This window comes from Tenacibaculum sp. (genome assembly GCF_050290165.1).
Classification (GTDB): domain Bacteria; phylum Bacteroidota; class Bacteroidia; order Flavobacteriales; family Flavobacteriaceae; genus Polaribacter.
The window spans coordinates 57,672-109,341 of sequence record NZ_JBNKHD010000014.1; the positions used below are offsets into that span (position 1 = coordinate 57,672).

45 protein-coding genes (1 of these 45 running past the window's edge) are annotated in these 51,670 nt (G+C 31.3%); 21 read left to right on the plus strand and 24 right to left on the minus strand.

Features of this window, described 5'->3' with window-relative positions:
• A protein-coding gene (locus tag ACQY6M_RS10775; RefSeq protein ID WP_428743514.1) for a GEVED domain-containing protein crosses the window boundary here: on the minus strand, positions 1-2,487 show its 5' portion. 207 nt of this gene lie to the left of the window's left edge; only the first 2,487 of its 2,694 coding nucleotides appear in the window; it begins with the start codon at positions 2,485-2,487; the stop codon falls past the left edge of the window.
• A 328-nt stretch (positions 2,488-2,815) separates the two neighbouring features.
• On the opposite strand from ACQY6M_RS10775, the gene ACQY6M_RS10780 reads away from it, so the two are divergent.
• The 6 genes from ACQY6M_RS10780 to ACQY6M_RS10805 all read left to right on the plus strand — a co-directional run bounded on the left by ACQY6M_RS10780 (position 2,816) and on the right by ACQY6M_RS10805 (position 9,712).
• On the plus strand, positions 2,816-4,477 hold the full coding sequence (locus tag ACQY6M_RS10780; protein ID WP_428743513.1) for an ABC transporter ATP-binding protein: 1,662 nt from the start codon (positions 2,816-2,818) through the stop codon (positions 4,475-4,477).
• A 55-nt stretch (positions 4,478-4,532) separates the two neighbouring features.
• A complete protein-coding gene (locus ACQY6M_RS10785) occupies positions 4,533-5,549 on the plus strand; it encodes a sugar phosphate nucleotidyltransferase (RefSeq protein WP_428743512.1) in 1,017 nt (338 codons plus the stop codon).
• Positions 5,550-5,640: 91 nt separating this feature from the next.
• Positions 5,641-6,525 (plus strand): tetratricopeptide repeat protein, encoded by an 885-nt coding sequence (locus tag ACQY6M_RS10790; protein ID WP_428743511.1) that lies wholly within the window; start codon positions 5,641-5,643, stop codon positions 6,523-6,525.
• A gap of 24 nt (positions 6,526-6,549) precedes the next feature.
• A complete protein-coding gene (locus ACQY6M_RS10795; RefSeq protein ID WP_428743510.1) occupies positions 6,550-7,317 on the plus strand; it encodes a DUF4292 domain-containing protein in 768 nt (255 codons plus the stop codon).
• A complete protein-coding gene (locus ACQY6M_RS10800) occupies positions 7,317-8,534 on the plus strand; it encodes a murein hydrolase activator EnvC family protein (protein ID WP_428743509.1) in 1,218 nt (405 codons plus the stop codon). The genes ACQY6M_RS10795 and ACQY6M_RS10800 overlap by 1 nt, the downstream gene beginning before the upstream one ends.
• Before the next feature lie 143 nt (positions 8,535-8,677).
• Positions 8,678-9,712 (plus strand): AI-2E family transporter, encoded by a 1,035-nt coding sequence (locus tag ACQY6M_RS10805; RefSeq protein WP_428743508.1) that lies wholly within the window; start codon positions 8,678-8,680, stop codon positions 9,710-9,712.
• A gap of 6 nt (positions 9,713-9,718) precedes the next feature.
• On the opposite strand, the gene ACQY6M_RS10810 is transcribed toward ACQY6M_RS10805, so the two are convergent.
• Positions 9,719-10,231 (minus strand): acyl-CoA thioesterase, encoded by a 513-nt coding sequence (locus ACQY6M_RS10810; RefSeq protein WP_428743507.1) that lies wholly within the window; start codon positions 10,229-10,231, stop codon positions 9,719-9,721.
• A gap of 84 nt (positions 10,232-10,315) precedes the next feature.
• The gene (locus tag ACQY6M_RS10815) at positions 10,316-11,215 is read right to left on the minus strand and encodes an SPOR domain-containing protein (RefSeq protein WP_428743506.1); all 900 of its coding nucleotides are present in this window, start codon (positions 11,213-11,215) and stop codon (positions 10,316-10,318) included.
• A 94-nt stretch (positions 11,216-11,309) separates the two neighbouring features.
• On the opposite strand from ACQY6M_RS10815, the gene dprA reads away from it, so the two are divergent.
• Together dprA and ACQY6M_RS10825 are read left to right on the plus strand one after the other, a co-directional pair.
• On the plus strand, positions 11,310-12,407 hold the full coding sequence (dprA, locus tag ACQY6M_RS10820; protein WP_428743505.1) for a DNA-processing protein DprA: 1,098 nt from the start codon (positions 11,310-11,312) through the stop codon (positions 12,405-12,407).
• A 90-nt stretch (positions 12,408-12,497) separates the two neighbouring features.
• Positions 12,498-13,586, plus strand: coding sequence for a hypothetical protein (locus ACQY6M_RS10825; protein ID WP_428743504.1), 1,089 nt, complete (start codon positions 12,498-12,500; stop codon positions 13,584-13,586).
• On the opposite strand, the gene ACQY6M_RS10830 is transcribed toward ACQY6M_RS10825, so the two are convergent.
• From ACQY6M_RS10830 to ACQY6M_RS10885, 12 genes are all read right to left on the minus strand, one after another.
• Positions 13,583-14,443, minus strand: coding sequence for a DMT family transporter (locus ACQY6M_RS10830; protein WP_428743503.1), 861 nt, complete (start codon positions 14,441-14,443; stop codon positions 13,583-13,585). The two genes, ACQY6M_RS10825 and ACQY6M_RS10830, sit on opposite strands and share 4 nt — an antisense overlap.
• A gap of 280 nt (positions 14,444-14,723) precedes the next feature.
• Positions 14,724-15,017 (minus strand): GIY-YIG nuclease family protein, encoded by a 294-nt coding sequence (locus ACQY6M_RS10835; RefSeq protein WP_428743502.1) that lies wholly within the window; start codon positions 15,015-15,017, stop codon positions 14,724-14,726.
• Positions 15,018-15,277: 260 nt separating this feature from the next.
• Positions 15,278-18,634 carry a transcription-repair coupling factor gene (gene mfd / locus ACQY6M_RS10840; RefSeq protein WP_428743501.1) on the minus strand — a complete coding sequence of 1,119 codons (3,357 nt, stop codon included), beginning with the start codon at positions 18,632-18,634 and terminating at the stop codon, positions 15,278-15,280.
• Between the two features lie 51 nt (positions 18,635-18,685).
• Positions 18,686-19,057 carry a hypothetical protein gene (locus ACQY6M_RS10845; protein ID WP_428743500.1) on the minus strand — a complete coding sequence of 124 codons (372 nt, stop codon included), beginning with the start codon at positions 19,055-19,057 and terminating at the stop codon, positions 18,686-18,688.
• Positions 19,058-19,066: 9 nt separating this feature from the next.
• A complete protein-coding gene (locus tag ACQY6M_RS10850; RefSeq protein ID WP_428743499.1) occupies positions 19,067-20,578 on the minus strand; it encodes a PIN domain-containing protein in 1,512 nt (503 codons plus the stop codon).
• Positions 20,575-21,099, minus strand: coding sequence for an ATP-binding protein (locus ACQY6M_RS10855; protein ID WP_428743498.1), 525 nt, complete (start codon positions 21,097-21,099; stop codon positions 20,575-20,577). The genes ACQY6M_RS10850 and ACQY6M_RS10855 overlap by 4 nt, the downstream gene beginning before the upstream one ends.
• Positions 21,100-21,262: 163 nt before the next feature.
• Positions 21,263-21,571, minus strand: a complete 309-nt coding sequence (locus tag ACQY6M_RS10860) for a hypothetical protein (protein ID WP_428743497.1) — start codon at positions 21,569-21,571, stop codon at positions 21,263-21,265.
• Positions 21,572-22,152: 581 nt separating this feature from the next.
• Entirely contained in the window at positions 22,153-22,983 is an 831-nt protein-coding gene (locus ACQY6M_RS10865) for a DUF7477 domain-containing protein (RefSeq protein ID WP_428743496.1), read from the minus strand.
• A gap of 11 nt (positions 22,984-22,994) precedes the next feature.
• Complete coding sequence (locus ACQY6M_RS10870) at positions 22,995-23,375, minus strand: hypothetical protein (RefSeq protein ID WP_428743495.1); 381 nt, start codon at positions 23,373-23,375, stop codon at positions 22,995-22,997.
• Positions 23,376-23,597: 222 nt separating this feature from the next.
• Complete coding sequence (locus ACQY6M_RS10875; RefSeq protein WP_428743494.1) at positions 23,598-24,458, minus strand: hypothetical protein; 861 nt, start codon at positions 24,456-24,458, stop codon at positions 23,598-23,600.
• Positions 24,459-24,763: 305 nt separating this feature from the next.
• Positions 24,764-25,993, minus strand: coding sequence for an RNA methylase (locus ACQY6M_RS10880; RefSeq protein ID WP_428743493.1), 1,230 nt, complete (start codon positions 25,991-25,993; stop codon positions 24,764-24,766).
• 220 nt (positions 25,994-26,213) lie between these two features.
• Entirely contained in the window at positions 26,214-26,720 is a 507-nt protein-coding gene (locus tag ACQY6M_RS10885; RefSeq protein WP_428743492.1) for a nuclear transport factor 2 family protein, read from the minus strand.
• Positions 26,721-27,195: 475 nt separating this feature from the next.
• Here ACQY6M_RS10885 and ACQY6M_RS10890 point away from each other — a divergent pair, with 475 nt between their 5' ends.
• The gene (locus ACQY6M_RS10890) at positions 27,196-27,789 is read left to right on the plus strand and encodes a hypothetical protein (protein WP_428743491.1); all 594 of its coding nucleotides are present in this window, start codon (positions 27,196-27,198) and stop codon (positions 27,787-27,789) included.
• A gap of 50 nt (positions 27,790-27,839) precedes the next feature.
• Here the strand turns inward: ACQY6M_RS10890 and gltX are convergent, their stop codons facing one another.
• The 3 genes from gltX to ACQY6M_RS10905 form a co-directional block, all read right to left on the minus strand.
• Positions 27,840-29,357: a glutamate--tRNA ligase gene (gene gltX / locus ACQY6M_RS10895; protein ID WP_428743490.1), complete on the minus strand. Its 1,518-nt coding sequence runs from the start codon at positions 29,355-29,357 to the stop codon at positions 27,840-27,842.
• Between the two features lie 172 nt (positions 29,358-29,529).
• Positions 29,530-29,670: a hypothetical protein gene (locus tag ACQY6M_RS10900; protein ID WP_428743489.1), complete on the minus strand. Its 141-nt coding sequence runs from the start codon at positions 29,668-29,670 to the stop codon at positions 29,530-29,532.
• Between the two features lie 474 nt (positions 29,671-30,144).
• Positions 30,145-30,297 (minus strand): hypothetical protein, encoded by a 153-nt coding sequence (locus ACQY6M_RS10905; protein WP_428743487.1) that lies wholly within the window; start codon positions 30,295-30,297, stop codon positions 30,145-30,147.
• Positions 30,298-30,506: 209 nt separating this feature from the next.
• On the opposite strand from ACQY6M_RS10905, the gene ACQY6M_RS10910 reads away from it, so the two are divergent.
• The 4 genes from ACQY6M_RS10910 (at position 30,507) to ACQY6M_RS10925 (ending at position 37,181) form a co-directional block, all read left to right on the plus strand.
• Positions 30,507-33,788, plus strand: coding sequence for a DUF4175 family protein (locus tag ACQY6M_RS10910; protein WP_428743486.1), 3,282 nt, complete (start codon positions 30,507-30,509; stop codon positions 33,786-33,788).
• An 89-nt stretch (positions 33,789-33,877) separates the two neighbouring features.
• The gene (gene ybeY / locus ACQY6M_RS10915; RefSeq protein WP_428743485.1) at positions 33,878-34,294 is read left to right on the plus strand and encodes an rRNA maturation RNase YbeY; all 417 of its coding nucleotides are present in this window, start codon (positions 33,878-33,880) and stop codon (positions 34,292-34,294) included.
• A gap of 28 nt (positions 34,295-34,322) precedes the next feature.
• The gene (gene mnmG, locus ACQY6M_RS10920) at positions 34,323-36,200 is read left to right on the plus strand and encodes a tRNA uridine-5-carboxymethylaminomethyl(34) synthesis enzyme MnmG (RefSeq protein WP_428743484.1); all 1,878 of its coding nucleotides are present in this window, start codon (positions 34,323-34,325) and stop codon (positions 36,198-36,200) included.
• Between the two features lie 87 nt (positions 36,201-36,287).
• Positions 36,288-37,181: a class I SAM-dependent methyltransferase gene (locus ACQY6M_RS10925; RefSeq protein WP_428743483.1), complete on the plus strand. Its 894-nt coding sequence runs from the start codon at positions 36,288-36,290 to the stop codon at positions 37,179-37,181.
• A gap of 143 nt (positions 37,182-37,324) precedes the next feature.
• On the opposite strand, the gene ACQY6M_RS10930 is transcribed toward ACQY6M_RS10925, so the two are convergent.
• Entirely contained in the window at positions 37,325-37,723 is a 399-nt protein-coding gene (locus tag ACQY6M_RS10930) for a DoxX family protein (RefSeq protein WP_428743482.1), read from the minus strand.
• A 127-nt stretch (positions 37,724-37,850) separates the two neighbouring features.
• On the opposite strand from ACQY6M_RS10930, the gene ACQY6M_RS10935 reads away from it, so the two are divergent.
• Positions 37,851-38,777 (plus strand): SPFH domain-containing protein, encoded by a 927-nt coding sequence (locus ACQY6M_RS10935; protein WP_428743481.1) that lies wholly within the window; start codon positions 37,851-37,853, stop codon positions 38,775-38,777.
• A gap of 83 nt (positions 38,778-38,860) precedes the next feature.
• Here the strand turns inward: ACQY6M_RS10935 and ACQY6M_RS10940 are convergent, their stop codons facing one another.
• The 3 genes from ACQY6M_RS10940 to rnr all read right to left on the minus strand — a co-directional run bounded on the left by ACQY6M_RS10940 (position 38,861) and on the right by rnr (position 42,059).
• Positions 38,861-39,061, minus strand: a complete 201-nt coding sequence (locus ACQY6M_RS10940; RefSeq protein WP_428743480.1) for a Sec-independent protein translocase subunit TatA/TatB — start codon at positions 39,059-39,061, stop codon at positions 38,861-38,863.
• A gap of 34 nt (positions 39,062-39,095) precedes the next feature.
• Positions 39,096-39,773, minus strand: a complete 678-nt coding sequence (locus ACQY6M_RS10945; RefSeq protein WP_428743479.1) for a head GIN domain-containing protein — start codon at positions 39,771-39,773, stop codon at positions 39,096-39,098.
• A 90-nt stretch (positions 39,774-39,863) separates the two neighbouring features.
• Positions 39,864-42,059, minus strand: coding sequence for a ribonuclease R (gene rnr, locus ACQY6M_RS10950; protein WP_428743478.1), 2,196 nt, complete (start codon positions 42,057-42,059; stop codon positions 39,864-39,866).
• A 120-nt stretch (positions 42,060-42,179) separates the two neighbouring features.
• Here rnr and ACQY6M_RS10955 point away from each other — a divergent pair, with 120 nt between their 5' ends.
• The 4 genes from ACQY6M_RS10955 to ACQY6M_RS10970 all read left to right on the plus strand — a co-directional run bounded on the left by ACQY6M_RS10955 (position 42,180) and on the right by ACQY6M_RS10970 (position 44,879).
• Positions 42,180-43,091 (plus strand): diacylglycerol/lipid kinase family protein, encoded by a 912-nt coding sequence (locus tag ACQY6M_RS10955; protein WP_428743477.1) that lies wholly within the window; start codon positions 42,180-42,182, stop codon positions 43,089-43,091.
• Positions 43,092-43,129: 38 nt separating this feature from the next.
• Positions 43,130-43,333: a hypothetical protein gene (locus ACQY6M_RS10960; RefSeq protein ID WP_428743476.1), complete on the plus strand. Its 204-nt coding sequence runs from the start codon at positions 43,130-43,132 to the stop codon at positions 43,331-43,333.
• A gap of 674 nt (positions 43,334-44,007) precedes the next feature.
• A complete protein-coding gene (rpiB, locus tag ACQY6M_RS10965; protein ID WP_428743475.1) occupies positions 44,008-44,439 on the plus strand; it encodes a ribose 5-phosphate isomerase B in 432 nt (143 codons plus the stop codon).
• The gene (locus ACQY6M_RS10970) at positions 44,439-44,879 is read left to right on the plus strand and encodes a GNAT family N-acetyltransferase (protein ID WP_428743474.1); all 441 of its coding nucleotides are present in this window, start codon (positions 44,439-44,441) and stop codon (positions 44,877-44,879) included. The genes rpiB and ACQY6M_RS10970 overlap by 1 nt, the downstream gene beginning before the upstream one ends.
• On the opposite strand, the gene ACQY6M_RS10975 is transcribed toward ACQY6M_RS10970, so the two are convergent.
• Both ACQY6M_RS10975 and ACQY6M_RS10980 read right to left on the minus strand, forming a co-directional pair.
• Complete coding sequence (locus ACQY6M_RS10975) at positions 44,876-47,104, minus strand: T9SS type B sorting domain-containing protein (protein WP_428743473.1); 2,229 nt, start codon at positions 47,102-47,104, stop codon at positions 44,876-44,878. The two genes, ACQY6M_RS10970 and ACQY6M_RS10975, sit on opposite strands and share 4 nt — an antisense overlap.
• A gap of 34 nt (positions 47,105-47,138) precedes the next feature.
• Positions 47,139-47,714, minus strand: a complete 576-nt coding sequence (locus ACQY6M_RS10980; RefSeq protein ID WP_428743472.1) for a pseudouridine synthase — start codon at positions 47,712-47,714, stop codon at positions 47,139-47,141.
• A gap of 114 nt (positions 47,715-47,828) precedes the next feature.
• On the opposite strand from ACQY6M_RS10980, the gene recA reads away from it, so the two are divergent.
• The 3 genes from recA to ACQY6M_RS10995 all read left to right on the plus strand — a co-directional run bounded on the left by recA (position 47,829) and on the right by ACQY6M_RS10995 (position 51,538).
• Positions 47,829-48,836, plus strand: a complete 1,008-nt coding sequence (gene recA / locus ACQY6M_RS10985) for a recombinase RecA (RefSeq protein ID WP_428743471.1) — start codon at positions 47,829-47,831, stop codon at positions 48,834-48,836.
• A gap of 131 nt (positions 48,837-48,967) precedes the next feature.
• Positions 48,968-49,825, plus strand: a complete 858-nt coding sequence (locus ACQY6M_RS10990) for an AraC family transcriptional regulator (protein ID WP_428743470.1) — start codon at positions 48,968-48,970, stop codon at positions 49,823-49,825.
• An 18-nt stretch (positions 49,826-49,843) separates the two neighbouring features.
• Positions 49,844-51,538, plus strand: a complete 1,695-nt coding sequence (locus ACQY6M_RS10995; RefSeq protein WP_428744955.1) for an amidohydrolase — start codon at positions 49,844-49,846, stop codon at positions 51,536-51,538.
• Positions 51,539-51,670 lie beyond the last annotated feature (132 nt).

Sequence of the window (51,670 nt, forward strand, 5' to 3'; positions counted from 1 at the left end):
TGGGTATACAGATAAGTTAGAATTACTTTCATTTCCTAATCTTTCTCCACTTACACTAACAGGGTTTTCTAGTCTTGCACTAGAAACAATATTTACCGTGTAATCTTCAACCTCTCCATAAGTAAATGTTTCACATGAACTTTGTGAGGCATTATATTTCATAGATACACGCATTCTTGTTGTTCCTAATGTAGCTCCAGATGGCACAGCTACTGTTGACGTTAAGTTCCCTGCACTTGACGAAGAACCTGTAACTACTTTCTCACTACTTTCAAAAGTTCCATTTTGGTTAAAGTCAATCCAAACAGCCCAATATTCTGTATACGAAGAACTACTAAATCCTGCACTTACAACCATTTGGTTTGAACTTCCTTGCGCTAATGTTGCTGTTTTTGAAGTAAAATCAGCATATCCACCATTGTTTCCAGTTGCGTTTGTCATTCCTCCTAATTCAACATTATCAATCCATTCATATGAAGAATTGTTTCCTTTAGATGAACAGTAAGAAACTGTATTTGACAAAGTAGTCACGTTGATTGTATTACTTGAAGCTGAAACATTTCCAGCTGCATCTTTTGCTTTAACTGAGAAAGTATACGTAGTCGCTGCTGTTAATCCAGTCACATTTGATGTTGTTCCTGTTGCACTTCCTATTAATGTTGCTCCTTGATAAACGTCGTAACCAGTAACTCCTACATTATCAGTAGACGCTGACCAATTTAACGTTAATGATGTTTGTGTAACATTACTAGCTGCTAAATTTGTTGGAGCACTTGGTGCAGTTGTATCTGCTGAACCAGCACCTAAAACAACTGTATAATCTTCTACCTCACCATATGAGAAACTAGCCTCACATGCTGTTGGTGTAGCGTTGTATTTTAATACTACTCGCATTCTTGTAGCTCCGTCTGTAGCAGATGCTGGAACAGTAAATGTTCCGCTAACTGGCGTATCTTTTGAAGCTGATTTTGTCCAAACAGTTTCACCTGCATCAGAAAAATCTCCGTCTTTATTGTAGTCTATCCAAACTCCATAACCTTCACTGTACACAGTTCCTGTCCATGTTGGAGTAATAGTAATTGTATATGAAGTTCCTTTTGATAAGTTTGTTGAAATTGCTGTATGATCAGAGTATCCATTTCCTCCTCCTGAAGAATTATCAATACTGCCTAACTGTACTCTTCCAATATACTCATCAGAAACACTATTTCCTTTAGATGAACAGTATGAAATTGTTACTTCTGGTGTTGTAAAGTTTGAAGAAGCACTATATGCTGAATTTGTTCCTCCAGAACATTTACTGCGTACTTGTACTTCATATTGAGTAGACGCTGACAAACCACTTAATGAAGTTGATGTTCCTGAAACTGCATTCGTTGTCCAAGTAGAAGTTCCTACTTGACGATATCTTACATCATAAGTAGCACCTGATACTGTTGACCAAGATACTGTAGCTCCAGATGAAGTTACACCTGATACTGCTACTCCTGTTGGTACAGTTGCATTACATGTTTGAGTACCAAATTTATCAGATAATGCTAAGCTTCTACGAGATCCTCCTTCTTCTAGGATTGTACGCATTCTATTTTTTTGTCCTAACGTAAATAAGTTCATACAACCATCGTCAGAATAGTCCATATAATTTTGAACCATATCTTCTGTACCACAAGAAACATGACCTGTTGCACATCCGTAGTTTGCTGCATCAGACTCTGGAGTATCAGAAACGTAATCATCTACTCCACAAGCACCATCACCCCAAATATGACGTAAGTTTAAAAAGTGTCCTACTTCGTGAGTCGCTGTTCTTCCTTTGTCGAAAGGAGCTGATAAATAAAATCCTGTTCCTTTATCTGAACTACCAAAATATTGTGGACTCATTACCACTCCATCAGTAGCAGTACTTCCTCCTGGAAATTGAGCGTATCCTAAGATTCCTCCACCAATATTACACACCCACATGTTTAGGTATTCGTTTGCATTCCATGGATCAACTCCACCTTGTGATGATTTTTTCATTGCATCATTGGTTCCCCAAGAAGTTTTAGTAGAGCTTTTTCTTGTGATACCTGTCGTAGCATTTCCATTAGGATCAATAGTTGCTAATTTAAATTCGATTTGGGTATCAGCTGCTTGAGACCATTTATTCGTAGCATCAGAATTGGTTCTACGATAATCTTCATTCAATACATCAATTTGTGATTGAATTTGAGCAACACTGATGTTTTCTTGTGAATTGTTATAAATTACGTGAACAACAACAGGAATAGTAATAATGCTACCAGAAATCTTACCTTGATATTTTTGCTTTTCTACAAGTCTTTTTTGGGTAAAAGACTCTATTTCTCGCATTTTCTCTTTTAAAGAGGGATCTAGTGATTGTCTATACTCAAGATTATTCATTGAGTGACAGTTTCTTTTTTCTTGGGCATACGAAGCACCAACAAAAAACAAGCACAGAAGTGCTAGAGTAATTTTGTTTTTCATTTTTTTGAAGGGTTTAAGTTAATTTAATCATAATAATTAAGAGCTTTATCACTATTTTTTACATGAAAAAAACTCTTAATTATTTGTTAAATCATTGGCAAATATATAAAAAAACATAAAAATTAATACGTTTTAAATAAGTAATTAACTGTTTTTCTTCACTTTACAAAACAAAATCCTTTACACACCCCAGTAAAACACTAGGTTTTTTATAATTTTAAAAAATAACTTTTTTTTTAATAATTATTAAGTTTGATATAACCTATCTCTCAAACTTTTTTTCAAAAACTGAAAATAATCGTTGTACTTTTATTCAAAATTAAGATAGATGCTTAGAGTTAAAAACTTAGAAATTTCTTTCAAAAATTCGCCTCCAGTTGTTCAAGGAATTTCTTTTGATGTTCAAAAAAATAAAACTTTAGGAATTGTAGGGGAGAGTGGTAGCGGAAAATCAATCAGTACATTAGCTATTTTAGGGTTACTACCAAAAACAGCTACAATTAAAGGTGAGTTACTTTTTAATCAATGTAATTTATTAAACTATAGTCAGCTTGATTTTCAAAAAATACGGGGAAATAAAATTGCGATGATTTTTCAAGAACCTATGAGTTCTTTAAACCCTACTCTTACTTGTGGTGTTCAAGTTGCTGAAATTTTACAACAACATACACAACTATCTATCCATAAAATTAAAGAAGAGGTTATTTCTTTATTCTCAAAGGTAAAACTTCCTAGACCCGAAGACATATACAATTCATATCCACACCAAATAAGTGGGGGGCAAAAACAACGTGTAATGATTTCCATGGCAATTGCTTGCAAGCCACAATTGCTTATTGCTGATGAACCTACAACAGCGCTAGATGTAACTGTGCAAAAAGAAATTATTTTGCTATTAAAAGAGTTACAGCAAGAGTTTAAAATGGGAATTATTTTTATCTCTCATGATTTAGCATTGGTTTCTGAAATTGCTGATGATGTTATTGTTATGCATAAAGGAAAGCTTATTGAAAAAGGCACCGCTAGAAGTGTTTTTTTGAATCCAAAAGAAAACTATACAAAAGCTCTAATCAACTCAAAACCAAACACAAAAAAACGACTTAAAATATTACCAACCGTTACCGATTTTATAAATGATACTGTTGATTTAACCGTGTACACTAATGAAGAACGAACAACTTTTCATCATAAAATATACAGTCAACCTCCTTTATTAGAAATTAACAATCTACATAAAGATTATATTGGCAATGCCTCTTGGTTTTCAAAACCATCCATAGTCAAAGCTGTAAACGATGTTTCTTTTAAAATTTACGAAGGAGAAACTTTAGGGTTGGTAGGAGAAAGTGGTTGTGGTAAAACTACTTTGAGTAGAACTATATTAGGTCTAGAAAAAGCAAGTTCGGGAAGTATTTTATACAAAGGAATGGACCTCACAAAGCTTTCAAAAGCGGGTTTTAAAAAACTACGAAAAGAAATTCAGATTATTTTTCAAGACCCTTTTTCTTCCTTAAACCCTAGAATTACTGTAGGTGATGCTATTTTAGAGCCAATGAAAGTTCATCATATTTTAAATTCTAAGAAAGAACGAAAAGAGTACGTGTGTAACTTATTAGAAAGAGTAGGGTTAGAGACTTCTCATTTTAACCGCTATCCTCATGAGTTTTCTGGTGGTCAGCGTCAACGGATAGGAATTGCTCGTGCTATTGCATTACAACCCAAACTAATAATTTGTGACGAGTCGGTTTCGGCTCTCGATGTATCAGTGCAAGCGCAAGTTTTAAATCTTTTAAATGAATTAAAAACGGAATTTAACTTTACGTACATTTTTATTTCACACGATTTATCGGTCGTAAAATACATGGCAGATCAACTGGTAGTAATGAACAAAGGAAGGATAGAGGAAATAGCTGATGCAGATGAAATTTACCAACACCCAAAATCAAAATATACACAAACTTTAATTGAGGCAATTCCAAAAGGTTTATAACTTTTTTCAATGCGTTATTAATGGTATATTGCACCGTTAAACCGAAAAGAGATATATGAAGATAATTGTACCAATGGCAGGAATTGGATCGCGCTTAAGACCGCATACATTAACAACTCCTAAACCATTAACTGTTATAGCTGGTAAACCAATTGTTCAACGTTTAGTAGAAGATATTACCTCAGTAGTAAATCAACCTATAGAAGAAATCGCTTTTATTATTGGGCCTGCTGCTAAAGGATTTCCAGCTGACACAGAAGATAAATTGATGAAAATAGCTGAAAACTTAGGTGCAAAAGGTTCAGTATATGTACAAGAAGAAGCTTTAGGTACTGCACATGCTATTTATTGCGCCAAAGAATCTTTAAATGGCTCGTGTGTTGTAGCATTTGCAGATACTTTATTTAAAGCTGATTTTACTTTAGATGCTAATGCCGATGGCGCTATTTGGGTAAAACAAGTAGAAGACCCTAGTGCTTTTGGAGTGGTTAAAATGAAAGATGGGTTTATTACTGATTTTGTTGAAAAACCTAAAGAGTTTGTATCTGATTTGGCTATTATTGGTATATACTACTTTAAAGATGGAGGTAAGGTTCGAGAAGAAATAAAATATTTGTTAGATAATGATATTAGAGAAAATGGTGAATATCAATTGACAAATGTTCTTGAAAGTTTAAAACAACAAGGAGCCAAATTTATTCCTGGTAAAGTAAGTACTTGGATGGATTGTGGTAAAAAAGACCCGACAGTTGACACCAATAAACTTGTTTTAGGCTTTGAACAAGCTGATGGCAACAATTTGGTATCTGACGACGTTGTATTAGAGAACGCAGAAATCATACAACCTTGTTACATAGGAAAAAATGTCGTGTTAAAAAATGCTAAAGTTGGTCCTTATGTTTCTATTGGTGAAAATAGTGTAGTTGAAAACTCAACTATTACAAACTCACTGATTCAAACAAATGTGCATATTTCAAATGCTAATTTAGATAATGCTATGATTGGTAATCATGCAAAGTACAACGCTAATTATACATCAGTAAGTATAGGTGATTATACAGAACTTACATAAAATTTTTAAAGAAAAGAGATGTGAAAAAATAGGACAGGTTTTTTCTATAAAAATAGTATTGCCTTTTTTCTTCCTTCTCTTTTCTTTCTTCATGAATGCTCAAGATAGCATTCCGCCCTCTGTTGATATTAATGAAAAAAATAATCTAGAATTTCAACAACATTTTTTCAAAGCACTTTCAGACAAGGCTATTTTTAATTATCAAAAAGCTATTGAACATTTAGAAAAATGTAATCAAATACTGCCTAACAATAAGGCTGTTTTATTTGAGCTGTCAAAAAACTATGATAAATTAGGCAGAAATCCTGAAGCCCTAAACTATATTGATTTAGCACTGAATGAAGAACCTGATAACTTATGGATGCTTGAACATAAAGTTGCTACTTTAAGAAAACTGGCAAATTTTGATGATGCTATTATTGCCCAACAAAAAATAGCAACAACCCATCCAAAGAAAAAACAAGTATTGGTTTTTTTACATCTTCAAAACAATAACATTGAGGGTGCCAAAAAAGTTTTAGCTGAATTAAAAGAAGCTAAACTACTCAATGCTAGATTGCGTAAAATTGAAGAAAAAATTCTCCAAAGAGACTCAATTACACCAAAACCAAAAAAAATTATCGTAACTACAGACACTCGTTTGCAATTTGAAAAAGAAAAGTCATTCGATAACTTAAAAGCGTTATTAGAAAAATTAGCTAACGATAATGACCCTGATTTGTTAAAGTATAGCGAGGAAGGATTGATCTTGTTTCCTGCACAACCTCTGGTATACTTAATGAATGGGAAGGCACATAACAATAACAAAGAATTTAAAAAAGCGTTGGAAAGCTTACAAAATGGCATTGATTTTGTAATTGACAACAACGAAATAGAAGCAAAGTTTTACTTAGAAATCTCAAAAGCTTATCAAGGATTGAACGATATTAAAAAATCAAATTCTTACAAGAATAAAGCTGTAAAAATTTTAAAGTAACTCTGTTCGCTAGGATAAATTTATATGAGATATATAACACTCTTCATTGTATTATTTTTAGGCTTTACTTCGTGTAAATCCACCAAAAAACTTACTGGTAAAACTGTTATTAAAGAGCTTTCTGCTCGTAAAGTAGCAAAAAAACACATCGCTGCTAATTTTAACAAAGAAACAGTAGACGCTCGTTTAAAAGTTAATTATAGAAGCAATAAAGAAGAAGTTGGGTTTTCGGTTCGAATGAAAATTAAAAAAGATGAAGTTATTTGGTTAAAAGGCACCAAACTTATTACTGTTTTTAAAGCCAAAATTACACCTGAAAAGGTTCAGTTTTATTCTCCTTATAAAAAGATTTTTTTTGATGGAGATTTTGCAATGTTAAAGGAATTATTAGGAACCGATATCAATTTTCAGCAATTACAAAGCATGCTACTCGGTGAAGCTTTAATGGATTTAAAGTCGGAACGTCAGGATGTTGTAATTCAAGAAAACTCATATCAATTGTCACCAAAAAATCAACCTAGTTTGTTCGATTTGTTCTTTTATGTAAATCCACAACACTTTAAACTCAACAAACAATCGATTGTAAATTTGGAGAAAAACCAGCGTTTAGATATTATCTATCCTAAATATCATAAAAAAAATAGTACTTTATTCCCTGAAAAAATCAACATTAAAGCCCGAGAAAGTAACAAGTTTACGATTATTGACATAACCACAAAAACAGTTGAATACAATACTAAACTTAATATAGACTTTAACATTCCTAGCGGATATAAAGAAATTCAATTATAATGAAACATATTGTTTTTTACATATCTTTTTCATGCTTACTTTTTATAAGTGTTTCTTCTTTTGGCCAAAGTAGAAAAGAACTTGAGAATAGGCGAAAAAAACTTAAGAATGAAATAGAACAGGTTAATAATCTCTTATTTAAAACCAAGAAAGAGAAAAGCAATGCCTTAGATGATTTAAAAGATTTAAATCAAAAAATTACGGTGAGAGAGCGTTTAATAGAAACGATTGAATTAGAGTCTAAAGCCTTATCTAAAGAAATTAAATCAAACGAAAAAGAGCTAGAAAAATACAACGATGAACTAAAAAAATTAAAAGCTGATTACTCTGACATGGTTGTAAAATCTTACAAGAGTAAATCACAGCAAAGTAAAACGATGTTTTTACTCTCATCAGAAAGTTTTTATCAGGCATACAAGCGATTAAAATACATGCAACAATACAGCGATTTTAGAAGAAAACAAGGAGAAGAAATTGTTGTAAAAACTAAAGAAGTAGAGCAGTTAAACGACTCATTAATTGCTCAAAAAAAATCAAAAGATGCTTTATTAGCTGATGAGAAAAATCAGAAGGAAGAGATTGAAGATGACAAGAAAAATCAAGAGCAATTAATCTCAAAAATTAAAAAAGAAGAAAGTAAGTACAAAAGTGACTTACAGAAAAAACAAAAAGAAGAAAAAAGAATTGCTGAAAAAATTGATAAGTTAATTAGAGATGCTATTGCCAAAGCCAATAAGGGTAAAAAAACAAGCTCTGGAAAAACAACTAGTTCAGACTTTATTTTAAATACCGAAGAAAAAGCCTTATTAGCTAATTTTGAACAAAATAAAGGAAAATTACCTTGGCCTGTTAATGGAGTTATTACCAGAAAATATGGAGTACAACCACACCCTACATTTCCAGGAATTAGCATAAACAGTCACGGATTGTATATTGCTACCAAACCAAACACAGATGCTAAAAGTATTTTTAACGGAAAAGTGTTGGTTATTCAATTGCATTCTGATGGACGAAAATCAGTATTGGTGCAACACGGTAACTACATTTCTGCCTACAACAAGTTGAAAGAGGTGTATGTTAAAAAAGGAGATGTGGTAAAAACTGGTGAAAAATTAGGAAAAGTGTTTACCAACAAAGTTACTGGTAAAACACAGCTTAGTTTTATGTTATACAAAAACAAAAACCGACTGAATCCTGCTCAGTGGATTCGTTCATAACACTATAAAACGAACATTAATAAGTTTTAAACTTTTTTTACAAAAAGAAATGTTTAAAATTTTTAATGTGAGAGCGTAACGGTTGCACACGTTCTCAATTTTATAATTAATTTGTAATCAAAAAATTACTAAAATTTAACCGTGTGAAAAACGCTGCCAACTTTATTATTGTAACCATCGCTATTATCGCGGCTTTGATACTTGGAAAAGGGATTTTAATTCCGTTTATTTTTGCGCTTATTTTTTGGTTTTTAACACGTGAAATTCGAAAGACGATTTATAAAATTCCTTTTGCAAAACGTTTTATTCCTTTTTGGTTGAGCAATATATTTGTATTCACCCTCATTGTTTTAGGTTTTAGTTTTGTTTCTGAAATTATTACCAATAGCATATCAAACTTAACAACATCTTATTCTAAATACGAACCTAACGTAGGGGCTATTATAAAGCGTTTGGATTCTTATTTTCATATTGACATTATTACTTCTGTAAAATCGATTGTGGGAGATTTCGATTATGGCTCTGTTTTAGGCGATATAGCGAACGGAATTAGCGGTTTGCTAGGTGACACCTTTATGATTATTATTTATGCCTTGTTTATCTTCTTAGAAGAGAGTAATTTTAAATTAAAACTACAACGTGTTTTTACACATCAAGAAGGTAACTCCAAAAGTTTTCAATCTATCTTAAAAAAGGTAGAGACTTCTATTTCTAGCTATTTACGATTAAAAACCTATGTAAGTTTATTAACTGGTATTTTAAGCTATTTTGTTTTGCTTATGGTCGGTGTAGATGGTGCTCCGTTTTGGGCTTTTTTAATCTTTTTACTGAATTATATACCAACCATCGGTTCGTTAGTAGCTACCGCTTTTCCTGCCATATTTTGCTTGATACAATTTGGAGAGTTTGCTCCTTTTTTAATTGTTTTAGTTGGAGTAGGAGCTATACAAGTAGTTGTAGGGAATGTTGTAGAACCTAAAGTTTTTGGAAAATCGCTGAACTTAAGTCCGCTAGTAACTATACTTTCCTTAGCTGTATGGGGAGAAATTTGGGGAATTACGGGTATGATTCTTTCGGTACCCATTACTGTAATTCTAATTATTATCTTTTCTCAGTTCGAAAAAACAAAAAACATTGCCATTCTCTTATCCGAAAGTGGCAATGTAGATGAAATATAAACGGTTTTAATCCAAAAACAAGGCTTTAAGCTCCTTAGCCTCCTTAGGGTCCATTTTACCCGCTAAAACCAAGCTTAATTGCTTTCTACGTAAAGCCGCAGCATAACGTTTCTTTTCTAATTCTGTTTCTGGTTCTATTTGAGGAATAGGTACCGGTTTACCAGTTTCATCAACTGCAACAAACGTATAAATTCCTTCGTTTACCTTCGTTTTTTCGCCAGATTGACGGTCTTCTATCCAAACATCTACATAAATCTCCATTGACGATTTAAACGCACGTGATACCTTGGCTTCTAAGGTTACCACACTTCCTACAGGAACCGATTTGGTAAAAGCCACATGGTTTACCGAAGCCGTTACAACAATTCTTCTCGAATGTCGGCGTGCAGCAATACTACAAGCTCTATCCATACGAGCTAATAACTCTCCTCCAAAAAGATTATCTAAATAATTGGTTTCTCCTGGTAAAACAAGATCGGTAAGTACCGTTAACGATTCGCTAGGTGTTTTTGCTTTCATCAATTATAGTTTGCTGCAAAGATACAGCAAGAAAAAAACCTATACCAGTTCTTGATTGAAATTACACAAAAAATTAAAAAAGGATTATTTAGCCAATAACCAAGCGTCTTCGCTTACCAATTCTTTAATGGTTTCTAAGGCTTTTCTAGCTTCCGATCGTGTAGCATAACTAGCAAAAGCAACTTGTGTTAACCCAAACTTATTCTTACCAATAATACTAGCATCATATCCTTTTTCTTGTAACTCTGCTAACTTGTTTTCAGCATTGTCCACCTCTTGAAAAGCACCAGCAATAATATGAAAGTTTTTTGCTTCTTTGGTAACGTTTAGGTTAATAGTTGGCAACGGATTGTCAATTACAAAAGTTGCCGATTGAATTTTCTTTTGTACCGATTCTTCTTGGTTTGCTAACAACTCTTGTTGTTGCTGATTTTGAACACCATTCCATCCTACATACGCAACTCCTACAAATACTGCCGCAGCAGCTGCTCTTTTGATATACAATGGAATTGTCTTGCTTTTTTCTTCAGAAACTGCTGGCAATGATTTCACCTTAACTTCTTTAACTCTTTCTACCGAAGGAGTAGAAACCTCAGCTAAACCAAAAGACGCTGTTAAGAAATTACTGTTAAGATTCGGTTCAAAAACTACTTGATTCGCTTCGTTTAACGATAAACTTCCTACAGAAGCTACTTCAACTGCAGTCGTTTTTAAGTCTTTATTCCATTTAGCAACTTCTTCAGCAATAAAAGCTGTAGCTTGTTCAAAAGAAATATTCTTGTTTGAAGCTATATAATTAGCCAATAAACCATCATTATGCTGTAAATACGCATTAAAGGTAAGTTGCTTTTTAGGCGGATAAAAAGTGTGAGTAGTGGTATTTACCCTCGCACCAATGGTATTGGTTACAAATCCTCCAAAATTAGGAACAATTACGCAATCGTATCTATATAATAAATCGTTAATGTAGTTGGCTAATGTCATAAGAACAAATATAGCTTTTTAAATGAATAGTTTCAAGCCATTACTCGATTTTTATTAACAGTTTTTTGTATATTGATAATCAAATTATTGCTGTATGAATTCTGAAAAATTGCTAGCTATTCTTCGGTTACAGGCAACCAAAAATGTAGGTGACATCATAGCAAAGAAGTTAATTACAACGGTTGGGAGCGTGGAAAACGTGTTTAAAGAAAAGGTTAATGCGCTGCATAAAATTAACGGTATAGGTGCTCAAATTACCCAGCATCTTTTTGATGAAAATAACTTAAAAAGGGCAGAGAAGGAGCTCAACTATATTCAACAAAACAACAATACTTTTTCGTATTTTTTAAACGATGACTATCCTCAACATTTAAAGCATTGCGTAGATGCACCTATCCTGATTTTTAAAGATGGAAACCTCAACCTTAACAACAAAAAAGCTATTTCTATTGTAGGCACAAGGAACATGAGTTCGTACGGACGTGATTTTTGCAATCAACTTATTGAAGACTTAAAAGAATACGACCCGATCATTGTTAGTGGTTTTGCTTACGGAGTAGATATTTGTGCTCATAAAGCAGCTATTAAAAATAACTTACAAACCATCGCTGTTTTAGCACATGGTTTGGAGGAGATTTACCCGAAAACACATAAAAAATACATTCACGAAGTAAACAACAACGGGGGATTCATTACCGAGTTTTGGCACGATGAACAACCGATGCGAGAAAATTTTCTAAAACGAAATCGTATTGTAGCGGGGCTATCAAAAGCAACCATCATTATTGAATCTGCTGAAAAAGGAGGTTCGTTAGTTACTGCCGATATCGCAAATTCGTACAATCGTGATGTGTTTGCGCTTTCTGGTAGAGCAACAGACATCTACAGCAAAGGATGTAACAACCTAATCAAAAATAATCAGGCACACATTCTTACTTCTGCTGAAGACATCGTAAAAATGCTCAATTGGGATCTGCTGAGAGCCTCAGCACCCGTTCAAAAAAAGATTTTTGTTGATTTGAATAATACCGAACAAAAAATCTATGATTATTTACAACAAAATGGGAAACAGTTGTTTGATGATATTGCCATCAATTGTGAATTACCTATTTATCAACTATCTTCCATCTTAATTCAATTAGAACTCAAAGGAATTATTAAACCGCTACCGGGAAAAATGTTTGAAGTTTAATCGCAGGGCGATTGCCAAGAGTTTTGTTAAGAATTAACAAATATTATTCCAAAGAAATAAATTCAAGTATCTTTGAAAAAAGGTTCTTAAATGACGTCAGAAAACAAACTCATATCACAAAAAAAACCAGCGTTTCCAGTTACTAAAAAGCTAGGAAATTATTTGAAAAGGCATAATCGTACCATTCAAATTCCTATTTTTTACGATGATTTGTTACGTTTTCAGGGTTCGATTGTTGTGTACGATAAACACGAGAACGATACCTTGTGGGTTCGTGTATATTATAATGAGTTTGAACGAGAAGAAATAGACTTAAGTCTTAAAAAGATCTATAATATTCTACATTCTAACGGTTCTGATGCCAGTATTCAACACCTAAATATTGATGCTGTTGACTATTGTACCTTTGGAAATTCAAAGCCTTTCCGAGTAAAAGTGCGAAATATCTTGAACGATAATTACACCTACTTTTATGTAAAAAAAACAGATGCTTCCCGTATTTATGGTTTAGAATTGGAAGATCTTTTATCTCCTTATAACTTGAACTTTTTGGTGTACCAAGACACCTTGATTGAAGAACATATTTCTGGAATTCCTGGAGATGTGTTTATCAACGATTATTTAGACAATTGTATTGAAATTGAAAAAGCGCAAATAGCGAAAGAGTTTGTAAAGTTCAACGAACGTTGTATGATTCGTTTGTTAGGTGATATGCGTTCATACAACTATGTTGTAGTACCTACGCATGATTTTGAAAATGTCGTGTATAAAATTCGTCCTATAGATTTTGACCAGCAGTGCTACGAAGGAAAATTTAAAGTCTATTATCCGCAGTTCTTTAAAGAAAATCTAAAAATGGTTCAGTTGGTAGGTGACAAACTCACCTCAACCTCTATAGAACAGTATAAATTAGAGGAACGGTCAATCGTTGCCAAAAGAATTTTAGGGTCAAGAGCTCGCTTAAATCGCTTGGTAAAAGCTATGAAATCTGATAATATTTCTATTCCAAAAAATATTGAACGATTAAAAACAGAGATTTTTGATTTTACAGGAGATATCAACTTCAGAGATAGTGATGGAATGGGAGAAATCCTAGAAAGTGCTTTAAACTATGTTCGTAGAAATTATGAAGATGTTAGTATGAAAACCATCATTCAACAGCAACAAAAATTGTACTAACGTCTCCTACTTCGAATACTTTCAATAACCACCGTCGTTAAAATCAAGCTTCCTCCCAAAAAAGTGTTCCACGTGGGTACCTCATTTAAGAAAATAAAGGCTAATATAATTCCGAAGATAGGCTGAATACTACTAATAATACTTGCAGTAGATGCTGTAAAAAACTGTAATGAATGTACCATTAAACTATGCCCTATAGCGGTAGTTAACAAGGCTAGTAATAACAAGTAAGGAAATTGTGCTTGGAATCCAGAAACATCCATAAAAAATAAAACAGGAACCAAGGTTATCGTGATTACAACCACTTGGTAAAACATCAACATTACTCCATTGTATTGCTGTACATATTGCTTTAAAATTAAAATTCTAACGGAATAACACAGTGCAGAAAACAACCCAAATAACACCCCTTGAACTTGCGTGTTTTTAATATCGAAATCAGGAGCTAAAATGTACAAGCCTACTAAAACTAACAATCCTAACACAATATGAATCGGATTGAATTTTATTTTTAAAAACAAGGGTTCTAAAAATGCTATCATTACAGGGAAAGTGTATAGCGACAACATTCCGATAGCTACATTCGATAGTTTTAACGCATAAAAATAAGTAATCCAATGCGCTGCCATAAAAACACCTCCTATTAAAAACGGAAACAAATGTCTTTTGGATTGTATGGTTAAATCAATCTTTTTAAATCGGCAAAAGACATATAAAAACACCATGGCAAATGCCGAACGAAACCATACAATCACTTCCGAAGGCATTGCAATATACTTTCCTAAAACTCCTGAAGTACTGATAAATAATGTGGCTAATAATAACCCTGAAAGGTTTTTGATGTGGTTAGTTTGCATGTGCGTAAAAATATGTCATTTCGAGTGAAACGAGAAATCTCATTCAGGAGAGCCACTCTTATTCTTAAGATTTCTCAGTCGTAACCTCCTTCGAAATGACAGTTCTTTGTTTTGTCATTCCTAGCGAAACGCGACAATCTTTTGTCATGAGTTTAATTGTCACATCGAGTGAATTTCTTTTTCGATAGAAGGAAGAAATTTGTATCGAGATGTATATAGACTAGTTCTCGATACAATTTTCACTCATTCTAATCGTGAAAACCACTCGAACAGACAAAGCTTAATTATTAAACTTCTTCTTTGCTAAATTAGGTAGTTTTTCAAACTCATTATTTATAAGAGCTTCTTTTTTTGCTCTTGACCATTTTTTAATTTGTTTTTCTTTTTCAATAGCCATTTCTACGTTAGTAAACTCACAATAAAAGACTAATGAAACAGGTCTTCTTTTTGAAGTATAGCTATCTTTAAAAGTTCCATTTTGGTGTTGAAATATTCGTTGAGACAGGTTTGAAGTTACTCCTGTGTAATAGGTTTTGTCTGAACATTGTAATATGTAAACAAAGTATATTTTCATTTTAAAATTTATCAACGAATTATTCCTTTTTACAGAAATTACGATTTATTTTTTTCCGTTATTGCTAAGGGAGCGTGCCCATATTTTGGTTATGAGTTTACATTGTCACATCGAGTGAATTTCTTTTTCGATAGAAGAAAGAAATTTGTATCGAGATGTATATAAACCAGTTCTCGATACAATTTTCACTCATTCTAATCGTGAAAACCACTCGAACTGACAACTTCTTTTTACCGTCATTGCGAGCGAGGAATAATGTTCTATACCTTCTGTAAAGTTTCTAACGCCTTGTGTACACTGTCAATTTTTATAAACGTGATGAGTAAGCGCAATCCATTTTTGGTATTCTTTTCTTTCATTACACAACTCTTCGGATTCTGCTGTACGTACCTCAACATTTTGGTAAAAGCTTCGGTTTGATAAAAAGCACTTTGCTGATCGGCTACAAAATATCCAATTAATCGTTTTTGCTTTAAAATCACCTTTTCTAAACCTAGTTCTTTCGCCAACCATTTGATACGAACACTGTCTAATAAATCGGCTACTTGCGTTGGATATTCTCCAAAACGGTCGATAATTTCAGTCTCAAAGGTTTGCAATTCTTCTTCCGTAGTTAGTGTTCCTAATTTGTTGTATAAACTCAAACGTTCGGTAACTGAGTTTACATAATCATCTGGGAACAGAATTTCAAAATCAGTATCAATTTGTACCTCTTTTACATACTCTTTCGGTGCATTTTCATCCGTAGGGTATAAGTCTTTAAACTCATTTTCCTTCAGTTCTTCAATGGCTTCGTGTAAGATTTTCTGATAGGTATCAAAACCAATATCGTTGATAAATCCACTTTGTTCACCTCCTAACAAATCTCCAGCACCACGAATTTCCAAGTCTTTCATGGCGATGTTCAATCCACTTCCTAAATCAGAAAACAGCTCTAATGCTTGAATTCGTTTACGTGCATCATCGGTCATGTGATGATACGGTGGGGTGATAAAATAACAGAAGGCTTTTTTGTTCGAACGCCCTACACGACCACGCATTTGGTGTAAATCCGACAGTCCAAAATTATTGGCGTTATTAATGAAAATAGTATTCGCATTCGGTACATCCAATCCACTTTCAATAATGGTGGTAGACACCAATACATCAAACTCATTGTTCATAAAACCAAGCATGAGTTCTTCTAACTTTTTTCCTTCCATTTGTCCGTGACCAATGCCAATTTTTGCACTTGGCACCAAACGTTGTAACAATCCTGCTACTTCTTTGATGTTTTCGATACGGTTATGGATAAAAAACACCTGCCCACCACGAGAAATCTCGTACGAAATCGCATCGCGAATAGTTTCTTCGCTAAAGCGAATCACATTGGTTTCTATAGGGTGACGGTTTGGTGGTGGCGTTTTAATCACCGATAAATCTCTTGCCGCCATCAGACTGAACTGTAAAGTACGTGGAATTGGCGTTGCCGTTAAGGTCAACGTATCTACGTTTTCTTTAATCGTTTTTAGCTTGTCTTTGGCTGCTACTCCAAATTTTTGTTCCTCATCAATAACCAACAATCCTAAATCTTTAAACTGAACTGCTTTATTCGTTAATTGATGCGTTCCTATCACAATATCCACACTTCCATCAGCAACCCCTTCTAACACGCTTTTGCGCTGTTTTGTGGTCCTAAAACGGTTTAAGTAGTCTATCGTAACCGGAAAGTCTTTTAATCGCTTAGAAAAGGTTTTAAAGTGCTGAAATGCCAAAACCGTGGTTGGTACGAGCACCGCAACCTGTTTTCCGTTATCTACGGCTTTAAAAGCCGCTCTAATGGCAATTTCTGTTTTTCCAAAACCAACATCACCACATACCAAACGATCCATCGGTTGTTCTTTTTCCATATCGGCTTTTACCTCTTGGGTAGAAGAGAACTGATCGGGTGTGTCTTCGTATAAGAAACTCGCTTCCAACTCGTGTTGCATGTGCGTATCGGGTCCGAAAGCAAAACCTCTTTGTAGCTTGCGTTTTGCGTATAGCTGAATAAGGTTAAACGCGATTTCTTTAACGCGTGTTTTGGTTTTCTGCTTGACTTTTTTCCAAGCATTCGACCCTAGTTTATATACTTTGGGTGGTTTTCCGTCTTTTCCGTTGAACTTGGAAATTTTATGTAGCGAGTGAATACTCACGTATAAAATATCACGATCGCCATAAATTAGCTTGATGGCTTCTTGCTTTTTGCCTTCTACATCAATTTTTTGGAGTCCACCAAACTTTCCAATTCCGTGATCGATATGTGTTACATAATCGCCTACCTCTAATTTGGTCAGTTCTTGCAGGGTAATGGATTGCTTTTTCGCATATCCGTTTTTGAGTCGGAATTTGTAATAACGCTCAAAAATTTGATGATCGGTATAACAAACTATTTTACTATCTAAATCTACAAATCCTTGATACAACGGAAACACGATGGTTTCATAAGAAACCTCTTCTTCGTGGTCGTCAAAAATATCGTGGAAACGTTGTGCTTGCTGTTCGTTAGAACATAATATATAATTGGTAAATCCTTTGGCCGAAAATTCGTTGAAATTCTGAATTAACAGGTCGAATTTTTTGTTGAAGGATGGCTGTGGGTGGGTGTCGAAGTTAATACTTGGGACACCTTCATGAGATTCCTCTCTCTGTTCGGAATGACGGTTTTTACCGATGTCAACCGTTGTAAAATCTTGTAATTGATTACGAATGAGCTCACCGTTACAAAACAATTCTTCTGGTTTTGCGTGTTTGATTTCGGTAGATAATTCATTAAACGATAGTTCTGCTTTTCGGTAGAATTTATCCAGTGAATCGCTTAGTAAGTCTACATTCTTCACAAAAACCGCGGTTTTTGACCAGATGTATTTTAAAAAGCTTTCTCGCGATTCCTGCAATGTTTTGTTTTCTACATTGGGCATAATGCTCACTTTCTTCAGTTTTTCTTTAGAAAGTTGCGTTTCTACATCAAAGGTTCGGATGCTGTCTACCTCATCACCAAAAAACTCAATACGATAGGGTTCGTCGTGAGAAAATGAAAACACATCAATAATTCCACCACGTACCGAAAACTCACCTGGTTCGGTTACAAAATCGACACGTTTAAAATGGTATTCGAACAGTACTTCGTTGACAAAATCGAGCGATACTTGCTCGCCCACCACCACTTTAAGTGTGTTTTTTTCCAGCTCTTTTTTGGTCACCACTTTTTCAAACAGGGCAGTAGGGTAGGTAACAATAATCGCAGGTTTTTTACGAGAATTGATACGGTTTAACACCTCAGAACGCAGGAGCACATTGGCATTGTCAGTTTCTTCTATCTGATAAGGTCTGCGATACGAACCCGGATAAAACAGCACGTTTTTATCGCCCAATAACTGCTCTAAATCGTTTAGATAATAGGCAGCTTCTTCCTTGTCGTTAAAAATTAACAAGTAGGGTTTATCGGCTTGTTTAAAAGTTTCGGAAATGACAAAAGACAACGAAGAACCGACCAAATTCGTTATTTGAAAATGGTGTGGATCTTGTTGAAGCTGATGAACAATCTGTTTTACATTCTCAGATTGTTGATAGTGATTTACAATTGCTTGCTTGCTCAACGTACAAAAATTTTACGCAAATGTACGAGGATTATTTTTTTATAAAATATTTTATTTCACGTAAGCGAACGACTGAGGAGGGTGTAAATTAAAATCTGTTTTTAAACATTTTGGAGTTTTATATATTTTCTTATTTTTTACTTGGATAGCAAATCCTTTTTCTTTCTCAGCAAAATACTCGTAAAAAAAATCTTCTGTTATTCCTGAATACTCTTTTGTTAAACTCCAAAGAGTTTCAAGATCATTATTAATTATTTCACCTATTTCAAATTCTCCTATTACTTTTTGTACAGGGGATGAAGCATAAACTATAACAGATTTTACATTATCTTTTTTAAAAATAGCTTTTCTAAACTCAAATCTTTTTGTACCATCAAAAATTTTAAATGCAAATTCAGGCTTTATTGATAACACTACTTTCATAAGATTCTTTTATTTATAAGCAAATTTAACTAAATTATTAAATTGATTATTGTCTATTTCAATAAAACCAAGAGGTATATTCATTATATCAGGAATTACACCAATTTTATTTAAATCATCAAGTGTTGGCTTTGGTGTTGGAAATGAATGTGCATAGAGAAACTTTATAACAAAAGGTTTGTATTTTTTCTTGTTCCACCAATTCTTTTCTAGTTCTTCTTTTTTTATCATTGTTCTTCTATAACAAGCATTGTAGAAATCTTCAAAGGACTTAAAATTATTAATTACCTCCTCTACAATGCAAATTGAAGTTACAGTGCTTGAATATTTTTTGGGTTTTGTTTCTCCTATTCTATAAATAATTAAAATATCTCCTGGTTTGAGATGTCTATCAAATGAATGTGATATATATACTTTTCCTATTCTATTTCTATGAGGTTCATTCTCTATATATTTCGTTTCATCTTCTCTAGTATTAATACTATCAGGAAATAATTCTGTATGGTATTTTGATTCTATTTTAACTATATATTTTCTAGTTTTTCTAGAGAAAAAAGGAAATGAAAGTTTAGGTTTATTAATATTAATTGGTAGAGTTTTTCCAAATGGTCTAGTCAGGACAATTTCATCTCCATTTTTTGTTGTTTTAATTCCGTGTTCAACAAACCCCCAATCTTTTAACATATCTATTAACTGTCCTTGCTCAGGCCTTTTGTCAAAAACAGTTACATAAATTTCTTCTACTTTGTATTGAAGAGCATTATCAAATACTACTTTTAAGAATCTTTCACCAATTTTATACCCATTACTTATAACCTTTAATGTTCCTATTTTTAATCTTTTTTTCTTTGAAAATGATGGCTTTATTTCATAATAGTTTTCAGTTTCATCTTCTACCTTAATGTAAAGAAAAGCGGTTAAGTTATTATCACTATAACATACATAACAGACTTTATCAAATTTAGATTTAAACCAAGAATTAAATTCATTATAATCCTCTCTAAAACTATCAAAGAAACTATCATTAATATCTACCTCAGCAAAATCAGCTTTTTTCACAGCAAGCACATTATATTGTACTAAATCAGGGTTTTCGGATGTTACTTTTTCTAAGAAAGACTGAATTTTATAAACCTTATCAGAAATTCCTAATTTATCTGCTTTAAGATGTATTTTTTTGTCTTGCGTAATAAGTATATCTATTCTCCCTTCAAATATTTCATTTAATAAATGTGTATCACTAATATCATTTTGATTAAAATCGAGTTTATCACTTACACCTTGTACTTCTGCAGAGAAAGGTATTTGATGTTTTATTTGATTATAACTATCTAATTTTGTTGAAAAAGTTTCTACAACTTGTTTATTCTTATAAGTTTCAATTTCTGATACTGTAATTGGGTGAATATATTTTTGATAGTGAAGTTTATCTATCCAATTAAATAATTGTCCTATATCAGGCTCAATTATTTTATTAGCTTCTCGGTGAATAATGATATTTGTATCTAATAAAACTCTCATATTTTTTCCAAATGATGAATTATTAAGTTAGTTTTACCGTCACTATTAATAAATAATGGAATATTTAACTTTTTAGATATATAATTAGCATGTTCTATTTCCATTTGTTGCATTTTTTCCAGAACATTTAATTTGTACTTCGATTGATCTCTTTGTTGAAGTCTTTCCAATATTAACTTAGGTTCACAAGTCAATAGAATTATTGATTCTGGGTCTATTCCAAAAAAAGTAGATTCATTTATTTTTTCAGGTTCTCCATGTGAGTTTAATAAAACAAAATGCCCATCAAGTAAGTATTTTTTATTTGGTTTAACTATTTTTTTTAAGTTGGTTAATAACCTATCTTGAGTTGTATTAAAGTTTTGAACTTTCTTGTTTTTCAAATTACTTATCTCATCCCACCTAAGAACTTCACTTGCTGACAGATGCTCAAAATTGAGCTTTTGTACTAATTCTTTGCAAACAGTTCCTTTTCCAACTCCATGAATTCCTCCTATAAATATTATTTTTCTATGTTTCATAGCATTTGTTCATTATCTCTCATGACAATTTGATATAACTGTTAGTTATATTTTACTGATATTAAAGTAAGTACTTCTTTAATTTTATGCATATGTACACATACCCCGCCACTATTCCTTACGGCAACCCATAAAGAAGTGTTTGTTTTACTTTTTTAGTTTACTATGAAGTGGCTGCTCCTAAAATAGCCAATCCTACAAAAAATAATAATAACAAAGTAAGACCGAATAGAGAAATAACTAAACCAGCTATTGCTAATCCTCTAGGCTTTTCAAATATTCCAATTAAAGACAGAATAAGTCCTGAAGCCCATATCAACCACCCAAAAATAGGAAACCATGAAAAAAGCATCCCTATTATTGATAAAACAAATCCAGCAATACCAGCTCCATTAGATTGTTTTTGTTTTACAATAATTGTTTGACCTTGATTTTCCTTTTTTTGATCTTTCAAATTTGCAATTTCTCTCATAACATCTATTTTATATCTTCTTATTTTCTTTGCATATGTATACAACTACTATTCTTTACAGCAACCCGTAAAGAAGTATGTTTTTACTTTTTTAAGAAAAAATAGTTGAGATAAGGGGTAGTACTACTTTTTACTTTTTTTTAGCGTGTTAAACATAGTAAAAAAAGAGGAGGGAGGCAAGCCTTTTCGTCATTACGAGGGAAGTTATGACCGAAGTAATCTGTTTGTTTAGAACTCGTTATAAAAAGATTGCTTCGCTATTGCTCGCAATGACGAAACCAATAGCAATTACGGAACAAAAAACATAACGTCATTACGAAGGAGGGACGACTGAAGTAATCTGTTAATTGGGAACGCACAACTTAAAGATTGCTTCGCTTTAGCCTGTCTTGAGCGACAGTCGAAAGGCTCGCAATGACGAAACCAATAACAATGACGGAACAAAAAAATATAACGTCATTACGAAGGAGGTGACGACTGAAGTAATCTGTTGGTTTGGAACGTATGAGGTAAAGATTGCTTCGTTAGTGCTCGCAATGACGGTTTAAATGACAACAAAACATAAAAATTGCTGCATTCTCTTAATTAAGCCCTACAATGCTATAGCCTTTGTTATGGATATAATCATCTATATTACTTTTTTGTGTTTTGTAGTTAAACCATGTCCAGTCTGTTTGAGGAGGGGTTTCCCACCACCAAATATTCCCAGTACCATTTGTTTTTTTAACAGCTTTTTTTTTCGTCATTACCACACACCACGATTTTTTATTTTGATCGTACGTAATGCTGGTTAGCTTATATCCTTGTGATTTTTTATTCTTTAATAAATCGTGCGGAAAGTCTGCCCTATATTCTATTAACTGATCTTCATTGTTTCTTTTTCGAGGCATTAAAACAGAAAATGCAATTATATTTTTATACTGCATGCTTTTTATGTTTTTGCAAAACCAGCCTCCGCTCCAACCATCTTTCACTTCTTTAGAAATGCTATGGTTGTAGTTAGGACTTCCTGCAAAAAAATATACAGATACAGGGTTGACAGAAATCTTCTCAAACAGGTAAAATCTACGTATTGTGTTTCCTGATATATACAAGGAAATATCTTGTATGGTATACCCATCTTTTAGTTTATCTTTAATTTGCTGACTTGATGGACTAAGCATGTATCGCTGAGAAAAAGCTCCTTGAGTTTTGTTCATCACAACAAACCATTCATTGGTATTAAAATTCACATTCTGAATTTTATACCCTTCATCCCACTTAGATTTAATCCAGTCTTTAGGAAAGTTTCCGCTCACCTTATATACTTGATTTCCGTCGGTTTTTTCTAAAATCACAATATGATTTTGCTGCGCAAAAGAAACCTCTATAAAAATAAGAGTTATAAAGACTAAAAAGTATTTTAACCGCATATCAAATCCTCTTAGTCGTATGATACACATGCTTTTATATAGGCGTACGGGTACGTTCCTCCCCAAAGAGACAAAACATATTCACCATTAGGTATGCTATAGGTACCATTTTTAAAAAACCTTATGCCATTACCTGGAACACTACGAAGCTGGATTTTTTGGATATTTCTACCCAGTCTTACACTTATTTTTCCTTGAGTTACGATGATATTTGGTTTTTGATACTGTCCGTTCGCCCATAAAATTGTACAGTCTGTATGGGCATATGACAATTCTTTATCATTCTCTTTAAAATGTTCCTTTTCTTCAAAGTTTTCAATACCTAAGTCTTGAATATTTTCTCCTTGAGCTGAAAAGCCTTTGTACTTTAATTCGTCTCCACTTTCTTTCATAAAATTGGTGTTTAAAGATTTAATAGTATACGTGCTTTATAAGTCACCATCCTTTACAACTTATCGTAAAGAAGTGCTTGTATTTACATTGTATCAATAAAAAATAGTTGAGATAAGAGGAGTACTATTTTTAACAATTTTCAAGTTTAAACATAGTAAAAAAAGAGGAGAAAAACAAGTCTTTTTACTCATTTTTAAGAAGTTATAATATATTTATTCAACTTAATACTTTGGTACTTTTTTAGTATCTCCATTAGGATGCAACCTATGTACACATCTATTTATATCTCCATTAACATGAGCACGATGTGAGCATGGATAAAGATCTCCATTAGGATGACACGGTATAATTTGACCATAATAGTTTGTACAAGAATGTTGACATCTATATACATCTCCATTAACATGAGCACGATGATTACATGCTGTAATATCTCCATTTGGATGTACCATATGGGTACAAGGAATTTTAATGTATGTATACTCCACACCTCCATTATTAGAACCGCTAACCAATTGATATCCTCTAAGAACCAATTTTGCTCTTTCTTTACCAGAAGAATGGGTATGATCATTATTATTTTTTGGTAAGCTATATAGGTAATTATAAACCGTGTTTATATCATAACCATAACTAGCTAAAAATTTACCAGCATATACGTCTGCTTCATCTTCTGTTTGTGTTGATGAAGTTCGTATTTTCCACGTAGATCCGTAAGGGTTATATATATTTGATTGATGTCCTAACGCTTGATGCCCCCATTCATGAGCAAAAACAAATGCTAATACATGCTTGTTTTTATTAATCGTTGAGTAATCTAATATGATTAAACCTCCATTATGTGCTTGTCCCCAATTAAAAGTTTGACTGAAAATTATAGGATAATTCATTCCAGAATAACTTTTTAACTGCTTATATATATTATATGTTTTTGGGTAATTATATGCATAGTAAATCTGACCTCCATATGCATCTTTCCATTCATTAATCATGTATTTTTGCTGATCGGAAAAGTTATATTGAGCAAATAAACCCTGACTTATCAATATCAATACTCCTAAAATTAACTCCCTTATTTTCATAATGTTTGGTTTTTATTAATCCTTAACTTAATTACTCGTTTTATAGCGCATTTGAGCTATTATAAAACTTAATTGTATGAAACCACAATTCACTACTTTTTACTGTAGAAAATATGTTTATCATACAATAGATTAATAAAAAATAGTTGAGATAAGGGGTACTACCTTTTACAATTTTTTTCTTGTTTAAACATAGTAAAAAAAGTAATGATAAACAAAAAACACAGCTATACTTAATTCATTAATAACACTTTAAAAAACTTTTTTGTAAAATATAACTTAAAATAATAGCAGCAGGTTGTACTCTATATAGTACGGATAGTAATTGCTTCAACCCGCCATAACTGGCTTATTAAATCAAAAATATCTATCAATTCCCAAGTAGGGGTGAGGTGGTTTTGTAGTTCATTAAAGCTAATTGTTTCTCCATTATTTAGTTTATCAAAAATCAAACTGAGTTTTGGGTTATTGCTTACAGGTATCTCATTTCCTCTAGCCATAATGCAGATTTTATCTGTGTTATCTACATGTGTTAACAACGGAAAAATCGTTTTTCCCATAATTTGAAATGGTGGATTAGGTAACCCTTCGTTGTTTCGAGGTATTGACGGGTGTAAAACTCCCGCATTGCTCTTAAGTCCAATAATATATTTTAAAAGTGCTTTTTTATATTGCTGTTCCCATGTTTCACGGTTTAACAAAATATTCCAATCTAGTTGCTTGGTTGTGAAATCAACTGGCATTAAATAGTCTATTGTTGGATTTTTTGGTAGCTCATTTAAGGCTATTTGTGAAGCTATTTTCTTTTCTAAAGAATCTCGTGACGGATTTATATAATCCATTATCACACTCAAGGAAAACTCATCGGTTTTTGCGATGTGATATACCTGATGTGGAATAAACATGACTGCCTTTGTTTTTAGGGGATATTTAGTGGATTTTGGTAACATTAACTCCACCTCGTGAAACACTTTGGTATGGTGCTCTATTTGGTTGTATTCTTCGATATCCCAAGTGTAAAAACCTTTATCGTTTGGTCCTAAATGGAACAAAAAACCATCTTCCCCTTTGGAATCTTTGTGAATTCCGAAAGGAGTAAAGCCATAATTTCCCATAAAAAATAAAAAAGAAAGTCCACCCAACGGCATTCCTGCTTTTTGAAGTAGGGGAGCTACAATGTGGCTCATTTTCTCGGTGAATTCATTGCTGTAAGTTTCCAAACTATTGAAAACAATTCCAAATTTTTGATTACCAAAGAACCTAGTACACCATTGTTCAATGTTTTCATTATCTTTTGGTCTGTTGGTAGCCATTTCTTCGGCTATTCCATTTTGAAGCTCGTGGTTTATGTATACTTTGATGCCTTTATGCAATCCTCCTTTGTCTAAAAACCGATTGATAATGTTTTTTAATTCTTCTTTTAGAAAGGTTACATCAGCATCAGAAAGTATATTATCTACAGAGGTTGGTTTGGTAAATTCTTTTGAATTTAGATAGAGTTTTTTCCAAGTTTCAGTATTCTTTGTGTTCTTCATAGACGGGTTTTTAAGACTTGTTCTTATAAAAATAGGATATTTTAAAAGTCCTTTTTATACTTTTATTACTCTATTTTAATCAGTTATACCACCTAAACGTCATTACGAAGAAAGTGCAACGAAATAATCTGTTTATCTAGGAGTCATAACTGAAAGATTGTTTCGTTGTGGCCCGCAATAATAAAATAAATAGCAATAAATCAATTTGTAGAAGCTATAATTAGTTAAGATCTAAACATTTGCCTAAATCATAATCTTCTTTTGTTATTGGCTTTCTATTAATAGCATCGGTATCCCAATCTTGTGCAATAAACCATCTATCATTTATTTTTTTGAGTACCACGTGGAACCTTCCATAAGAAATATAAGGTTCTTTACCTTTTTCGGTATAGATAATTCGGTAATAGCCTACCTCGTAGCCTGTATTTTCCTTATATATTCTTTGATCAAAACAAAAATCTATCTGTCGTTTTCGATTGGTGGATTTTTGATAAGATGTTTGTACCGAGTTTTTATATGCTGCTCCTATTCGAATGCCATATTTATTTGCTCGTAACACATCATCAGTATGCAAACTATTAAAAGCTTTCCAGTCTCTAGCTTCAAAATAAGTTTTGAATGGTTTCCATACTTGTTCATTGATTTCTTTTTCTAGTTCTTGTTGATTTTGTGAAAAACTCAACGTAATTGAACATAGAACAATAAAAAAGGTAATTACGAATTTCATTTTTACTTCATTTAAAATTCACTTGTTAACAAGTTACTGTTTTTTTTGATAGTTCTCATTGAAATTATAGAGTGTTTCTATGAATTTTAAAAAAGCTCTCTTTTTAAAGTAAAAACTTTCATAAATTGATTTTAAACAATGATAATACACCAAGCTAACACATCGTATTAATTAATTTTAAAACCCTTTTAAATCGTTTATAAAAAACCTTTGTTTTATTACTCCTTTTTATAAAAAATGTGATTATTATAAGAAAAAATAATACTTAATTTTTAGAAAGAAATGTTTATTTTCGGCGGTACTTACGCAAAGTATAATTTATAAAATCAAAATAAAGAGATAACTAAAAAGAAATTGGATACTTTTTAAAATTACAGTACTTTGCGACACATACTTTAAATAGTAAAACTTAATAATCAATTAAAATAAAAACCCTATAAACTAGTTATTACTCATAAACACATTTTTTTCCCTCATGAAACATAAAATATTACTCATAGCTCTCTTTGCCTGTTTAACAACTTCTGTTTTTTCACAAAATTTAAATGATTCTTGGCAAATAGGTGTAGGATTCGGAATCACAAAATTTAATGAAAGTGATGCCGCATATATTGGTGATCAATATTTATTTCAAGTACCCGTTTTAAGTTTAACCATGCCTCTTGGTGGTCATTTCTCTTTTGATGGTGCTATGTCGTTTAATACCATTGACGATGTTGGATTTATTAAAAATTCAGCAAAATATTTTTCTATGGATGGTTCGTTTCGTTACAACTTCGATGCTATGTTTGATAAGTTTGCTCCATATGTATTTATAGGAGGTAGTGTAGTAGATTCTGAACGTAAAATGACTCCAACTTTAAATGCTGGGGCAGGAGGAATCCTTTGGGTTAGTGATAATATAGGTATCAATCCACAATTGTATTACAAGCATTCATTTGAAGGATATGAAAGTATGCGTTCTCATATTCAAGGAACCTTGGGTGTAGTTTTCAAATTGAATTGGAATAGTATGTCAAGAGGTCACCGATCTAAATCATCTGCTTCTTGTTATTATGACCGTATATAAATAAAGATATAAAACAAAAAAAGCCGCTTAATAAGCGGCTTTTTTTGTTTTTATGATAATGCGTTTATCGCATTTTGTATTCTTGTAATTGTCGTTTCTTTTCCAATCATTGTCATAATATCAAACAAATCTGGTCCTGCAAGTTTGCCTACCAAACTCAATCGCAACGGTTGCATTACCTTACCAAAACCTATTTCTTTAGAGGTAATCCACCCTTTAATTTCTGTTTGAGCATTGTCTATTGAAAAGTCTTCGATTATAGAAATAACTTCAATTAACTCTTGCATTAACGCACTAGTTTCTGGTTTCCATTGCTTTTTAGCAGCTTTTTCATCGTATTCTGAAGGGTTTTCAAAGAAAAAGTTAGATAACTCCCAAAAATCAGCTACAAACGTAGCACGCTCTTTTATTAAAGAAACTATTTTTTCTACATGCTCTTTGTTTGCTTTAATTCCTTTTGCTTCTAGAATTGGCAAGAACAATTCTGTAAGTTCTTCAGAAGATTTTTGTTGTAAATACTGTTGATTAAACCATTTGGTTTTATCTGGACTGAATTTCGCTCCTGATTTACTTACTCTATTTAAATCGAAAGCAGTAACCAATTCTTCTAAACTAAATATTTCTTGTTCTGTTCCTGGATTCCACCCTAATAAAGCTAACATATTGATAAATGCATCAGCAAAATACCCATCTTCCTTGTATCCACGTGAAACGTCGCCTGTTTCTTCGTTGGTGTATTCTAATGGGAAAACTGGGAATCCTAATTTATCACCATCACGCTTACTTAATTTTCCTTTTCCTACAGGTTTTAAAATTAATGGTAAGTGAGCAAATTTTGGTGCTTTCCAATCAAATGCGCGGTATAATAATTCGTGAAGTGGGAGAGAAGGTAACCATTCTTCACCACGAATAACGTGTGAAATTTCCATCAAGTGATCGTCAACAATGTTTGCTAAATGATAGGTTGGCATACCGTCTGACTTAAACAATACCTTATCATCTAACGTATTTGTTTCAACTTTAATAGTACCACGGATTTCATCTTGTAAAATTAAAGTTTCGTCTTGAGGTGTCTTAAAACGGATTACATACTTTTCTCCTGCATTTATCTTTGCTGCGACTTCATCAGCAGAAAGAGCTAACGAGTTATTTAATTTTTGTCGATTATGCCAATTATAAATAAACGTTTTCCCTTTTTCTTCATGATCTTTACGATGTGCATCCAATTCTTCAGCAGTATCAAATGCATAATATGCCCATCCTTTTTCTATCAATTCATCAGCATATTTTTTATATAAATCTTTACGTTCAGACTGACGATAAGGTCCGAATTTTTCGTTTTTCCCTGGTCCTTCATCAAAAGGAATGTTACACCATTCTAATGAATCTATAATGTATTGTTCTGCGTTGGCTACATAACGTGTTTGATCGGTATCTTCAATTCGTAATATGAAGGTTCCATTATGCTTTTTAGCAAATAAATAATTGAATAAAGCAGTTCTTACACCACCCATGTGTAAAGGTCCTGTTGGACTCGGAGCAAAGCGTACTCTTACGTTCTCAGTCATTTTTTAAATCAAGTTTGAAAACGCAAAGATAGTTTTATGTTAAGAAATAAGAAAAGGTAGAGGAGAATTGTTTATTATATTTAATCTTTTTATAGCACTTCTTATTTTACTTAATAAAGTAATTTCACAGAGATTATATTTATAGACAATCTCTGTGAAGTTACTAGTTATATTATTGTATTACACAACCGAACTTCATACAAATATATCCTTCAGGACATCCATTTAAAGCACAAATATGCACTCCTCCATTAATTGAAATTTGCTCTTGTTTGTTCAATACTGAACCTAAGTTTGAAATGTTCTTTAACATAATTTAAAATTTATATATTAATAAAAACGCAATCTATCCTATTTTTAATTTTTAGATTACGATTTTACCATAAAAAAAGTGAGGTTTTACCTCACTTTTAAAAAATTTAATTTTATTAAGTTTTGAATAAACTCTTAATAGCAATTGCCTAAAATATTACATCTGCCTGTTTTACATGTAAAATCATCATTTGGACAAATGATTGCTGGGTCATAACCTCCATTAACTTTTTTTTGTTCTTGTTTGTTTAGAGTAGTACCTAAATTTAAAATGTTCTTTAACATAGTTTAAAAATTTATAGATTAATAAAATCCTAATCTATTTCTTTTTTTATATCATCATTAAATTTTAACCTTAAAAAAAGTAAGGTAAAACCATACTTTTTCAAATTTTTGAATCTTATTTTCTTAATTAAGAAGAATAAAAATTAATTATCAATAAAAAAAAGCGAGTTAAAACTCGCTTTTTGTAATACTATTTATACTGACAATATCCATTATAACAAAAAGAATCCCAAGGTGGACAATCTTTATCGGTAAAACATCTTATGTTTCTCCAACCTCCATTAATATTTTTTTGTTCTTTTTTATTTAGAGTTACCCCTAAATTTGAAATGTTTTTTAACATCTTTAAGTTTTTAAAGTTAGTACAAGCAATATAATCTAACTTTAAAAACCTATTTTATATTTTACCTTAAAAAAGGTAAGGGAATTCCATACTTTTTCTTTCAACTATACTTTTTTACTTATTTAAAGAGATGTTTTAAGTATGTTATCTACGTTTATACAAATCTTTAACTAAGAATTCTTTATAAAACACGTATTTTTATATTCAATATGAGAGAGTTTAATAAAATACAACAAAAATTACAGCATTTTAGTAGAAAATACTACAAAAATGAATTGATAAAAGGGAGCATCTTATTTGTTTCGTTAGGATTGATATATCTATTTTTCACTTTATTCATTGAGTATTTTCTTTGGTTAAAACCTACTTCGAGAACCATCTTATTTTGGTTTTTTATAGCTGTAGAATTGTTTTTGTTATTCCGCTTTATCTGTTTTCCTGTATTCAAAATTATGGGCTTACAAAAAGGAATTTCTTTTGAAGAAGCTTCTAAAATTATTGGGAACCATTTTCCTGAGGTACAAGACAAGTTATTAAATGTACTCCAATTACAGCAATCAACTCAACAATCGGATTTATTAGCAGCAAGTATTGAGCAAAAATCAAAAGAATTACAGCCCATTTCTTTTAACAAAGCTATCAATTTTAATAGCAATAAAAAGTACTTAAAATATGTGCTGATTCCTATTTTTATTTGGATGGTTTCTCTGCTTACAGGAACTTCTGAAAAGCTTTCACAGAGTTTTAATCGAGTGGTGCATCATTCTGTAGCGTATAACCCACCAGCGCCATTTTATTTTGAATTAACTGCAAAAGATTTGCGTGTAATTAAAGGAAAAGATATCACAATATATATTCAAACTAAAGGAGAGGTTATTCCGCAGGAAGCGAAAATCTATTTTAACAAGCAACAGTATTTTTTAGAAAATGAAGGAAACGGATTGTTCTCCTATACATTTTCCGAAGTACAAGTACCCATCACTTTTTATGTAAGTGCTAACAACGTTGATTCGCAAGAATATCAAATTTCAATTATCAATACTCCCTCTATTCAAAATATCTCTTTACAGCTACAATATCCTACGTATATAAAAAAGGCTAACGAAACCATTCAAAACACAGGAAACTTAAATGTTCCACAAGGAACAATTGTTACTTGGACCATCAAAACTTCTGAAACCGATACAGTTAGCTTCATACATCAAGAAAAAAGAGAAATTTTTACACAAAAAGAAAACGATGTTTTTGAATTTAAAAAGCAACTAAATCAAAATTTACACTATCAAATTACCACATCTAATAACAACTTAAAAGATTACGAACAACTTCAGTTTTCAATTGATGTTATCAAAGATGAGTACCCTACGATTTCTGTAAATTCAAACATTGATAGTATTACAAGAGGCAATGCTCAGTTTGTGGGGCAAATAGCCGATGATTACGGTTTTAAGAAATTAGAAGTTGTCTATTACGACAAAAACAATACACAAAATACTAAAAATCAATTAATTAATATTACTAAAGAAACTATTCAAACCTTTGAGTTTGAATTTCCTGGAAATTTAAATCTAAAAGAAGGTCTGAATTACGAACTCTATTTTCAGGTGTACGATAACGACCTTGTTAACGGGAATAAGAAGACAATGAGTAACAAATTTAGCTATCGTCAAAAATCGGAAGAAGAAGTAGAAGAGGAGCTATTAGAAGAGCAAAAAAACTACATTGAAGACTTTAAAAATTCCTTAGATCAGCAACAAAAAAGTAAAAAAGAATTGGAAAAAATTCAGTTCGATTTGCAAAACAAAAAGAATATCAACTGGAACGATCAAAAGAAAATTCAGAATATTGTAAAACGTCAAGAACAGTATCAGCAAATGATGCAACGTCAAACGCAAAAACTACAAGAGAATTTCTCTGAAAAAAAGGAGGAAAACGAAACTCTTCAAGAGAAAAAAGAAAACCTTCAAAAACGTATTGAAGAGCTTAAAAAATTAGAAAAGCAACAAAAGTTATTGGATGAATTGATGAAGTTAGCTGATAAGCTAAACAAAGAAGATTTGATAAAAAAGACCAAAGAACTAGCTGAACAAAACAAACAACAAGAACGTAGTTTAGAACGTATTTTAGAAATGACCAAACGTTTCTATGTTGAACAAAAGATGAATCAATTAGCCAATAAACTTGATGAATTATCAAAAAAACAAGACGGTCTAAGTAAAAAAGATTCCTCTAAAGAAGACCAAAAGCAACTGAATGAAGAATTCCAAAAAATAAAAAAAGGATTAAAAGAGCTTCAAAAAGAAAATGAAAAACTAAAACAGCCCATGGAAATTCCTTCTATGGAAAATTTAGAAAAACAAGCACAGGAAGAACTGAACAAAGCAGAAGAAAATTTAGAAAACAACAACCCGCAGAACGCCAAAGAAAATCAGAAAAAAGCTTCCGAAAAAATGCAGCAAATGAGTCAGCAAATGCAACAAGCAATGCAATCGATGAGTGCTGAAATGGAGGAGGAGAACATGGAAGGATTACGTCAAATCTTAGAAAACCTGATTACCTTTTCTTTCGATCAAGAAGCTCTGATGGATGTGTTTTCATCTACCAATGCTGCACATCCTGACTTTGGTAAAAATTTACAAAAGCAATACCAGCTTAAAACTTATTTTGAACATATTGATGATAGTTTATTTGTGCTTTCTATGCGTGTACCTAGTATTTCTTCAAAAGTACAAGATCAATTAGCACAGGCACATTATAACTTAGATCAATCTTTGGAAAACTTTGCAGACAACTTCTTTCAAAATGGTATCTCTAATCAGCAATATGTAATGACTTCTGCTAACACTTTAGCGGATATGCTAAGTAATACCTTAGACGCGATGCAAAACCCTAAACCAGGTAGTGGAAAAGGAAAGGGTAAAGGAAAATCGTTTAGCTTACCAGACATCATTCAGAAACAAAATGAGCTTATGGAAAAGATGAAAGAAGGCATGCAAAAACAAAATCAAGGCAAACCTAAAGACGGTAAAGAAGGAAAAAAAGAAGGAGGAGAAGGCGAACAAAACGATGATTTAGATGGTGAATTGTATCAAATTTACAAAGAGCAATCGCAACTTAGAGAACAGTTAGAAAATGCTATTAAAGAAGGTAACGAAGGCAATGGTGATGCAAAAAAAGCATTAAAAAAAATGGAGCAGTTAGAAAATGAAATTTTGGAAAAAGGATTTACGCAAGAAAGTATTAATAGAATGCAGCGACTAAACTATGAACTTTTAAAATTAGACAAGGCTACTTTTGAGCAGAACAGAGATAAACAACGTAAATCGAACGCCAATTTTAAAGAATTTAAGAATACTTCTACACAAGAACTAAAATTTAAAAAGTTGTTTTATAACCAAACAGAGATATTAAACAGACAATCACTACCTTTGCGCCAAAATTACAAGAAGAAGGTGCAAGAGTACTTTAGCCTTCCAAAAGATAGAGAATAACGCATTAAAAAGCTTTTAGAACGTAACAAGTACTATTGCTTTTTAAGTAAGAATTTTAAAGTAAGAATATATAGTATTTGATATAAGAAATGATTGCATTTAATTACGAAACCGAGTTTCAACTAAACAACGAAGAAAACACTTCAAAATGGATAGAAACTTGTATAGAAAAAGAAGGGTTTGAATTGGGGGAAATCAACTATATTTTTTGTGATGATGCCTATTTACACAAAATCAATGTTGAATTTTTACAGCACGACACCTTAACCGATATCATTAGTTTTGATTATACGTTAGGTAAATTAGTAGGAGGTGATATTTTTATTTCTGTAGAAAGGGTTAAAGAAAATGCTAAAGAGTTTAATGTTTCTTTTGACAACGAATTACACCGCGTAATTATTCATGGTATTTTACATTACATGAAATACAAGGATAAGACAGAAGAAGAGAAGCAACTAATGCGTTCAAAAGAAAATGAATGTTTAGAAATTTTAGATAAAAATTAAATCGTTCCACGTGGAACTGAATAAAAAAATGAGTTTATTTAATACAACATACGATGTAATTGTAGTAGGAGGTGGACATGCTGGTAGCGAAGCAGCAGCAGCAAGTGCAAATATGGGAGCACACACTTTGTTAATTACAATGAACTTGCAAAACATTGCTCAAATGAGTTGTAATCCTGCCATGGGTGGAATTGCAAAAGGGCAAATAGTACGTGAAATTGATGCACTTGGAGGTTATAGTGGTATTGTAACCGATAAGACTGCAATTCAATTTAAAATGCTTAATAAATCGAAAGGCCCCGCTATGTGGAGTCCAAGAGCTCAATCAGACAGAATGCAATTTGCAGAGTGCTGGAGAACGATGTTAGAGCAAACAGAAAATTTAGATTTTTATCAAGATTCTGTAAATGGATTATTGTTTGATGGAGATACCATCACAGGGGTAAAAACTGCCTTAGGTTTAGAAATAAAAGCTAAAACAGTTATCGTAACAGCAGGTACTTTTTTAAATGGATTGATTCATATAGGTGAAAAAACATTTGGTGGTGGTAGAGCAGGAGAAGGAGCTTCAACTGGTATTACTGAAGATTTAGTTGCTAAAGGTTTTGAAGCTGGTAGAATGAAAACAGGAACACCACCACGTGTTGACGGACGTTCATTAGACTATAGTAAAATGACCGAGCAGCCTGGTGATGATAATCCAGAAAAGTTTTCATATTTACCCATTACTAAACCATTAGCCGAACAACGTTCTTGTTATTTAACCTATACCAATCCTGAAGTACACAATTTACTTCGCGAAGGTTTTGATCGTTCACCTATGTTTAATGGTAGAATTAAATCTACTGGACCTCGTTATTGCCCTTCGGTAGAAGATAAAATCAATCGTTTTGCAGAGAAAGAACGTCACCAAATTTTTGTAGAACCAGAAGGATGGAATACGGTAGAAATATATGTAAATGGATTCTCAACTTCGCTTCCAGAAGATATTCAAGACAAAGCCATCCGATCTATTCCAGGTTTTGAAAACGTAAAGTTTTTTAGATACGGATATGCTATCGAGTACGATTATTTTCCACCCACACAATTAAAGCATAACTTAGAAACAAAGTTAATTAACAACTTGTTTTTTGCAGGTCAAATTAACGGAACTACAGGTTATGAAGAAGCAGCCGCTCAAGGTTTAATGGCAGGTGTAAATGCTGCTTTAAAAGTTCAAGAAAAAGAACCTTTTATTTTAAAAAGAAGTGAAGCGTATATAGGTGTTTTAATTGATGATTTAATTACTAAAGGAACAGAAGAACCATATCGTATGTTTACTTCTCGTGCTGAGTACAGAACACTTTTAAGACAAGATAATGCCGATTTACGCTTGACAGAAAAATCTTATAAATTAGGTTTGGCTTCTCAAGAAAGAATGGATAGGGTAGAAGAGAAGAAAAACAAAACACAAAACCTTATCGATTTTATTAGTGATCTTAGTATTACAAAAGAAGAGGTAAATCCTATTTTAGAAAGTAAAGATTTAGCTACAATTAATCAGTCGATGAAACTGTATAAAATTGCAGCAAGACCTCAATTAACTTTTTCTGATTTTAGATCAATTGAAAAATTAGAAAACTATATCCAAGAAAATTCTATTGATGATGAAATCATCGAACAAGTAGAAATTCATTTAAAATATTCTGGTTATATAGAAAAAGAAAAAAGCAATGCTGATAAATTAAACAGATTAGAGAATGTACCTATACCATCAACATTTGATTATAATAAAGTAAAGTCTCTATCATTTGAAGCAAGAGAAAAATTATCTAAAATACAACCTACTTCGATTTCACAAGCAAGTAGAATAAGTGGAGTATCACCAAGCGATATTTCAGTTCTATTAGTATATATGGGACGATAAATTAAATGTATTAAGAAGCGTAAAAAATAAAACGTTCCACATGGAACGTTTTATTTTTTTTATGTATAATTGTCCTTTATTAAACCAATGTTCCACAAGGAACAATCAACAAGAATTACAAAATTGATCACAGAAAAAGAGTTCTATAAGAACTTAACCCCTTATTTAAACTGTATCGATTATACAGTATCAAATGAAAGTTATGAAGTAATGCAAAACGTCACCTACGATATGTTAGTTACTTCTCCTGTTCCTGATAATTTAGACAAATACTATTTGAGTGAAAATTATATTTCACATACTGATAGTAAAAATTCTCTTTTTGATAAAATTTATCAATTAGTAAAAAATTATACCCTCAAGAAAAAACTAAAATTAATTAACTCATTCAATACAGAAGAAAAATCAATTTTAGATGTTGGAGCTGGTACGGGCGATTTTTTAAAAGTATGCAAAAAAGGTGGGTGGAAAATTACAGGAGTAGAACCTTCGGAAAAAGCACGTGAATATGCCAACAGTAAAAAAATAATTTTACAAAAAGATATCGCTCAAATTCAAAGTAAGAAATTTGATGTAATTACTCTTTGGCATGTTTTAGAACATATTCCTAATTTAATGGAATATGTACAGCAACTTAAAAAACTTTTAAAACCAAATGGTATTTTAATTATTGCTGTTCCAAATTATAAAAGTTACGACGCAAATTATTATAAAGAGTATTGGGCTGCTTTTGATGTTCCAAGACATTTATGGCATTTTTCAAAAACTTCGATTTCTAAAATATTTTCACTAGTAGAAATGGAAGTTAAAAAAACACTTCCAATGAAATTTGATTCATTTTATGTTTCTCTTTTATCTGAAAAATACAAAAACAAAAAGTCAAAACCTTTTAGTGCATTTTTTACAGGATTAAAGTCAAATATGAAAGCAAAACGAAGCGGAGAGTATTCTTCTTTAATTTATATCTTAAAAAACAAGTAAAACTTAATTTAAAGCCATTATACAGTATTTATTAATAATAAACGTAGAAACACCTTCAGAAAAAATAAAAACCTCTTAAAATTAATTTTTTAAGAGGTTTTAAAATAAATAATAATTATTTACAATATAACTACCAATAATTTTTAACTATTTAATAAATACACACCAAAAATGGCTATTAAAAAGTAAACTGCTAAGGTCATCGCACCTGCGTAATCTTTTGCTAAACGTTGACCTATTAACAAGAAAATTAAAGTCAATGCACAAAGCTCTACTCCAATTAGAGCAATATCATTATTTCCAGTCGTAGATAAATGGAAAATTCCAACAAACATTAATGCACCTGCTAATAACTCCATTACTAAAATTACAGCTAATAAAATTGGTACCGAATTTTTTAAAGGTGAGTTTTGAAAATGATCTTTAATAAAAGATAAGTTACCTTTCCAATCAGATACTTTATCAATACCAGATTGTAAAAATGTAACGATTAAAAAAAGTAGAATTAAAATTTCTGTTGCGTTTTGTTGTATAAGTTCCATATAATTGATTTTTCACAAATATAAATTTAAAAATGGACTGTAACAATTCTAAAAAAATTCGTCAAATAGATAGCTATTTAAATAGTATCTTTAACAAAAAAATTACTAATTATAAAAATTAAAAACTATGCCAGTTTACATGTATCCGGTTATTTTTATCGGAATTATCGTCTTTTTATCATCTTTTTTTATCGTAAAACAACAAACCGCTGCTATTATAGAACGTTTTGGTCGTTTTCAAAGCATTCGTCATTCTGGTCTTCAATTAAAAATTCCTATAGTTGATAGGATTGCAGGAAAATTGAGTTTGAAAATTCAACAGTTAGATGTAATTGTTGAAACTAAAACCTTAGATGATGTATTTGTGAAATTAAAAGTTTCAGTACAATATAAAGTGATACGCGATAAGGTGTATGATGCCTTTTATAAACTAGATTATCCGCATGACCAGATTACTTCGTATGTTTTTGATGTAGTTCGTGCAGAAGTGCCTAAAATGAAGTTAGATGATGTATTTGTTAAAAAAGATGATATTGCAATCGCTGTTAAGACAGAATTAAATGATGCCATGATGGATTATGGTTACGATATTATAAAAACATTAGTTACAGATATTGATCCTGATGCACAAGTAAAAGCGGCAATGAATCGTATTAATGCAGCAGATAGAGAGAAAACAGCAGCTCAATATGAAGGAGATGCGCAACGTATTTTAATTGTTGAAAAAGCTAAAGCAGAAGCTGAAAGCAAACGTTTACAAGGTCAAGGTATTGCTGATCAACGTCGTGAGATTGCTCGTGGTTTAGAAGAATCTGTTGAAGTTTTAAACCGTGTAGGTATTAACAGTCAAGAAGCATCTGCTTTGATTGTAGTAACACAACATTACGATACATTACAATCGTTAGGAGAAGAAACAAATAGTAACTTAATTTTATTACCTAATTCACCTCAAGTAGGTAGCAATATGCTAAACGATATGGTAGCTAGTTTTACAGCAAGTAATCAAATTGGAGAAGCAATGAAAAAAGCACAAGAAAAGAAGGATAAGGAGTAAACAAACTTCTTTATTAAATACAATCAACAAATAAAAGACCGAAACTATTAAGCTTCGGTCTTTTTAATTTTATCTAAATAGAATTATTTTTTTTCTTCTACTTTATTATTCTCACTATCGTCATCATCAGACTTGGTAGCATCTTTAAATTCTTTGATACCTGTACCTAAACCTTTCATTAATTCTGGAATTTTTTTACCTCCGAACATTAATAATACTAATGCTACAACAATGGCAATTTGCCATGGTCCAATCATTCCTAAAAATATAGTAAGTGAATTCATTTTTATTGATTTTTAACGTCACAAAGATACAAAATTAACTTCTGTGTTCTATTACTCCACCAATTACTTTTTTATCTTTAAAAACTTCTGGTTTTCCTTTGTAGAATATAGAACCTCCAAACGAAACTTTTGCATCTAAAGCTTCACCTACGTGAACCTCAATTTTAGATCCAGATCCAGCTTTAGCAACAGTCATATTAGTTACATTTAATTTATAACCATGGTACATTCCACCTAAATCTGCATCGATAGTTTGGTTCTTAGATGATCCAGAAAGCCTAATAACAGCCCCTGAAGAACTTTTTACTCTTAAATGCTTTACTTCTACCACAAGATTGATATAAGCTCCTTCTTGTGCTTTAATTTCAATATTTTGCTGATTGATATCTTTTCCTGTAATTGCAGATCCTTCATTGGCATCTATAACAACCAAATCGCTAGTATAGTGTAATTTTACTACAGCTTTACCATCTGCGCTTGTTTCAGGAAATTTTAAAGATATTTTTAGAGTATTGTTAACTAACTTTACTTTTACCTTATCAGCTTTTTCACCTGTAATTGTTAATTCAGGTGTATCTGATTTAATTAATTCTACATCAATACCGTTGTATACCTTTAATTCAGAAAATTTACCAATTTTCTTCGTTATAGTCGTTTGTGCTGATGCTAAAACGGTCACCAAGAACAAACTTAAAATAGCTAACTTCTTCATAATAAATACCATTAGTTAATTGTTAATAACCAACAATTATACCAATACTATAAAGACAAATATTAAATTTTATTGTTGAAAAGGAAACATTTAATGTGAAATTAAATTAAAATCAAGGTGCTTACGCTCTAAATCTGTTTGTTTAACCTTAACCACAACTTCATCACCTAATTGAATCATATTCTTAGTAGATTGTCCTACAATGGCATATTGTTTTTCATCAAAAATATAATAATCATCTTTTATATCTCTAATACGTACCATACCTTCACATTTGTTCGACTTTATCTCTACATAAATTCCCCACTCAGTAACACCTGAAACAACACCTTCAAATTCTTCATCTTTGTGATCTTGCATGTATTTAACTTGCATGTACTTGATAGAATCTCTTTCGGCTTTAGAAGCTAATTCTTCCATTTTTGAAGAATGTTTACACTTTTCCTCATATACTTCAGCTTTAGGTGAATTACCGCCATCTAAATAGTGCTGTAATAAACGATGCGTCATTACATCTGGATAACGACGAATTGGCGAGGTAAAATGGCTATAATAATCAAAAGCTAATCCATAGTGACCAATATTTTGTGTAGTATATTCTGCTTTACTCATCGAACGAATTGCTAAAGTTTCTACCATATTAGCTTCTCCTTTACCATGAACATCGGATAATAACTTGTTTAAACTATCAGAAGTTTTTTGTCGTGTTTCAGTGTCAATTTTATACCCAAACTTACTTACAATGTTTTGTAAAGAAGCTAACTTTTCAATATCTGGTTCATCGTGTACACGATATACAAAGGTTTTGTTACTTGGTCTTCCACCAGATAATCCAACAAATTCTGCCACTTTTTTATTAGCTAATAACATAAATTCTTCAATTAATTTATTAGCATCCTTGGCTTCTTTAAAAAATACTCCTATAGGATTTGCATTTTCATCTAAATGAAACTTCACCTCAATTTTATCGAAAGAAATAGCTCCTGATTTCATGCGTTTTTTTCGCATTTTTTTGGCTAATTCATCTAATTTTAGTGTAGCATCAACAATGTTTTCATCAACTTCATAAGACTCACCTGTTAATGAAACATCTTCTGGAATAATGTTATTTTTATTTTCAATAATTGCTTGTGCTTCTTCATAAGCAAAACGCTTATCAGAATAGGTAACAGTTCTTCCAAACCATTGGTTCACAACTTGAGCTTTTTCATTCATTTCAAACACTGCAGAAAATGTAAGCTTTTCTTCATTTGGACGTAAAGAACAAACACCATTACTTAACATTTCAGGCAACATAGGTACCACTCTATCAACTAAATACACAGATGTTGCACGATCATAAGCTTCATCATCTAAAATAGTTTTTGGTTGTACATAATGTGAAACATCTGCAATATGAATTCCTATTTCATAGTTTCCATTTTCTAGTTTGGTAAATGATAAAGCATCATCAAAATCCTTTGCATCTTTAGGATCTATTGTAAAAGTTAAATCACCACGCATATCTCTACGCTTGGCAATTTCTTCTAGGGTAATTTCTATTGGTAATTCTGAAGCTTCTCTTTCAACTTCAGGAGGAAACTCATATGGTAAACCATATTCAACCAGAATAGAATGGATTTCAGTATCATGATCACCAGGTTTACCAAGAACTTGAGTAATTTTTCCAAACGGGTTTTTAGAATTTTCTGGCCAATCAGTCATTTTAGCAACTACCTTATCTCCATCTTCAGCACCGTTTAGTTTGCTTTGTGAAATAAAAATATCAGCATACATTTTGTTACTATCTGGTATTACAAAACCAAAGTTTTTGTTCATTTGTAAAACCCCAACAAATTCTGTTTTTGCTCTTTCTATAATTTCAACAACATCTGCCTCTTGTTTATTGCTTCTACGTTTGTTGTACACATATGCTTTAACAGTATCGTTATGTAAACCTTTTCCTAAGTTAACAGAAGGCACAAAAATATCGTGTTCAAAATCGTCACAAATAAAATAGGCATTACCATTAGAGGTAACATCTAGAGTACCAATATGATATTTACGGTCTTCATTAATTTGGAATTTGCCTCTATCAACCTCAGTAATCTTTTTTTGAGATGTTAATTCAGCTAATTTTTGAATAATCTGTGTTTTTCCATCTGTATCAGATACTCCCATTTTAGCAGCAATCTGCTTATAGTTGTATTTTTTTTTGCTGTCTTCGTTAAGTATTTTGAAAATGTTTCGGGTAAGATCTTTGATAACTTTACCCTTTTTTTTGTAGATTTTTTTCTTTCTAGTCATTAATCTTTCGTCTTATTAAAATTTTTACCAAAATACGAATAATATTAATGCTAGTGATTTTAAATAACTGTTATAAATTCATTTTTGTATTTTACTGCACTTGATTTTAAAAGCATTTATATGAACAATTCATGGTTTGTAATTGTGAATCCTACAGCTGGTAGCTGTAATTTTAATAAACTTTGGAATAAGATTCAACATGAATTAGATACTAACAACATTATTTACGAATATGCTAAAACAGCATATGCACAACATGAAAAAGAATTAGTTCAAAAATCTATAAATCAAGGATTTAAAAAAATTATATCAGTTGGAGGTGATGGAACTTTACATCATATAATCAACGGTATTATGACTCAAAATACTGCTAGTACAAGAGATATTAAAGTAGCTGTAATTCCATTAGGTACTGGTAATGACTGGATTAAAACCTATGGTATTACAAAAAATATTAAAAGAGCTGTTACTTTTATAAGACAAGAAAAAACTATATATCAGGATATTGGTTATATAGAGTTAGAAAACACTTCTTCTTACTTTAATAATGTAGCAGGAATAGGATATGACGGGTATGTTGTTAATAAGTTGAATAAATTAAAAAAATTTGGTTCTATAGCGTATTTACTGAGTGGTATAGCTGGTTTATTATTTTATAAAAAGACTACTTTTAACATACTAATTAATGATAAAATCATAAAAACCAAGTGTTTAATGACTTTATTCGGTATTTGTAAATATTCAGGAGGTGGCATGCAATTAACTGATTATAAAGATTCTAGTAACGGATTATTTGATATAACCATTGCCAAAAACTTTTCTTTTTTAGATTTACTCTTCAATATTAAAAAGTTGTATAATGGTAAAATTTTACAACATAAAAAAGTAGAAACACATATATCCAATTCATTGTTAATAACTCCAATGAGTACTACTGAACTACCTTATATTCAGGCGGATGGAGAGTTAATAGGTCAAGGATCAGTTAAGGTAAGTATGATAGAAAAGGCTATTCAAGTCGTAATTCCATAAAAGTTAAAAAAAACTTAAAAAAAATGTAACATTTCTTAATGTTATACGTCTTTATAGTAAGAAAGTCATTAGAAATGAAAAGCTTACGTAAAATAATAGCACTTTTTATTTTCATATTTATTACAGGAATCATTGTTACTGTAATAAGTATAAACACGACTTTAAACGATAAAACTCCTACAGAAGTAGTGAAGGCAAAAGACTCTGTTTACCTTATCAAAGCCGCTAAAAAAGCCGTTTAATCATTTCTCTACACACTTATTAGCACTTATCAACAAGCCTAGGCTTTATGCCTTATTTTTCGGAAGTTTCCTCTCAGTAACACAAAAGAATTTCAAAGCAATCTAAATTCTGTTTTCAAATTCAGAAAAATTCAATTTCAAAAAAAACTGTTATCAACATATAATATTATTAATAAAATAGATTTTTAAAATTTAAAAAAAGAAATGATTGTTATTATAGTGTGTTAATATGTGGAATAAAAAGTTGATTTAATCTTTGGAGAAATGACTTATTAAAATAAATAAACAAGTTATTAGTTAAATAAAATCTTAAAAATCAACTATGAAATAGAGTTATTAACAAAAGTTATAAACAGTAATTCACTAGTTTTTATGAATAGTTAATTTAATTTTAAATGTAAAAAAAGGGTTAATTTTATGTTGATAAATGTTCATTAAAAACTCAAAAAAAAAGTTGCATAATTAATTCTGATTCTTGTATTGTAAATTTTTTGTAAAAAATCAAATTTTCTTTTCAGAATATACTATTAGTTCTTAACAATTTAATAATACGGTTTAACCCCTTAATTTTTAAAGGGTTATTAAGAATGCTAAAAAAAGCATTGTTAATTACTGTTGATAACCGTGAATAACTGTATTTTTGTAACTCACAACTAAATTAAAATCAACAAATTATGACAATCGCTGTAGGAAACGACCATGCAGGTACCGAGTATAAGTTTGAAATTGTTAAACTTTTAGAAGAATTAGGACATAAGGTAATCAACTTTGGTACGAATGATACTGATAGTATGGATTATCCAGATACCATACATCCAACAGCAGAAGCTGTAGAGACAGGACAAGCAGATATGGGAATTATTTTATGTGGAAGCGGTAATGGAGCGCAAATGACTGCTAATAAGCATCAGGGAATTCGTGCTGCTTTATGTTGGAATAACGAATTGGTTGAGTTAACACGCCAGCATAACGATGCTAATATTTTAACCATTCCAGCTCGTTTTGTATCGTTACAACAAGCCTTAGGTTTTGTAAAAATATTTTTGTCTACAGAGTTTGAAGGTGGACGTCATGCTAATAGAGTTGATAAAATAGCTTGTAGTTAATGAATTTTATAATAAAAAAATTTCAAGAGTTAACAACTTCAGAATTGTATGAGCTTTTGCAATTACGTTCTGAAGTTTTTGTTGTTGAGCAAGATTGTGTGTATCAAGACCTTGATGGTAAAGATCAAAAAGCTTTACATGTTATAGGAGTTAAGGATGGTAAAATAATAGCCTATACTCGTTTGTTTAACAGGGGTGAATATTTTGATACCCCTAGTATTGGTAGAGTAGTAGTAAAGGAAAGTGAACGTAAATACGGTTATGGACATGATTTGATAAAGGCATCTATCAAAGCTATTGTTGATAACTATAATGAAACTACAATTACCATTTCTGCACAAACCTATTTACAGAAATTCTATGAATCTCACGGATTTAAACAAATAGGAGAAGGGTATTTAGAGGATGGTATTCCGCATATAAGAATGGTTAGAAATTAGTTTCTAATTAAAGCAAAAGCACCATTTTTAGTTTTTCCATTTGTAAAAATTATTTGATACCAGTATGTAGTACTTGGTAATGGTTTGCTATTATATAAACCGTTCCAACCGACAGAATTTGGTTTAATTTTACTTACTATTTTACCAAACCTATCCATAATATAAATCTCTTTAATAAGATTGTTATTATCTTTTATAATCCAAGTATCATTATTACCATCATTATTTGGAGTGAAAAAATTAGGAATGATAATATCTCTTTCTTCTTCTATAGTAATTTTAAAACTACTTTCATTATAACATCTAGGATTTATAGGGTTAACATTATAAATATAAACTATTTGAGAAGTAGTTATAATATCTCCAGAATTTAATTGATTTCCATTTCCTCCAGATTCAGTGTAATAATTTCCGTTTGTTAGATTAGGTAAAGTAAATTTATTAATAGCAATAACATCATTTAAAATATCAACATCAGGTGAATTATTAATAGTAATGTGAAAAGAAGATTCATCAAAACAAGAAGGATTGGTAGGATCTTCATTGTAAATAAAAATTGTTTGTGATAAAGTTATAATGTCTCCAGAATTTAATTGATTTCCATTTCCTCCACTTTGTGTATAATATTTACTATTAGATAAATTAGGTAAAGGGTAATTATCACAGGTAATAACATCATTTAAAGTATTTACTGTAATAGTACATGTAGTTTGGTTACATTCGTTTATATCTTCTTTAAAAACCGTATTGTTGTCTATTTGAGTCCAGTTTGTTGTACTATAGTTTATATTATCAACTAAAACACATGTAAGGTTAGGATTATATCTTAAATCGAAACTATTTGACAAAATATTAGTGTTGTTATTGTTTCTTATATCAACATTGGTTAATTGATTGTATCTACAGTTTAAAAATGTTAGTCCTTTGTTATTAATTAAATTTAATTCTTTAATAGAGTTATTAAAACAATCTAATCTTGCTAATTTTAAATTATTACTCAAATCTAAACTTGATATTTTATTAAAATAAATATCCAACCAATATAAATCAGGATTGTTAGAAGTATTTAGTTGGGTAAGATTATTACTTGAACAACTTAAAAACCTTAATTTAAGATTATTTGAAATATCTAACACACTAAGGTTGTTACCATAAATAACAAAGTGTTCTAAATTAATATTCTTAGTAACATTTATACTAGAAAGTTTTGAATCATTAACAGAAAGAAACTTTATTAAAGTATTATTTTTTATATTTAATGTATTTAGATTACCTGCACCACAAATCAAGGTTTCTATTTTTATAAGTTGACTAACATCAATATTGGTAAAAAAATTATCAGAACAATCCAAATATGTTAAAGAAACAAAATCTTGAATACCAGTCATATCACTAATATTTTTATTTTCTATATCTAATTTTTTTATTGTCTCAATATTACTAGTCAAAACATAATCATCTAACGGACCAGAATCGTAACCTAGATTGATTAATTCTTGTTCGAAATTATCATCAGGAACATAGGTTAAACGTGGAGAAAAACAAGTTTCACTAAACACAGAATTATTATCAATATCAATCCAATTAGTTTTACTATAATTTTCATTGTCTATCTGAAAACAGGTTAAATTAGAATTACCAATACAAGAAAATTGAGTAATAGATGAATTATTACCGTTTTTAAAATTTACTTTTTCTAAAATTCCGTGACTTAAATTAAGTTTTTCAATTTTAGTATTGTTAGTTAAATCTAATTCTGTTATACTTGAATTACCTATTGTTAAGTCTCTTATATTTATATTATTTGATAAATTAATAGAATCTATACTAGTAACAATACAATGAAATTTTTCAAGTTGATTATTGTTAGTAATATTTAAGTTCTCTAATAATGAGTCACTATAAATGTATAATTCCCTTAGATTTGTGTTACTGGAAAGATCAATAGTCACAACTTCATTTAATTCAATAGTTAATTTTTCTAAAGCAATAAAGTCTTCAATACCTTGTAAGGATTTTATTTCCCATATATAAGTAGCATTTCCTGATATTGATAGGTCGGTTACAGTACTAATATTATTAGTAGGAACATAGTCATTCAAAGGACCAGAATCATAGCCTAAATCAATTAAAAATTGTTCGAAATTATCATCAGGTACGTAAGTGTTTTGAGAATAAGAAAATGAATAAGAGATAATGAATAATAAGGAAAAAATATTTTTCATGAGCTTTTTTAAAAAGCTGCTAAAATAATTAAAATTATATCAAATCCTCAACTTCTCTAACTTCACCAACTTGCATGTTTCCTAGTAAAATATCACCTACACGAACACGTACCAAACGAAGTGTTGGAAAACCAACAGCCGAGGTCATTTTACGTACTTGCCTAAATTTTCCTTCGGTTAAAGTAATTGATATCCAGGGAGTAGGACCGTGACGAGCATCACGAATTTTTTTAGAACGTTCTGGTAAATCTGGCGTATCAATTAATTCAACTTTACAAGGTTGGGTCATATATTTTTTTCCATCAAAACCAATTTCAACACCGTTTTGTATTTGTTCAATAGCTTCTGAAGTAATAGCACCATCTAATTGAACGTAATATTCTTTTTCAACTCCACCTCTGGTAGTAATAAAATCGCTTACTTTACCGTCGGTTGTAAGTAATAATAAACCTTCCGATTTTACATCTAATCTACCAACAGCCATTGTTTTTTCAGGAAAATCATACAATTCTCCCAACAATTTGTGTTTACCTCCTTTTATTTGATTGGTTATAAACTGGGAAAGAAAACCGTAAGGTTTGTAAATAATAAAGTGATGATGCTCTGACATCTGTTATTTTTAAGGAGTACAATATTACAAAATGTAACATAAAAAAGATGGGGAATTAAAGTTAGTTTTTCATAACTTAGCCATTCTTATATATTAAAATAATTAGCACGATTTATGGCAGCAGATAAAGAAAAAGAAGCGAAACTAAAAGCGCTTCAACTTACACTAGATAAGCTAGATAAGACCTATGGAAAAGGAACGGTAATGAAGTTAGGCGATAGCCAAGTAGAAGATGTAGATGCTATTTCATCGGGTTCTTTAGGCTTAGATTTAGCTTTAGGAGTTGGAGGTTATCCACGCGGAAGAATTATTGAAATTTACGGACCAGAATCATCAGGTAAAACTACCTTAACAATACATGCAATTGCTGAAGCTCAAAAAGCAGGAGGTATTGCTGCTTTTATTGATGCAGAACATGCTTTCGACCGTTTTTATGCTGAAAGCTTAGGAGTTGATGTTGATAACTTAATTATCTCTCAACCAGATCACGGAGAACAAGCATTAGAAATTGCAGATAACTTAATTCGTTCAGGAGCTATTGATATTGTAGTGATTGACTCTGTAGCTGCCTTAACACCAAAATCTGAGATTGAAGGTGAAATGGGGGATTCTAAAATGGGACTTCATGCACGTTTAATGTCACAAGCCTTACGTAAATTAACAGGAACAATTAGTAAAACTAACTGTACGGTATTTTTCATTAACCAGTTACGTGAAAAGATTGGAGTTATGTTTGGTAACCCAGAAACAACTACAGGTGGTAATGCATTAAAATTCTACGCATCTGTTCGTTTAGATATTCGTAAGAGAACTCAAATTAAAGATGGCGACAAGGTAATTGGTAACAGTACCAAAGTTAAAATTGTAAAAAATAAAGTGGCTCCACCATTCCAACAAGCAGAATTTGATATTATGTATGGTGAAGGAATCTCAAAAGTTGGTGAGGTTTTAGATATTGGTGTAGAGTATGGAATTATAAAGAAAAGTGGTTCATGGTTTAGTTATGGAGACACTAAATTAGGTCAGGGTAGAGATGCTGTAAAAAGCCTTATTAAAGACAATCCTGAGTTAATGGATGAGCTTGAAAATAAAATCAAAGAAGCTATTGAAAATCAAGAATAAGTAATTTAAATTTAAAGTTCAAACTATTACTATTTTTAAAAGCTGTTGAGAAATCAACAGCTTTTTTTGTACATTTTATATTGTCAATTTAAGACAAAAGCTAATAAATCTCCCTTTTTTACATTTGTGTTATGGAAACAGAAGAATTCTACAAAAATAGGTTACAACAAGTAGTTTCCTATTTAAGAACCAAATACAATCAAAAAATTTTAATAGAGGATTTAGAAGAGTTATCAAACTTTTCTTACAGAAATCTACAGCGTATTTTTAAAGCATATTATAAAGAAACGATTGGAGCTTATGTTACAAAAGTAAAGATAGAGAATGGTGCAAAAATGTTGATGTTTACATCAGATGAGATTAGAAGTATAGCCGAAAAAGTAGGATATGCAGATGTACAATCATTTAGTAAATCTTTTAAAAAACACTATGGAATTACTCCAGCTGTTTACAGGAATAAAAAAGAAGAAATTTTTAAAAAAGAATCAAAAAAAAATATAGTAACACCATTTATCGAAAATAAAATTACAGGGTTAAAATCAAAAAAAGTTCTTTATAAAACGGTAAAAGTGGATTATTATAATTTTGAAATAGAAGAAGTTTGGAATAAATTATTAAAAGAAGCAGAAGATTTACATATAAACTTTAATAAAACAGAATCATTTGGAATTATTTGGGATGAACCTATTATTTCTGAAGATATTACCTATAACTATGATGCTTGTTTGGTTATTGATGATGCAATTCAAATACCTGATAAAAAATTCAAAGTAAAAACAATTCCAGAACAAAAGTATGCGGTTTTTATCCATATTGGTAGTTATCAATCAATTAGTAAAACGTACGATAAGATTTTTAAAAACTGGTTGTTCACAACAAATAAAGAAATTTCGGAACAACCTTTTTTAGAGTTTTACACAAAACATGAAGCGCATACCGATAATGAAAATGAGTATGAAACAGAAATATATGTACCTTTAAAAGGTTAATTTCACAACAAAGAAAATATGAAGAAAATGAAATTAATAATCATTCTATTTAGTGTGGTTTTGGCTGGAAACTCGTGTTCAAACGATCCAAAAGTTGCTATTGAAAATATAGAAACTAGTACACAGAGATTATATTGCAATGCTAAAATTTTTACTGTTGATGAGGCAAATCCATGGGCTGAGGCAATTTTAATAGATGGAAACAAAATACTTTTTGTAGGTTCAGATACTGAAGCTGAAAAGATAGCGGATAACAATGCTATAAAAGTAGATTTACAAGGCAAGTTAATACTACCTGGTTTTCACGATGTACATATGCATCCAATGGAAGTAGGATCTACCACCACAGCTTTTGTTTTAGATGAAGAAGATACCAATGCGGAGAATTACATTCCAGTTATTCGAAAAGCTTCAAAAGACAACCCAAATGTAGAATGGTTAATTGGTTTCGGGCACTCTATAAATACATTATTTAATGCAAAAAGAAATCCCTTGGATATAATTGACGAGGCTGTTTCAGATAGACCTGTAATTATAATGGAACAAACGTCTCACTCCATGTGGATAAATTCTAAAGGATTAGCTTTGGCAGGAATTACCGTAGATTCACCGAACCCACAAGGTGGAATTATTATGAAAGAAGGAAAAAATTTATTGGGTATTTTAATAGATAATGCAGGAGATGTTGCATTTCAACAAGCAGTTACTTCATTAAACGATGCAGAAGGAGAATATGATGGAATGGTTAGTTATGTATTACCAGAATTAGTAAAACACGGTATAACCTCTGTTTGTGATGCAAGAACGTATTGGAAAAGAGCACAACATAAAATTTGGAAAGATTTAGCGGCCGATAATAAGTTAACTGCACGTTTTAATTTAGGCTTATGGGCATATCCTACCGAGGATGATGCAACGCAAATAGCAAGTTTAAAAAGGCTATTTTCTAATAATGAAAACAGTTTATTAAAGATTAATCAGATAAAACTATATTCTGACGGAATTACACATAATACAACCGCTGCATTGCATCAAAATTATAAAGAAGATATATTTGGGTTACCAACCAATAATGGATTAAACTATTTTACACAAGAAAGAATATCAAAATACATAAGGGAACTCGAAACAGTAGGCTTCGATTTTCATATTCATGCTATTGGAAATAGGGGAGTAACGGAAGCGTTAAATGCTATTGAAGAAAGTGGAACGACAGAAGGAAGACATCGTTTAACACATGTAGAAATAGTAGAAGCAACCGATATGAATCGTTTTGCTCAATTAAATGTAACTGCAGATGTTCAAGTAGCAGGAGATTTTACTCAACCAGCGTATTGGCATGATAATGATTATTTATTAGGTACAGAATTAGCAGATAACCAAATTCCTATTAAATCATTAAAAGAAGCTGGAGCAAGAATAACATTGAGTAGCGATTGGAATGTAAGTTCGTTAAATCCGTTTGTTGGTATACAAAATGCAGTAACCCGCTCACCACAAAATATTTCATTAGAAGAAGCTATTAAAGCTTATACAATTAATGGAGCGTATGTAATGCGACAAGAAGATAAAGTAGGCTCTTTAAAAAAGGGGAAATTGGCAGATTTTATAGTTGTTGATCAAAATATTTTTAACGTTTCAGTAAATCAAATTAATAGCACAAAAGTAGTTTTAACCGTTTTTGATGGAGAAGAAATTTATAGAAGGAGGTAAATATTTGTTTTAATTTTTAAAAAATATTACTAATTATGTGTTTGAATTAGAAAATATTATAGGTTGATTTTAAGTAAGAAAGTAATTACTGTAACTGAAAGTATACAATTAGAAGAGGTACAATTAGAAGAT

Coding starts and splice junctions, on each gene's coding strand:
- ACQY6M_RS10780 (WP_428743513.1), top strand. CDS start 2,816: ATGCTTAGAGTTAAAAACTTAGAAATTTCTTTCAAAAATTCGCCTCCA.
- ACQY6M_RS10975 (WP_428743473.1), bottom strand. CDS start 47,104: ATGAAAAATATTTTTTCCTTATTATTCATTATCTCTTATTCATTTTCT.
- recA (WP_428743471.1), top strand. CDS start 47,829: ATGGCAGCAGATAAAGAAAAAGAAGCGAAACTAAAAGCGCTTCAACTT.
- ACQY6M_RS10900 (WP_428743489.1), bottom strand. CDS start 29,670: ATGTTAAAGAACATTTCAAACTTAGGTTCAGTATTGAACAAACAAGAG.
- rpiB (WP_428743475.1), top strand. CDS start 44,008: ATGACAATCGCTGTAGGAAACGACCATGCAGGTACCGAGTATAAGTTT.
- ACQY6M_RS10880 (WP_428743493.1), bottom strand. CDS start 25,993: ATGAAGAACACAAAGAATACTGAAACTTGGAAAAAACTCTATCTAAAT.
- ACQY6M_RS10815 (WP_428743506.1), bottom strand. CDS start 11,215: ATGACATTAGCCAACTACATTAACGATTTATTATATAGATACGATTGC.
- gltX (WP_428743490.1), bottom strand. CDS start 29,357: ATGACTGAGAACGTAAGAGTACGCTTTGCTCCGAGTCCAACAGGACCT.
- ACQY6M_RS10790 (WP_428743511.1), top strand. CDS start 5,641: ATGAATGCTCAAGATAGCATTCCGCCCTCTGTTGATATTAATGAAAAA.
- ACQY6M_RS10830 (WP_428743503.1), bottom strand. CDS start 14,443: ATGCAAACTAACCACATCAAAAACCTTTCAGGGTTATTATTAGCCACA.
- ACQY6M_RS10980 (WP_428743472.1), bottom strand. CDS start 47,714: ATGTCAGAGCATCATCACTTTATTATTTACAAACCTTACGGTTTTCTT.
- ACQY6M_RS10995 (WP_428744955.1), top strand. CDS start 49,844: ATGAAGAAAATGAAATTAATAATCATTCTATTTAGTGTGGTTTTGGCT.
- dprA (WP_428743505.1), top strand. CDS start 11,310: ATGAATTCTGAAAAATTGCTAGCTATTCTTCGGTTACAGGCAACCAAA.
- ACQY6M_RS10935 (WP_428743481.1), top strand. CDS start 37,851: ATGCCAGTTTACATGTATCCGGTTATTTTTATCGGAATTATCGTCTTT.
- ACQY6M_RS10810 (WP_428743507.1), bottom strand. CDS start 10,231: ATGAAAGCAAAAACACCTAGCGAATCGTTAACGGTACTTACCGATCTT.
- ACQY6M_RS10940 (WP_428743480.1), bottom strand. CDS start 39,061: ATGAATTCACTTACTATATTTTTAGGAATGATTGGACCATGGCAAATT.
- ACQY6M_RS10970 (WP_428743474.1), top strand. CDS start 44,439: ATGAATTTTATAATAAAAAAATTTCAAGAGTTAACAACTTCAGAATTG.
- ACQY6M_RS10910 (WP_428743486.1), top strand. CDS start 30,507: ATGAGAGAGTTTAATAAAATACAACAAAAATTACAGCATTTTAGTAGA.
- ACQY6M_RS10865 (WP_428743496.1), bottom strand. CDS start 22,983: ATGCGGTTAAAATACTTTTTAGTCTTTATAACTCTTATTTTTATAGAG.
- ACQY6M_RS10925 (WP_428743483.1), top strand. CDS start 36,288: ATGTTCCACAAGGAACAATCAACAAGAATTACAAAATTGATCACAGAA.
- ACQY6M_RS10800 (WP_428743509.1), top strand. CDS start 7,317: ATGAAACATATTGTTTTTTACATATCTTTTTCATGCTTACTTTTTATA.
- mnmG (WP_428743484.1), top strand. CDS start 34,323: ATGAGTTTATTTAATACAACATACGATGTAATTGTAGTAGGAGGTGGA.
- ACQY6M_RS10825 (WP_428743504.1), top strand. CDS start 12,498: ATGACGTCAGAAAACAAACTCATATCACAAAAAAAACCAGCGTTTCCA.
- ACQY6M_RS10890 (WP_428743491.1), top strand. CDS start 27,196: ATGAAACATAAAATATTACTCATAGCTCTCTTTGCCTGTTTAACAACT.
- rnr (WP_428743478.1), bottom strand. CDS start 42,059: ATGACTAGAAAGAAAAAAATCTACAAAAAAAAGGGTAAAGTTATCAAA.
- ACQY6M_RS10860 (WP_428743497.1), bottom strand. CDS start 21,571: ATGAGAGAAATTGCAAATTTGAAAGATCAAAAAAAGGAAAATCAAGGT.
- ACQY6M_RS10835 (WP_428743502.1), bottom strand. CDS start 15,017: ATGAAAATATACTTTGTTTACATATTACAATGTTCAGACAAAACCTAT.
- ACQY6M_RS10850 (WP_428743499.1), bottom strand. CDS start 20,578: ATGAGAGTTTTATTAGATACAAATATCATTATTCACCGAGAAGCTAAT.
- ybeY (WP_428743485.1), top strand. CDS start 33,878: ATGATTGCATTTAATTACGAAACCGAGTTTCAACTAAACAACGAAGAA.
- ACQY6M_RS10960 (WP_428743476.1), top strand. CDS start 43,130: ATGTTATACGTCTTTATAGTAAGAAAGTCATTAGAAATGAAAAGCTTA.
- ACQY6M_RS10990 (WP_428743470.1), top strand. CDS start 48,968: ATGGAAACAGAAGAATTCTACAAAAATAGGTTACAACAAGTAGTTTCC.
- ACQY6M_RS10875 (WP_428743494.1), bottom strand. CDS start 24,458: ATGAAAATAAGGGAGTTAATTTTAGGAGTATTGATATTGATAAGTCAG.
- ACQY6M_RS10855 (WP_428743498.1), bottom strand. CDS start 21,099: ATGAAACATAGAAAAATAATATTTATAGGAGGAATTCATGGAGTTGGA.
- ACQY6M_RS10870 (WP_428743495.1), bottom strand. CDS start 23,375: ATGAAAGAAAGTGGAGACGAATTAAAGTACAAAGGCTTTTCAGCTCAA.
- ACQY6M_RS10945 (WP_428743479.1), bottom strand. CDS start 39,773: ATGAAGAAGTTAGCTATTTTAAGTTTGTTCTTGGTGACCGTTTTAGCA.
- ACQY6M_RS10885 (WP_428743492.1), bottom strand. CDS start 26,720: ATGAAATTCGTAATTACCTTTTTTATTGTTCTATGTTCAATTACGTTG.
- ACQY6M_RS10930 (WP_428743482.1), bottom strand. CDS start 37,723: ATGGAACTTATACAACAAAACGCAACAGAAATTTTAATTCTACTTTTT.
- ACQY6M_RS10905 (WP_428743487.1), bottom strand. CDS start 30,297: ATGTTAAAAAACATTTCAAATTTAGGGGTAACTCTAAATAAAAAAGAA.
- ACQY6M_RS10955 (WP_428743477.1), top strand. CDS start 42,180: ATGAACAATTCATGGTTTGTAATTGTGAATCCTACAGCTGGTAGCTGT.
- ACQY6M_RS10785 (WP_428743512.1), top strand. CDS start 4,533: ATGAAGATAATTGTACCAATGGCAGGAATTGGATCGCGCTTAAGACCG.
- ACQY6M_RS10845 (WP_428743500.1), bottom strand. CDS start 19,057: ATGAAAGTAGTGTTATCAATAAAGCCTGAATTTGCATTTAAAATTTTT.
- ACQY6M_RS10795 (WP_428743510.1), top strand. CDS start 6,550: ATGAGATATATAACACTCTTCATTGTATTATTTTTAGGCTTTACTTCG.